This is a genomic window from Luxibacter massiliensis, assembly GCF_900604355.1.
Classification (GTDB): domain Bacteria; phylum Bacillota; class Clostridia; order Lachnospirales; family Lachnospiraceae; genus Luxibacter; species Luxibacter massiliensis.
The window spans coordinates 3571686-3629356 of the sequence record NZ_UWOE01000001.1 but is presented as its reverse complement, the minus strand read 5'-3'; the positions used below and the strand labels follow the sequence as shown (position 1 = coordinate 3629356).

Below are 57671 nucleotides of genomic sequence, written 5' to 3'. Positions count from 1 at the left end.
CGCACCGGAAAGCCTGTTTTCTGCATTGTGGACGATACGATTGCTTCAAAGACAAAGCCTTCGTCACGGGCTTTACATCCGATTGAAGATGCGTATTTTCACCAATCCCATTTAAAGGGAAAACAGGACTACGGGCATCAGGCAGTTGCTGTTATGCTTTCCTGCAATGGCATTGTTCTGAACTATGCTTTTGTAATGTACAATAAGTCAATTTCCAAGATTGACATTGTACAAAGCATTGCAAAGGAGCTGCCTGTTCCACCGGTAATGTCCTATTTTCTTTGCGACTGCTGGTATGTTTCTGAAAAGATAATCAATACCTTTGCACAGAGAGGGTTCCATACCATCGGTGCTTTGAAAACAAACCGTTTGCTGTATCCATCGGGAATGAAAAAGAAACTTCGTGAACTGGCCGCCGAATTGTCTGTTACACATCGTGAATTTGACCTTGTGACAGTCAAAAAACGAAACTATTATGTGTAGGTGCCTATTTGGCTATGAATGCCTTATCAGATAAGCAAATAGAAAAAGCTTATTTTGTTTCCCCTGTTGTAAATATGGAAAAACTAATTACAAATATGATGTTTTGGGCAAATGTTACAGAAGATAAACTTCGAGATAAAAAAGAAATTAAAACAAGTTTTGGAGAGACACTTTCATGGGATTATCTCTGTTATGTGAGAGAAAACCCAATTACATGGAAAATTCCAACACATATTTTATTTGGCGAAAAAGATAATTTAACTTCTTATTCGACTATATCTGAATTTGCAAAACAAGCCAACGCGACACTTACTGTTATGAAAAATGGAGAACATTGGTTTCATACAGATGAGCAAATGAAATTTCTTGATGATTGGATAAACAATCTTCTCGATAAATCCTAAGTTGTAGTGCAGAAAATTGGAATTGCCAGGTTCACCAGGGGCGTGGATAAATATAAAACTGGGGGACTTGATTTCTCGCATCCCCCAGTGTATAATGAACTCAGAAAGGTAATCAGATGCAAGATCTGATGCCCTCAGTTAATTCAGTATTTCATAGAAATAGCATCCTTGACTTTGGACGGTACAGGATGCTATTTCTTATTATGTCGATTATCTATGTAAGTCAAAGCCGCAAAAATAACTAACAGTAAAGTCAGGACTTCTGTGATAGTCATGGGCATCACCCTCCTTTTTTACTAGAGGGCAAGATCGAAAAGCATCCGTCTTTCTGGTTCAATTATACCGGAATAGTATAGCATGACGCATCGCTATGAGCAATAAAAATATATGGAAAGAAACGGCAATATTGCAAAATTCACTTTGTTGCGCTGCCGCTTTTTTTATAGGTTCTGCCGGATAATCCGGGTGATCAGGCCCACCGCCACATTGCGCTCCTCATCAATATGCGTAACGACAAAGGATACCTCATCCTTTTTTCCTACGGTACGGGGATCATAGCAGGAATGGGCGATGGCGTTGACGCCAATCGAGAGCCGGACGAATACGGTGCCTTTGTGGATATCTTCCACAACACCGGCATATTTGCCCTGGACTTTGCATTTCTTCATGTTTTCCTTGCTGGTATTGCCTTCTACGCTTTTGACATCCGCATGGACGGTAATCTGCTCCGGAGACTCTGCCTTTACATCCAGGATCCGCACCAGGATGTGATCCCCCACACGGAACCGCTCCCTGGCGTCTCCCAGCCAGTCAAAGGACAGATCCCTTGCCAGGATGGAAGTCTCCACGCCAAAAATTTCAGCACGGACAACCTTTTCTGCCACAGCGATCACTCTGGCCTGCACGATGCGGTCTTCGCAGACCTTGGGCTTTCCGGATGCATCTGTATCCAGATAGAAAATCTGGCGTTTCTTCAGCATGGCTTCCTTCCGGCTTGCCACAATGCTGCGTGTCTTGGTATCTAATCCTTTCACAAGAAAATCAATCTCACATCCCAGCATATTATTGAGGATTTTGTTTTGCCGCAGGGAAAGTTCCCCGTAATCGTGGGCGTTATCCTGGACAAGATTCAGCATCATTTCCGAGATGGGGATGACGGTACGGAAGTCCTTATAGTAGACAATGGCAATCAGACTGCCGGCCTCCGTTTTTTCAATGCCGCCCAGTTTCCCGGTAAGGATTTTCCGGGTGCGGTAGGCGTTCTGGATCTCGTGCCAGATGAGATCCGCTTTGGACTGCGGCGTTTCCAGCTGAGCATCGGCGTCCAGGGTAAGGATAGATGTTGCATGGTTCAGTTCGTTTGGCATAAGCTGCCTCCTTTCATAAATCAAGACATTATGGAATCTTTATCCAGCGGAACAATCTCCTCTGGAAACTCCGGAAATTCTTCCGGCAGGTCACTAAGCTCTTCCGGCTGCCCGGAAGGGTAAGCGTGTTTGTCCGGTTCCCGTCGAAGCGGTTTCTCCTGAGAGGGAAAGGCAGGGCGTCTGCCGCTGCGGCCAGGCCGGGGCTTTTTCTTTAAATTCTCCGCAAGAGTCGGTGTATAGTCGTATTCTTCCTGCTCGGCCATCGCCCGCCACTGGGGAACATGGTCTGCCGCCTTTCTTGGAATCAGTTTTTTGGAATCCGGGTGGAGCGTATAATCGTATTTCTCCACTTCCAGGATTTTCTGTCCCCGCAGGATGATAAGTGCCTTATTTAAGGGCAGCCGCTGAATCTCATCCGGTGTTAAGAGCTTGCGCTTCCCGATGGATCTGGTCTGCCGGTACTCCGGCGTGTAGTCCGACACCCGCCAGGAATTGAGCTGCTTCGCTTCGCTGCTGACTCCAACCGTCACATCTCCGGACCGGTTGGATATAAAGGTGGCGGTCACTTCATCGGTACAGCCTAAGAATAACTGGCTGTCACAATTCCCGATAATTTCCTGCCATTGGTTCAGCGGATACCGGTTCTGCATCTGGGGCAGATTCTGGAAAATACAGGAAATGCTTAAGTTTCGGCTCCGGATAACAGAAATCTTTTTATTCAGCTCCAAAATGGCGCCGGTATTGGCCAGCTCGTCCGCTAGAATATGTACCGGAACCGGCAGCTTTCCGTCCTTCCCCTCTTTGTCCGCAAAACGGACCAGCTTGATAAAGATAAAAGTCATGAACAGGGAGGAGAGGAAATCAAAGGTGCTGTCCTGGTCTGAGGTGATGCAGAAATACGCACATTTCTGCTTGCCTGGCAGTGTCAGGTCGATCTCGTCATAGGAGGTGATCTGCCGGATTAGCTTATTTTGGAACACCTGCAGCCTGGCGCCCAACCCGATGATGACGCCGGAGCGCACTGTGTCGCTGGCCTGCTTATAGATGCAGTAAGGCACTTTTGCCGGATGGGATACCGGGAGCAAGTCAAACAGGCTGTTCAGTTCTTTCTCGGAACTCATAGTCAGCAGCTTGTACACTTGTCCGATATTTTTGACTTCCGGCGGGAAACCCTGGTCTACATACAGAACCAGGGCTTTCAGCAGGTTCATCTCCGCATTATCCCAGAAATGATCCCCTTTAGCAGAGCCGGTATTCTGGATGATGACATCCGCCAAGACCTGAGCCATTGTCTCAGACCCGTTAATCTCCATAAGACAGTTCCAGCTGTCGGAGTTTTCCGGGTTGACCAGGTTGAAACATTTGACGGTATAGCCTTCATTCTCCAGATACACGGACATACTTTCATAGAGTTCGGATTTCGGATCGGTAATGATGAGACTTTCTCCTGGTCCGTCAATTCCGCGGGCAACACTTTGGAAGATAGCATTTCGGACATAGGCACGGCTCTTCATGGAGCCGCTGGAGCCGTAGACTGCCACATTCCGATTCATATAGGTGTGGTAGGGCAGGCAGACGGCTTTGCCGTTCAGCTTGCCTAAGATGGTGCCTTTGCTCTTCTTTACATCAGAAGTCAGCTCCAGGACTTTATGCATTTCCTCCGGCGTCATGAAACCGGAGGTTCCATAGGTTCCTTTGGTCGAGTAGTTCAGGTTCCGTTCCCGGTCTGCGACTTCGCCGTTGCGGTCATAGCCCATTCGCATGAGCAAAAAAATCAGCAGCCCAAATACCACAAGGCAGATCCCAATCCCATGCAGGTTATACGGAAAATCGGTGACTGCCTGGAAACAGGCTGCCGGATGCGGGGATGGCATCTGTGGGGAACTGCCATTGCCCGGCGTGTTACCAGCGGCAGTCCAGATGCGATAGTTTCGGATAAACTGAGCGATATAGCCGCCTGCATATAAGGTGCAGAGGCTGATGGGAAGCAGATAAATGAGCTTCCACCATTTACGGTTCATGCAAAAACCCCTTTCTAAACTTAGTGAGGTCAATACTGGAGAACCGAATGTCGGCGGTCAGATACCGTTTTAGACAGGGGATTTGGAAATCAAAGCAGATCATCATCCCCTTTCTGCCATATACATTCAGCCCGGTATTGAATCGGTTAATTCGGTGCAAGTCAAAATCATATGCAAGAACCGCAGGGTTCCCGGAAGCGTCCACCCCATCATGGTCGATGGGAAGGTCTGGCTGCCGGGAACCTAAATCGGATAACAGTAACTGGTCCAGCTGTTTCATGAGCCGTGGCCGGACCAGCAGTTTCAAAAGCGTTTCACCTTCCGGTGTGTTTGGCAGATAGTGAAAGTGTTCATAGGATGTATCCGCTACAAACAGACTCTTTTTGTATCCGCCGGTACTGGTCAGGAGCTGGTAAGCGGTGTCCATGTCCTTCCCGGTCAGGATCGCCCGGACTTTCGGATGTCCCGTATAGGGGAAATCCTGCAGGTAATGCTGCAGGAAGGCGTTCAGCCGTACCTCTGTCCGGTATTCCCACTTGAGTACATGGTCACCGGTGTTATACAGTGCATAGGCACAGTGGGGAGCAAGCAGCACCCCCATGCTCCGGGAATTTCTGATCTTGGTTGCCTCTGAACCGATGTGCTTAAACTCCCGTGATGAGTAAAAAAGGGGCAGGTTCCCCATAGTGAGGATACCGGCTTCGCGGCCTTCCCTGAAAATATCCGGTTTCTGGTCAGCAAAGAACGGGATGCCGGCGCTTAGGAGAGTCAGATAGGTTTCTGCTTTCTGGTACAGACGCAGCCGACGGGTTACTTCGCTTCGGACCTGATTGGTTTCGGTATTCCCGGTGAGGAAGTCACGGAAACGCTCCGGATTTTGAGCAAGGAGCATCTGTTTAGCCCGTCCGGTCAGACGATAGCCCCTTAAATGATCCCGATAGTGAGTCCGCAGCAGTTTTTGTGCCTTTAACTCTGTAATGAGCTTTTCTCCATAAGAGGGGCTTGGGATCAGACGGGTAAGCTGGTCAGCAGGAAATTCCCCACTAAGAGCGACCATTTCCAAGAGCCTGTATTTCTGGGAGGTAGAAGGATACAAAATCAGTCACCCCTCCTTCCGGTAGTTACCCATGTAAGTCTGTACTTGGGTAAAAAGTTGTGCTTCCCGGCAAACAAAAAAAGCAGGGATTTCCTGCTTTCAAAGGATGTTTTACCAATGTCGGATAAAATGATGGAAAAATCATGAAATTTCCGATATGGTTTCAATCTCGTTTTTTCGTCCTTTCAGCCACTGGGGAAACCGGGATTTTCCCATCACATAGATGACAGTATGATCCGTATCTCCCAGCTCCGTGGTGTGGTAGGAGTCGCAGTAAAGCCCGCTGTCATCCACCATGATATAGGTGGCAATCGTGTCCAGAAGCTGTTTGAACTCCAGGTTATCGTAATCACGTACCCGGTCAAATGGGCCGTTCCGGTCATAGATCTGGCTGAAGCAGACCACACATTCCCGGTACAGGGGAAGGGAATGGACCGTCAGGTAGTTCTGCAGCGCATAGTTCAGCGGCTCATGGAGAAAGGCAGCGTTGACGTGCTGCTTTCTTTTGGGAAGCAGGCCCGGAAGCGTAATGGAGATCAGATCTTCGTCCTGGCAGATCTCAATCCCTTGGGCATCAGCCGCATCCTTTAAATATCCGCCCCGTTTTTCCGGGGCGGCCAGACAGACCAGGTTCCGCATCTGGCAGGCGATCCGCTCAGCACGCAGCGCAGCGTTCATACTCAGCTCCCCGTAGTTTTCCGGATATGTACGAATATCAGTGGTTTTCAGGGCAAAAACGGTGTTGTTGAGTTTCTGGATCTCTCCTTCCAGCTTCGCAAGCCGTTCATAGAGTATTTTCTGGTTTGAAATGGTGTATTACCTCCTTCCGTAGTAGCTGACAGAGCCGGAGTCATCCACGACACAGAAAGCAAGCACTCCTTCAATCGAGAGTTTCGCCGCCTGCTGGATATTTTCCAGCATCACAAGACGCAACACATCGTGGCGGGGAATGGATTTCATCACATGATCCACTAAAATTTCCTGTTCCAGCGGCACATAGAGGATTTCATATTCCTCATTCTCTGAAAAGAAGTGAAGTTTAACAGGAAAATCCCCGCTGGTATGGAATACGATGGGCTTTTCAAAATCCAGTAAAACCCAGAAGGCGGCAATCGTGCCTCGATCCGGGTTTTTGGCAGCCTCCGGGCTGTCACATAACAGGCCGGCTTCCTTATCATGATAAATCCTCCCCTGCTTGACCAGGCTGGTGATCAGCGACTTGATGGAGTCCTGGTTACCAAACATCTTCATTACCTGCTCATACTTCAGGGCATGGTAGGTGGTCAGGAAGCGCAGGAGCTTTTCTCCTTCCCTGTGGTATATCTGATCTCTTGTTTTCATGCCGGATTTCCTCCGTTCAATAGAATGTGCGTGTGCTGTACGTAGAGCATACGTAGAAATTTCTACTTATTATATATGTAGGCTGTACGTACAGCAGTCAGCGTTGGTTTATGGGTACAAAAAAAGCACCGCCGAGGGTGCTGTAAAAAGAAAACTATAAGCAATACCTATTGTAGCATGGGTAAATTTACCCTGCAATCGCAGAACCGGGACAATCCTATGCCGGAGCTGTGCCACTTCCTACTCCGGGAAGAATTTATTCAGGGTGTCTATGGTTTCCTTTGCCGTATAGCCCCAGAGGATGCTGCTCAGAGCTTCTATCGCCAGGTGGCGTTTCCGGTAGTAAGTACGGTAGGAGATATTGGGAATGTGCTGCTCCAGCTTTTCCAGGATTTCTTCCGTGTTCTTCAGCTGCTGTGGAGAAAGAAAGGCATAGTAGAGGATCCAGTAATACTGCTCCCCGTATTTGTGGTTATTCCGCAGAAGATCTACGGAAGACTCCAGCAGCTTCAGCATCCGGTTGCTCCGCTCAATGCTTTTGGCACGTTCCGCAATATCACTTCCTGCCAGGTCTGCCCCGGCTGCATAAATGGAGTCCAGGAACTCATCAATGCTGGAACCGTACTGCACCTTGAACTGGTTCTCCATCTGGTGAACGACCACTTTCAGGCTGTATGTGGCATCCCGGTAACGGCGCAGGAACTGGTACGTATCATGAAACCGGGGATTTTCTTCCGGTGCTGGAAAGTCCTGTCCTTTACGCTTCGGCATACAGATCACCTCCTTCCTGACTTCCGGTTCCCGGATTTTCCGGTACTTGCGGGGGAAGATCCGGCAGTAAGATTTCCGGTGGTTCCATCTTGTGCATCCTTTTAGCCCGCTGTCCTGTCCTGCTCTCTTTCGGAAGGGCAGTGTTCGCCAGTACGGTTCGGTGCTGCTGTCCGGTCTTCTTTTCAGGCTCCAGCTTTGCAGACTCCGACCTGGGTTCTATGGTCAGCTCAAACCGGTAGTTTGCGGCTCCAAAGGGGCAGATAATATTTAGACCAATTACAGGTATACTATCCTTGCAGTCTGATAAAGGAGATAATATATACCTGGTCCGTGGACAGTGACAGCAGGAAATCCCTTGTGTATCCAGGAGTTTGGCGACTTTTTTGACCATGTAGCGGATGTGCGAAATTGGAACGCAGGGAATGGGATTTGAAACAGTAATCTGTTCATCCGTCACCGTTTCTGGTACGCACACAGACTCTGGTTCTGCGGGTTCCTCTGCAGGTGTTTCTTTTGGAATGTAAATCGGCAGTTTCATTTTCATGGCGATCTCCTCCTTGTCAATCAGTACGTCGCTGATGTTAAACATAATGGAAAGGTAATTGTTTAGGTATATCATGCTCCCGTGATTTCCACGGAAGGATACCAGGGTGATCAGGTTCATCTTCTCCAGCTTTTTTAATAGCCTTGAGACAGTAGGTTTAGAATGTCCCCAACGATCTCCCAGTGTCTGGAAGCTGGTCAGAGGGGAACCGGTATTATTCCGATAATAAACGACAGGGCCGGTGTCAGAGCAGAGGACAGACGGATCATTGTATACAGCGTGGATCCACAGGTCGAGCAGAATGTCCATCTCCGAGCATTTGCCTGCCTGGATCAGCTTGTGAGCTTTTCCAATAGGGAAAAAGAAGAAACCAGTATCCTTTTTGCAGGGATAATTGTATTTCAGGGCAGTATTATCATTCTGCCAGTCGGTAATCTGGAATTTGACCAGACGGTTTTTCTCCAGCAGGGAATAGGTAATGCAGCCTTCCTCCTGGAGATGCTTCAGGATGGATATGGCCTGATGTTGGAACCGGCAGCGAAACCAATCCTGCAGTTCTGAGATGCTGCAGATCCATTCTCCAGGTGAGAGCGTATAAGTGAGCTGCTCCATGCGCCGGTTTGAATTGCTGTAATTGGCGTAGGAGCAAAGAATCAGATACCAGAAAAGAAAAGAGCCTCCGGTGGTTCGGATGCTCCTGTCATTTAATAAGGTCTGTATGAAGTTGCGGTAGATCCGGCAGCGTGGAAAATCTACGATTTGTTTGAGTTCTAATTGATATTCCATAAGGGCTCTCCTTTGCTTAAAATATTTGTGTTTTCAGGTACGGTGTGGTAAGATTTTATATGAGAAATTATATAATATCATATATTTTTCAGATGACACGTTATTTTATTACGGGTAAAATTCAGAATGTCTAGTTTTGCGTGTCGGCGTTCCTGAGAGGTGGTACAATCTGCTAATCAAATGGCGGATGTACCGGATTCCAGTCCGTTTGCTGCTAACAACCTGCTAATTTCACACCAGGATACAAGAAGAAACGAGATGGAACTTGAGGTTATTCCATCCCGTTTCAAAAGGCTAAAATGTCCAGGAAAATAGGGCGTTCCAGGACATTAGAGGAGTCTTTGTTATACGCTGGTTGATTTGGTTGTGGTTTCTCCTAAGCGGTAGGTCGGAGGTTCAAATCCTCTTAGCGACGCCAGAAACTCCGTCGAAAACGTTGATTTTTCAAGGTTTTCGGCGTTTTTTTATTTGTGCGGGGAACGAGCCAAGCGGACATGTTTACATGTTCATTCGGCGACTGCCGCGAGGGTCTGATCCCCCGATGCCTGCATCGAGGCCTTTGACTTTTTTTTTAAGATTTGGACTTATCATAATGTATGATTCATAGAAATAGAAGTGGTATTTTTTATTAAAAGTTTAAAAAGAAACGGAACTATGGTTTTTAAGGCATTGGTTAGCTTATAAAAGTTTGCTGGCCAAACTTGTGTAGAGGATACGCAGCCTATATAAAAATGAAAATTGAAAGAGCAATAAAAAGGTTTAACTTGTAATAATAGACAAGAAAGACAGAAAAAAGTTGTGAAAACTATATAAAAAGCGAATAAATAGTAGAAATCCGTTGACGGCTTATTGGGACGATGTTATCATGGCACTAATAGGAAAGCGTTTTCCCGCAGAGGAAAGATTATGGTGAACAGTTTTTAGGCGGGAAACTCCTGTTTAATATTGGGAGGGAAATATGGCTGTAACGATTGCAGATATCGCCAAAGAGGCTGGTGTGTCAATATCTACAGTTTCGCGGGTAATGAATAATACGAAACCGGTTAGTCCGGATCTTCGTGAGAAGGTATATCAAGTAATAAAGAAAAATCATTATTCGCCAAACATTTTAGCTCAGGGATTGATTACAAAAAAAACAAATATTGTCGGTGTAATTGTACCGGACATATCCAATGCTGTATTTGGTGCTTTGACAAAAGGAATTAACAGTGTCTGTTCTAAAAAGGGATATACGATTATGGTATGTGAATCCCAGGGAGAGTTAGAAAACGAACTAAGATTATTGCATATTTTGGAGGATCGGCAGATTGACGGTGTACTGTTTGCAGGCGTCAATGTCAATCAAGAATTGGTTGAAGCAATGGGGAAAAAGGATTATCCAGTTGTTCTTGTTACACAGGAATCATCTTTACAAGAATGCCGGATAGAGACAGTTACCCATGATAATGTACAGGCACTGTATGATGCTGTGAAATTTCTTCAGGAGAATGGACATGAAAGAATCGCCTATCTAGGTGGCCCAGAGTATGACTATTCTTCAGGGCAGAAGCGTTTGAATGGATATAAAAAAGCAATGGGAGAGATGGGCGCGGGAATTCCAGACTCCTATATAGAGCAGGTTCCATTTTCCTTTGCAGGCGGCTATGAAGGAATGAAAAGAATATATGAAGAAAGCAGTATTTTACCAACAGCAGTTGTCTCAGGGAGCGACTTGATTGCAATAGGTGCAATTCAGTTTTTGAGCAGCTGCGGTGTAAATGTGCCGGAAGAAATTTCGATAGTGGGGTTTGATGATTTAGAGTATGCTACTTATTTCAGGCCGGAGCTTACAACAATACGGATTCCTTATTATGAAGAGGGGGGGAAAGCAGCCCGGGAATTGTTAAAGTATATGAGCGGAAAAAAGAAAGAGCCGTCTGTACACTATGTGAATCACAAGATTATCCGGCGGGGAACAGTAAAAGCTTTTCGGAAATAAGGCATTGATAGAGTAACAAAAAAGAGAGCTGTTTAGATACAGCTCTTTCAAAATCATAAGTAGGAAATCCTTTTCCTGAAAAAATATTGATATATATCATATTATCAAGGAAAAATAAACAATATAAGTACAAAAATAAATATTATATAAGTACTTTTTTATAGGTAATAGGAAATCCTTTTCCTATTACATAAAATTTATTTTGGAGCATTCACCCGAAAGGGGAAGCAAATAAATCTTTTATTTTAAGGAGGAAATAGCAATGAAAAAAAGAATGAAGCAACTTGGTGCATGTGTGATGGCAGCAATGATGACATTATCATTGGCGGCATGTGGTTCAGGCGGAAATGGTGATTCTGGTAAGGAAGCAGCGGATGGAAAAATTACTCTGAGATTTTCATTTGATCAGGGTGTAGGGGAGCCTACTCAGAAAATTGTAGATGCGTTCAATGAAAGTCAGGACAAAATTACTGTTGAAACTGTTTTACTCCCCCAGGATGCAAATCAGGTACATGATGATTTTGTAAACAAGCTTGCTTCCAGTGACACAAGTATAGATATCATGGGTCTGGATGTAGTTTATGTAGCAGAGTTTGCATCAGCGGGTTGGCTTATGGATATGACAGATAAACTTGATACAGAGGGAATGTTGGAAGGACCTGTTGCAGGAGCAACTTATGAAGGAAAACTGGTTGCAGCTCCCTGGTTTACAAACTCCAGTGTATTATTCTATCGTCAGGATGTATTGGAAGCTCTTGGAGCTGAAGTTCCTACAACATGGGAAGGCTGGATGGAGCTTGCAGATAGGGCAGTTGGAACCAATGGTATTGAATATGGTGCAGATTTCCAGGCAGCACAGTCTGAAGCTCTTGTTACAAACTGGGTAGAGTATGTATGGGGCAATGGCGGAGACATTTTGGATAAAGACGGAACTCCTATTGCAAATTCAGAAAACAATATTGAAGCAACAGAGATTATGAAAAAACTGGCAGATAATTATGCACCGGAAGGTGTTACAACATACGCAGAAACAGAGAGTGAGCAGGTATTTAAAGAGGGAAAGTGTCTCTTTATCCGTGACTGGTCTGGCTTCTGGTCAAGCGGCCAGGATGAAGGCTCAAAGGTAACAGGAAAAATCGCTGCAACAAAACTGCCGGTTGGTCCAAAAGGAACAGAGTCCAATACATGTCTTGGCGGATTAGATCTTGTTGTAAATAATGCAATCAGTGATGAACAGAAAGAAGCGGCAGTTGAATTTATTAAATATATGACTAGTGCAGAAACTCAGAAAGAGATGACATTGATTTCCTCACAGCCTCCAGTTGTCGGATCTGTATATACAGATGAAGAAATCTTAGCAGAAATTCCGTTTTATGCTGATTTCTATGACATTATTATGACAGGTAAATCAAGACCTGCATCACCGGAATATGCAAAACTTTCAGATGCAATTCAGAGAAATGTACATCAGGCGCTTACCGGAGAGGCCGAAGTGAAAGCGGCGCTGGATACTTTGCAGAAGGAATTAGAAGAACTTGGAAGTGAAGAGTAAAGGATTTTAGGATGAGAGCCATGTTATAAATTGAAACAGACAGAGGCCACAGAATATGTGGTCTCTGAAAAAATATAAGTTGTGCAATAAACCAGAGGAGGCGTAATCATGATAAATAAAAAGAAGAAATATAGCTCCCTTGAAAAAACGGAGAGCAGAGATGCGTGGATTATGATGGCACCTGCGATTATTGTTCTTGCAATAGTAGCAGTATACCCCATCCTCAGAACATTTTGGCTGAGCCTCCACGAGATGGTGCTGACAGATCCGAGAAGCGGGTATCCATTTATTGGTCTGGAAAACTATATGAAAATATTTACAGATGAGAGAGCAATTGCTTCAGTTATTTTTACATTGAAATTTACAGTAACTACGGTTTTTTTTGAACTTCTGATAGGATTTACCGCAGCACTGATTATGAATAAAGCGTTTAAAGGAAAAGGTTTGGTACGGGCAGCGATATTGATTCCTTGGGCGATCCCTACATCGGTATCAGCAATGATGTGGAAGTTTATCTATAATGACCAATATGGTCTGTTCAATGATATTTTATATAAATTAGGCATAATTGACGGATATAAAGCATGGCTAAGTACAGCGGACGGTTCATTTATGGCGCTTGTTATTACAGACATTTGGAAAACAGCTCCGTATATGGCTTTATTGATATTAGCAGGTCTTCAGATGATTTCAGAAGACTTATATGAAGCAGCAAAAATTGACGGGGCAAATATTATTCAACGTTTCTTGTATGTAACACTTCCAAATGTAAAGGGGACCGTTATGGTTGCACTTCTATTTAGAACCTTAGATGCTTTCCGTGTATTTGACCTTGTTTCGGTTATGACAGGCGGAGCGAATAATACGGAAAGTGTTTCGCTATATGCATATAATAATTTAATGAAATTCTTGGATTTTGGATATGGTTCGGCAATGTCAGTTATGATTTTTGTGATTGTATTTATTATCAGTCTCCTATATATGAGAGCCATGGGAGACCAGTTGACAGACCGATAGAGGAGGGAGTATTTATGAACAAGAGGACACTATATATAGTTAGGCAGATGTTATTTTATCTTTTTGTAATCGCCTTTGTTGGAATCATAGTTCTTCCTTTTATATGGCAGTTCCTTACATCTATTAAACCGATGACGGAGATTTCAGCAATTCCGGCAAAATGGATTCCAAGTGAAGTCAATATTCAGTACTACTTTAATGTATTTGAGAAACATCCTTTTGCAAAATATTTACTAAACAGTTTTATTGTCGCATTGCTTACTACGGTATTGAGTATTTTAATTGGGGCTTCTGCAGCATATGCGCTTTCTAGACTGCGATTTAGGGGAAAGAAATTTATGCTGATGGCAATTCTGAGCATTTCCATGTTTCCTACAATAGCCACATTGAGTCCAATTTATCTCCTCTTAAAGCAATTTAGACTATTGAATACATATGCAGGTTTGATAATTCCATATATTACATTTGCATTGCCGCTGAGTATCTGGCTATTGACGAACTTTTTTTCTCAGCTTCCGCGTGGATTTGAGGAGGCGGCAGCAATTGATGGATGTTCCCGTGCAGGAATTTTTTTCCGGATTATGCTGCCGTTAATTAAACCGGCAATTTTCTCAGTAGCATTGATTGTATTTATCAATGCGTGGAATGAATATATTTATGCATTGACATTTATGACAAATGATGAGATGCGTACAGTGCCCGTTGGCATTGCGATGTTCCCAAGTAATTACGAAATGCCGTGGGGAGACATGGCGGCGGCATCTGTTATTGTAACAGTTCCGCTGATTATTCTTGTGCTAATTTTCCAAAAGAAAATTATTGCTGGTTTAACTACAGGTGGAGTAAAAGAATAAGTCAAAAATAGAACTATGAAGGAGAAATGAAAAGATGAAGAAGATAAATATAACAGAAAAACTTGAAATATCACAGGTTGTAGCAGGATGTATGCGTGCGGCTGACGCGGGAGTGCAAGGAGATGTCTTTCTGAAATTTGCAGAAGAGTGTATTGATATGGGCGTGACAACATTTGATCACGCACCGGTTTACGGAGGATATACTTGTGAAAAACTGTTTGGAGATACGGTTTTAAGAAAAAGGCCGGAACTTCGTGGGAAAATGCAAATTGTTACAAAAACAGGAATTGTTTTGCCAGGAAAAAATGGAAATGAGACTATTTATTATGAATCTACAAGAAAAGAAATAAAAAAAGAGCTGGAGGCATCTCTGCTGAATTTTGGAACAGATTATATAGATCTTCTTTTAGTACATCGTCCGGATCCATTGGCTGATCCTGCTGAGACAGCAGAGATTTTGGATGAACTAGTTCGGGAAGGAAAGATTTTAAGCGTAGGAGTTTCAAACTTCATGCCATCTCAGATTAGTATGCTTCAGAGTTATATGAAAACACCCATTGCAGTGAATCAGGTGGAATTATCTGTAAAGACAACAGAAAACTTTTTCAATGGTGTGACAGATGATGCATTTACAAGAAAAACGCCGCTTATGGCATGGTCGCCACTGGGTGGAGGAAGTGTATTTGCCGGAGAGGATGAGCAGTCTGTTCGTTTACGGAAAACAATTGGAGAGATTGCGGAGATTCATAATACAACAATGGATGTAATTATGTATGCATGGCTGTTTATTCATCCGGTTAAAATTGCGGCTATTACAGGCACTATGAATATTGCACGTGTAAAAAATGCGGTTGGCGCATTAGAGGTACAGCTATCATATGATGAGTGGTACCGGATTCTCGAAGCATCCCGTGGATATAAAGTGCCGTAAGGTATAGAGTTTTGTAGGAGATTATAAAAATGAAGAGAATTAAATTTGCAGTAATTGGTTCCGGGTGGAGAGCACAGTTTTATATTCGTATTGCGAAAGCTGTTCCGGATATGTTTGAATTAACAGATGTATTGATTAGAGATAAAATAAAAGGAGAAAAGTTCAGCCAAACTTATGGTGTGTCTGTGGTACAGACAATAGAGGGGATTCAGAAGAAGAGTCCAGATTATGTCGTACTTGCGATAAAACGAGGAATTATTTCTGGGTATCTCCCAAAGCTATTCGAAGCGGGTATTCCAGTATTGTGCGAGACGCCGCCGGGGGAGGACGTAGAGGCGTTAGATAGTGTATGGGAAGCATATCAAACATATAAGGGAAAAATTCAGGTTGCGGAGCAGTATTTTGTACAGCCATTATATGCGGCATGGGGGAAAGTGATTGCATCTGGCAAAATAGGAGAAGTGGAAAATATAAATATCTCCGCACTTCATGGATATCATGGTGCGAGTATGATTCGTCGGTATTTAAACGTAGGGTTTCAAAATGCAGTGATTTATGGAAAGAAATTCTGGTTTGATGTAACGGAAACATGCGGGCGGGATGGAATGGAATTTGATGGTGAAGTATTTAAATGCTCGCGTGACCGTCTGACCATGGAGTTTGAAAATGGAAAAGTTGCATTTTTTGATTTTGCAGATCCGGTACAGTATCATTCTTTTATCCGTACAAGACAGCTTTCTGTTCAGGGAGTACGAGGAGAAATAGATGATCTTACCGTACGTTATCTTACAAAAGAAAATGTTCCTGTGACAGCAGAGCTCAATCGAATTGACTTGGGTGTATACAATAATCAGGAATGGTCTCATTATGGAATTATGCTTGGAGAGGAATTCCTATATAAAACGCCATTTATCAATGCGCGCCTAAACGATGATGAAATAGCAGTGGCTACTTGTATGTTGAAAATGGGAGAGTACTTGGAGACCGGAATAGATTTTTACAGCTTGAAGGAAGCTTTGCAGGATATGTATATTTGTTTGAAAATGGATGAGGCACTGGCGAATCCGAATAAGGAAATAAAGATGGAAGTACAAAGCTGGGCATAATATTCAGACAAGTCAAACAGAACGAGTAAAAGAATATGATAGGAGCTGGAGATATATGAAGAATCAGGTTATGCTCATTACTTATGGAGATAGTCTGGGGAAAAATTTCAAAGAGTTAGAAATGATCTTAGATAAATATTATGAGGGTGCAATCGGAAGTGTTCACATATTACCCTTTTTTCCCTCCTCAGCAGACCGGGGATTTGCACCGATGTGCTACGACAAAGTAGACCAAAAATTTGGCGATTTTTCAGATTTGACAAGAATGGGAGAGAAATATGATTTGATGTATGATTTTATGGTCAATCATATCTCCGCACATTCTCCATATTATTTAGATTTCAAAGAAAAAAAAGAAGAATCGGAGTACAAAAGTCTATTTATCCGCTATAAAGACTTCTGGGAGGGGGGAGAACCGACACAAGAGCAGATTGATAAAATTTATAAAAGAAAACCGAAAGCTCCATATGTCAGCCTGACATTTGGTGATGGAACAACTGAAAAAATCTGGTGCACTTTTGGAGAAGAACAGATTGACCTGAATGTTGCCAATCCACAGACAAAAGAGTTTATTAAAAAAACCATTCGTTTTATGTGCGAGCATGGTGCAAAGGTGATTCGCCTAGATGCATTTGCTTATGCGGTAAAAAAGGCAGATACAAGCTGCTTTTTTGTAGAACCGGAGATGTGGAATCTACTGTACAGTATTGAAAAGACAGCAAAAGAATATAATGTGGATATTCTTCCGGAAATTCATGAACATTATTCAATTCAATCCAGAATTGCTGATAAAGGTTTCTGGGTATATGATTTTGCGCTCCCCATGCTTGTTTTACATGCGTTGTATATGCATCGAGGAGAACGGCTGAAACATTGGCTGGAGATTTGCCCAAGAAAACAAATGACTACATTGGATACTCATGATGGAATCGGAGTAGTAGATGTTGTAGATCTTCTCACACCAGAAGAGATTGAGGAAACAAAAGAGAAATTATATAAAAAAGGCGCAAATGTAAAGAAAAAATACAGCAGCGCTGAATATAACAATCTAGATATTTACCAGATCAACTGCAGTTTTTATTCTGCACTGGGAAATAATGACGATGCGTATCTTCTTGCAAGAGCAATTCAATTTTTTGCACCGGGAATCCCACAAATTTACTATGTAGGAATGCTGGCCGGTGAAAATGATTTGGAGTTATTGGAGAATACAAAGGAAGGAAGAAACATCAATCGACATTATTACAGCGTAGAAGAGGTGGATGAAAATTTTGCAAATAGAGCTGTTGTGCAAAAGATTAGAGATTTGATGTTATTTAGAAATCGCTGTAAAGCATTCCATGGAGAGGAATGTATTTGTAAGAGCGAGGGCGACAGCCTTATAATTGAAAGAATAAATGGGGACATAAAAGCCGTGCTAAAGGCAAGTCTGACAACATACCAGTTTGAAATCACAGAAGAAACACTGAAATAAATTTAAAATGAATATGGCTGTATAAAATAAAAAGTACGGGAGAACTGCATAGACTTCAGTCCCCTGTGCTTTTTTCTTATTTAGATTATCTTAATTTTAATCCCGTAATCCTTTTTCCCATTTTAATTTCTCCTATGCTATTTTTACAGACGTAAGGAGGATCTGATTACCTTTCCCATAGCGTGGATTTGCGGATGGCTGTAATTATCTTTATAAAATCTTAATTTCACGCTGCTTCTGCTAATCCCATTTTAATCTGAGCAGTGTTAGAATTGCAAAAGCAAAGGAGGAAAACTTATGAGTGTAATTGTGGGACTTATTGGCCTATGTGCTGCAGCACTGCTAATCTACTATGTCTATATTCTGATGAAAGGAGATTCGCGATAATGAGTACAGTGATTCAATACATACTTTATCTTGCCATTCTCGTGATACTTGCAATTCCTTTTGGGGGTTATATTAAGAAAGTAATGAATGGCGAAAAAACTTTTTTATCCAGAATATTTATACCTTGTGAAAATGCCGTTTATAAAGTCATGCATGTAGATAAGGAAGAGCAGATGAGCTGGAAAAAGTACACTGTTTCAGTACTTATCTTTTCTGGCATTGGTTTTATTTTTTTGTTTCTTTTGCAGCTTCTCCAGGGTGTCCTTCCGGGTAATCCCCAAGGACTGCCGGGCGTAAAATGGGATTTGTCGTTTAATACGGCCTCCAGCTTTATTACTAATACAAACTGGCAGGCATATAGCGGTGAATCTACATTAAGTTATCTGACCCAGGCAGTTGGGCTGACAGTACAAAACTTTGTATCTGCAGCTACTGGCATTGCTGTTTTATTTGCGCTGATCCGTGGCTTTATTAAAGTGAAAAGCGATGGGTTGGGCAGCTTTTGGGCTGATATTACAAGAATAGTTATCTACATCTTGATTCCACTTAACCTTGTAGTCTCATTGCTGCTGGTGGGGGGCGGTGTTATTCAAAATTTGAAGGGCGCGGAAACTGTGTCCCTTGTCGAGCCTATTGCGGTCAGTGCAGATGGGGAAGTCTTAGAAAATGCAGAAATCGATCTTGGGACTGGGACGGTAGAGGTTGATGGAAAGGCCGTCCGAGATGCTGATATTGTAACCCAGCAGTTTGTCCCTATGGGGCCTGCTGCAAGTCAGGTGGCAATTAAGCAGACCGGAACAAACGGAGGCGGGTATATGGGGGTCAACTCTGCACATCCGCTGGAAAACCCAAATGCCTTTACAAATATTATTGAGATGATTTCACTGCTTTTAATTCCTGCCTCCCTATGCTTTACATTTGGAAAAGCGGTCAATAATAAAAAGCAGGGCATTTCAATTTTTATGGCAATGTTTATCTGCCTTGTTATAGCAGTTAGCTCTATTGCTGTCAGTGAACAGCTTGCAACGCCACAGCTTGCACAGGATGGAAATGTAGATATTTCCATGGTAAATCAAGCAGGGGGTAATATGGAGGGGAAAGAAACTCGGTTTGGTATTGCCTCCTCCTCTACCTGGGCAGCATTTACTACAGCTGCTTCCAACGGTTCTGTCAATTCCATGCACGACAGCTACACACCGCTGGGCGGCATGGTAACAATGCTTCTAATACAGCTTGGAGAGGTTATCTTTGGCGGTGTAGGCTGTGGACTTTATAGTATGCTTGCATTTGCCATTTTGACCGTATTTATTGCAGGGCTTATGGTGGGAAGAACGCCGGAATTTCTCGGCAAGAAGATTGAGCCATATGAAATGAAATGGTCTGTACTGGTCTGCCTTGCGACACCAGTTGCTATATTAATCGGCAGTGGAATTGCCGCAGTTGTTCCCGGTATTGGGGACAGCTTAAATAATACGGGGGCACATGGTTTTTCCGAACTTCTGTATGCATACTCTTCCTGCGGCGGAAATAATGGTTCGGCATTTGCGGGATTTAACGCGGATACTGTATTCCTAAATGTTTCTTTGGGCCTTGTTATGTTGTTCGCCCGGTTCCTGCCGATTATAGGGACACTGGCGATTGCGGGAAGCCTTGGGGGAAAGAAGAAAATTGCAGCAACCTCAGGAACACTGTCCACAACAAACGGTATGTTTGTGTTTTTGCTAATTTTCGTCGTTCTGCTTGTCGGTGCGCTGAGTTTCTTCCCAGCGCTGGCACTTGGGCCGCTGGCGGAATTTTTTAGTAATATGATTTAAGGAGGCGCTTCCATGGAATCAAAAAAAAATAGTACTTTTGCCGACAAAAAGATGTTTGGCAGAGCTGTAAAAGATTCATTTATAAAGCTAAATCCAAAGATACAGGTACAGAATCCTGTTATGTTTTTAGTTTATATTTCAGCAGTACTGACCACAGGACTTTGGATTGTATCTCTGTTTGGGTGGCAGGATGCATCCAGTGGATATACATTGACTATTGGGGTTATTTTATGGTTCACTTGTATTTTCGCAAACTTTGCTGAGGCCATTGCAGAGGGGCGGGGAAAAGCACAGGCTGATTCTCTCCGCGCTGCAAAAAAGGATGTAGAGGCCCATAAAATTACTTCTCCTGAAAAGAAAGAGCAAATCACTACTGTTTCTTCTGTCACGTTGAAAAAAGGTAATTTTGTTATTGTCAAAGCTGGTGAACAGATTCCTGGAGATGGGGAGGTTGTAGAGGGGGCCGCATCTGTGGATGAAAGCGCCATTACTGGTGAGTCTGCGCCAGTTATCCGCGAGGCAGGCGGGGACAGGAGTGCTGTCACCGGCGGCACTACGGTACTTTCTGATTGGATTGTAGTACAGATTACAAGTGAGGCCGGTGAGAGCTTCCTGGATAAAATGATTGCCATGGTGGAGGGAGCTGCGCGTAAAAAGACACCAAATGAAATTGCGTTACAGATTTTTCTTGTAGCGCTGTCCATCATCTTTATACTGGTTACGATGTCCCTTTATACATATTCTGCTTTCTCGGCAAAGCAGGCAGGTATTGAGAACCCTACTTCCATCACCACGTTGGTCGCATTGCTTGTTTGTCTTGCGCCTACTACCATTGGCGCATTACTTTCGGCTATTGGCATTGCCGGCATGAGCCGGCTGAATCAGGCAAATGTGCTGGCTATGAGCGGCAGAGCAATTGAAGCCGCAGGGGACGTGGATATTCTGATGTTGGATAAAACAGGTACGATTACTCTGGGAAACCGGCAGGCGCACACGTTTATCCCCATTGACGGCACAAGTGAATCAGAGCTTGCCGATGCTGCACAGCTCTCCTCACTTGCCGATGAAACACCGGAGGGACGCAGCATTGTAATCCTTGCAAAAGAAAAATTTGGGATCCGGGGCAGAAGTCTTTCTGATAAAAATATGACTTTTATTCCTTTTACTGCGAAAACCCGTATGAGTGGTGTGGATTATGACGGAGACGAGATACGTAAGGGCGCGGCTGAGGCTATTCACGAATATGTGTCCCATGCAGGCGGGACCTACTCTGATGAGTGCGGCAAAATTGTGCAGGATATTGCCAGACAGGGCGGTACACCGTTGGTGGTCGCTAAAAACCACAAAATTCTTGGTGTCATTCATTTAAAAGATATTATTAAGCAGGGTGTACAGGAGAAGTTTGCTGACCTCCGGAAAATGGGAATTAAGACGATTATGATAACTGGCGATAACCCAATGACTGCGGCAGCCATTGCTGCAGAAGCAGGTGTTGATGATTTTCTTGCAGAAGCAACGCCGGAGGGCAAGCTTCAAATGATCCGGGATTTCCAGTCTAAGGGACATTTGGTAGCCATGACAGGTGACGGCACGAATGACGCACCGGCTCTGGCGCAGGCAGATGTGGCTGTGGCCATGAATACGGGCACACAGGCGGCGAAGGAAGCCGGAAATATGGTGGATTTGGATTCTTCGCCTACAAAGCTGATTGATATTGTCCGCATCGGCAAGCAGCTTTTAATGACAAGAGGCAGTCTGACTACCTTTTCCATTGCAAATGATGTGGCAAAGTATTTCGCCATTATCCCTGCTCTGTTTATGGGACTTTATCCGGGTCTGTCTGCATTGAATATTATGAAGCTGCATTCCCCGCAGAGTGCGGTGCTTTCTGCCATTATTTATAACGCATTGATCATCATTGCTCTGATCCCATTGGCACTAAAGGGTGTAAAATACCGTGAGGTTCCGGCAGGAAAGCTACTGTCCCGCAACCTGCTGATTTATGGCTTGGGCGGCCTTGCAGCGCCATTTATTTTTGTAAAGCTGATTGATATGGTACTGGTTCTGTTTGGACTGGCGTAAGGAGGTATGACAATGAAAACAATTAAATGTGTGCTGCCCAAAGCAGCCATTATATTTCTGATTTTTACTGTACTTTGCGGCGTAGTTTATACAGGAGCTGTGACTGGCATTGCACAGCTTATATTTCCGGGTAAGTCAAACGGCAGTATTATCGAAGTAAATGGTAAGAAATATGGCAGTGAGCTGCTGGGCCAGCAATATACAGATGAGTCCCATATGTGGGGGCGTATAATGAATATCGATGTGTCTACTTACAAGGATGAAAACGGCAAAACACTGATGTATGCCACACCGTCAAATGTAAGTCCGGCAAGTGAGGAGTACAGGGAACTGGTAGCTGAACGTGTAGAAATGCTCCGTGCTGCCAACCAGGATATGGATGAAACAGCAATTCCTGTTGATTTGGTGACTTGTTCCGGCAGCGGACTTGACCCCCATATCTCCCCAGCGGCGGCAGAATATCAGATAGCACGGATTGCAAAAGCAAATGATATGACAGAAGACGGTGTCAAGGAAATTATTGAAAAATGCACGGACGGCAGATTTTTAGGGCTGTTCGGTGAGGAAACTGTTAATGTCCTGGAGGTAAACCTGATGTTGGACGGGATTCTGTCTATGTAGCTTAGAAACAGTCTGATATTCGTCAGAAAGGCAGGAGGATTCTTTCTTCTGCCTTTCTTTATGCAATCTTAATATGAGATTAAAATTACTTATGCGCATTTTACACCAATAAAGATAGAATAAAGAAGTCACAAAGACAATATTAAGATTGCACAGGTATTCATAATGCAGATAAAACAAAACAGCAGGCATAGGCATATTACTTCATGGCAAGTGATTATATTGGGTTTTTTCTCCGTGATTATGTTAGGCAGTTTTCTTTTGATGTTACCTATTTCTACTTACAATGGACATGGAGCCTCCTTTTTGGACGCTTTATTTACATCCACTTCTGCCGTATGTGTAACAGGATTGGTAATACATGATACAGCAACTTACTGGTCATTATTTGGACAGGCAGTTATATTATTGCTGATTCAGATAGGGGGTATGGGAGTTGTAACTGTGACAATTTCCATTGCAATGATTTCAGGGCGGAAAATTGGCCTTATGCAGCGGAGCATTATGCAGGAGGCAATTGCAGCGCCTCATGTGGGCGGCATATTGCTATGAAGCTGGATGCATTGCACCATCAGGTGCTGGCTATAGATAAAGAAGAACAGCGGGTTGATTCTGTCCTTCCCTTTGTAACCAATGGGCAGATTGGAGATGCCACGAATGAGGAATTTTTGGAATCTCTAGGAGTCAGGAATTTTGATGTGTGTATTGTTGCTATTGGAGATAATTTTCAGAGTTCACTGGAAACAACCTCGCTGCTCAAAGAGCTGGGGGCAAAAATGGTGGTATCCCGCGCGGCCAGAGATGTCCATGCAAAGTTTCTTTACCGTAATGGCGCAGATGAGGTTGTCTATCCCGAAAAGCAGCTTGCCCACTGGACTGCGATCAGATATAGCGCCGACCATATTATGGATTACATAGAGCTGGACAATGAACATGCTATTTTTGAAATAACCGTACCGGTGGGATGGGTAGGAAAAACGATTGGGCAGCTGGATATACGGAAAAAATATAATATAAACATAATGGCGTTGAAACATAATGGCGCAATGAATATGAACATTACTTCAGGTATACACTTCCTAGAAGAAAATACAATACTTGTACTTGGAAATATGAAGGATATTCAAAAGTGTTTTCACATTTAGCATACCCAAAGGGCCCCCTTTTCAAAACTATTGATTTTGAATTATAATGTTCTATTGTAGTAGGAGGTGAATATATGGATATGGGCAGGCAAAATCCAGACCAACTATTAGAGGTAATCCGCCAGGAAGAGGAAAACCAAAAAAGAGGGCATCTGAAAATCTTTTTTGGATATGCCGCAGGTGTTGGAAAAACCTATGCTATGCTGAAGGCGGCCCATGCTGCCAAGAGGCATGGCGTTGATGTAGTGGCAGGTTATATTGAACCCCACGCACGTCCCAAGACAGCAGCTCTTTTAAGTGGGCTGGAAGTGCTTCCTGCACGGAGTATGTACCATAATGGGATCCGACTCCGGGAATTTGATATTGACGCAGCTATAGGGAGAAAGCCGCAGCTTCTTCTTGTAGATGAGCTTGCACATACAAATGCTGAAGGATGCAGGCATACGAAGCGTTATCAAGATATTGAGGAACTTTTGAATTTAGGAATTGACGTATATACCACAGTCAATGTACAGCATATTGAAAGCCTGAATGATATGGTGGCTTCCATTACAGAGGTTTTTGTGCGGGAACGTATCCCAGATTCTGTATTTGACCGGGCGGATCAGGTGGAACTGGTGGACATTGAACCACAGGATTTAATCAATCGGCTCCAGGCTGGCAATGTCTATCAGGAGGCACAGGCCAAACAGGCAGTTGAAAATTTCTTTACTGTGGAAAATCTGACAGCACTTAGAGAAATAGCGCTGCGCCGGTGTGCTGACAGAGTGAACCTGCTGACAGAAAATGCAAGGATTAAAAGCCATGGCGACTACTATACAGATGAGCATATTCTGGTTTGTCTTTCCTCTTCCCCCTCCAATGGGAAAATTATCCGCACCGCTGCAAGAATGGCAAAGGCTTTCCGCGGTGCGTTTACCGCACTGTTTGTTGAAACACCGGACTTTTCATCTATGGATGAAGAAAACAGGAAAAGGTTACGCATCAATATGCGCCTTGCTGAACAGCTTGGGGCAAAAATAGAAACAGTTTACGGGGAGGATGTTCCATTTCAGATTGCAGAGTTTGCCCGTTTATCTGGTGTGTCTAAAATTGTTATTGGAAGAAGTTCTGGCGCAAGGAGGCATCTGTTTAGCAAGCTGACTTTAACGGAAAAGTTGATTGCCGACGCCTCAAACCTGGATGTCCATATCATACCTGACGCTGTTTCTGGTACGTCTGCTTACCGGGCAAAAAAATTAAGACGGAAAAACAGTATTATATTTTCAGGCCTTGATATTATAAAGTGTATTGGTATTTTGATTGTATCTAGTTTAATCGGTACTATATTTCAAAATCTAGGCTTTGCAGAAGCTAATATTATTACGGTCTATGTGCTCGGGGTACTTGTGACTGCTGTGATTACAAAACATCAGATTTATAGCCTGATTTCTTCTATTGTAAGCGTTTTGGTTTTTAACTTTCTCTTCACTGAGCCAAAATTTACACTGCACGCTTACGACCAGGGTTATCCATTTACATTTATCATTATGTTCCTGGCGGCTTTTTTAACCGGATCCCTTGCCACGCGCCTCAAAAACCACGCCAGGCAGTCTGTACAGGCTGCATACCGTACAAAGGTGCTTTTTGATACAAATCAACTTTTACAGCAGTCAGGCAGCCAGGGTGATATAATATCATCCACTGCAAATCAGCTTATTAAGCTGTTAGGCAAGGACGTTGTATTTTATCTGGCAGAAAATGAAAGTCTCGGACAACCCCATATTTTTCCGGCGGCAGAGGAAGCTTTAGATAAATGCTATACTTCTGAGAATGAAAGGGCCGTCGCCCAGTGGGTGTTAAAAAACAACAAACATGCGGGGGCAACCACAGAAACCCTTTCCAACGCAAAATGCCTGTACCTTGCAGTTCGGGTCAACAGTAATGTGTATGGCGTTGTAGGAATTGTGATTAACAGCCAGCCGCTGGACTCCTTTGAAAAAAGTATTTTGCTGTCTATTCTAGGCGAATGTGCATTAGCTTTGGAAAATAAAAAAAATGCCCGAGAAAAAGAAGAGGCGGCGGTTTTGGCGAAGAATGAGCAGCTCCGTGCAAATTTACTTCGTGCAATATCCCATGATCTGCGGACACCGCTAACTTCTATATCAGGCAATGCAAGTAATCTTATTTCCAATGGAGATTCTTTTGATCCGGATACGAAAAAGCAGCTTTACATGGATATTTATGACGATTCTATGTGGCTGATTAATTTGGTTGAAAACATCCTTGCCGTAACGCGGATTGAGGAGGGCAGGCTGAATTTTACAATGTCAGAGGATTTAATAGATGATGCAGTTGCAGAGGCTTTGCACCATGTGAGCCGTAAAAGTGTGGAGCACCATATTACCGTTGAAAGTAAGAAGGAGTTTCTTCTTGCAAAAATGGATGTCAAGCTTATTGTCCAGGTGATTATCAATATAGTGGACAATGCCATTAAATATACTCCCAAAGGCTCCCATATTGTAATTCGGACAGAGCAGCAGGGGGAGAATGCTGTTGTGTCTATAGCCGATGACGGCGAAGGGATCCCAGATGAAGCCAAGGAAAAAGTATTCGATATGTTTTACAGCGGCGCCAATCAAATAGCGGACAGCCGCCGCAGTTTAGGGCTTGGGCTGTCATTGTGCAAATCCATTATTAACGCCCATGGCGGGAAAATCACCGTTTCTGATAATATACCTAAGGGTACAGTGTTTACCTTTACATTACCAATAAGGGAGGTACAAATTCATGAATAAGCCATTAATATTAGTTGTAGAAGATGATACGTCTGTAAGAAATCTAATGACAACAACCTTAAAAGCACATGATTACCGTTATCTCACGGCATTTAATGGTGAATCAGCGATTTTGGAGGCTTCGTCCCATAATCCCGATATCGTCCTGCTTGATCTAGGGTTGCCGGATATCGACGGAGTTGAAATTATACGGAAAATCCGCACATGGTCCAATGTACCTATTATTGTCATCAGCGCGAGAAGCGAGGATACAGATAAAATTGATGCTTTAGATGCGGGAGCAGACGACTATCTTACAAAACCGTTTTCCGTCGAGGAACTGCTTGCGCGGCTCCGTGTAACCCAGAGACGGCTTATTATGATGCAGAAAGAATCTCCTGCAGAGGCTTCAGTTTTTACAAATGGAATGCTCCGTATTGACTATGCGGCGGGATGTGCGTATCTAAATAAAGAAGAATTGCATTTAACACCCATCGAATACAAGCTGCTTTGTTTATTGTCAAAAAATGTGGGCAAGGTTCTGACACATACTTTTATAACCCAGAACATTTGGGGCAGCAGTTGGGATAACGATATTGCTTCTCTGCGTGTTTTCATGGCAACACTCCGAAAGAAAATTGAAAGAGAACCTAATTCGGCCCAATATATCCAAACCCATATTGGGGTCGGATATCGGATGATGAAGGTCGAATAATTTTTTCTGCTTTGAGATAGATATTATATATGGAGGAGATTTCCAGTATGGGGAGCTTAGAAATACTTTTTCACGCCTTAAAGAGAGGGTCAAAAAACTCCGCAGCGTCAGGAGAAAAAGGCGCTGTGGAGTTACGGGAGTCCTGCCCTTTGGATAAACATTATTTTTTTCTTCTAAATATGGAAAACCGGATGAGTTCTGATAGGAGGCATGAAACACCCAGGATGAAACACCACAAGGATGCATTTTTGTGTCCACTTTCTGCCAATTGTCTTGCACCGATTATCAGTCCAATTCCAGCTAGTATAGAAGTACCTCCTGTGGCTAGGCGGAATATACGGCTGTTATTCCATGCATGAGTAAGATTTTTATCTAGTTTGTCTGCTGATGTATCAACATACTGCTCAAACCGTGCGGCCAAATCTTCTACTTTCTGATCAAATTCTTGTTCTGTCATAATATTACCTCCATACTTTTAGTTTTATACATTCATTTGGTATGTAAGTATTATAGCAGCATTTCTGGCAATTGTAAATATACATTTCATTAGTATGTATAAATTTTATTTTCAGGATGGTAGGAGAATATATCTACCAGAAAATAGGGGAGTATGCTATACTGATATAATTAAAAGAAACAATATATGGGTATACCTTATTGAACATTAGCAGTTCAATAAGTATACCTTGTTGGACGAAGTCCACCCGTCCGAAGGACATGTATTAGGGGGTGCCCTGTGGGTATACCTTGTTGGACGAAGTCCATCCGTCCGAAGGACATGTATTAGGGGATGCCCTGTGGGTATACCTTGTTGGACGAAGTCCACCCGTCCAAAGGACATGTGTTAAGGGATGCCCTGTGGGTATGGAAATATAAACAAATGCTTTCATGAAAGAGGAAAGAGGGAAAGCTTGTGAGTAATATATTAGAAATGGATCAGGAAATAGAAAGTTGTCTGGATACGATTCGATTTTTAAATGAAAGTACAGACGATTATCTTTTTGTGTGGGATATTAAAAGAGGAAAATTACATTTTACATCTGATATTCATGAGAGATTTGCAATCGAAGAGCAGCCGGAGGAAGGATATGATCTGGCGGATTGGAATAAGATTGTTTATGATAAGGATTTGCCTGCCCTCAAAGAAGATCTGGGGCAGGTTGAAAAGGGAAATATAAAGAGCCACAATCTGGAGTACCGGATTATTGACAGAGAAGGGAATAGAATATGGATTAACTGCAGGGGAAAAAGCCAGCTTGGGCAGGATGGCAGGCCTCAGTTCATGATTGGAAGAATATCAGATACTGTAATGGCAAGGAAGGTAGATTTTTTGACAGGCTTGCTCAATGGAGTTAAATTTGGGGAGGATATGGCAGAATGTCTTTTAAAAAAGCAGCAGGGATTCCTGCTGATTTTAGATATAGACAATCTGAAAGATCTTAATAATAAATATGGCAGAAGTTATGGTGATGAGGTCATAAAAGGGGTTTCTGAAATATTGGAGGAAACAGTTGACAGCTTCTATAGGATCTATCGTATGGATGGAGATAAGTTTATTATTAACTTACTCTATTGTGACAGGAATGGGGCTAAGTCAGCCTATAATATCATACAGGATAAAGTGGCCTTATACTGTACAATTTCTGCAGGCGCGGTGCCATATTCGGAATATACAGATGAGGACAGCAGTATGCTGTACCAATATGCAGAGAATGCGTTAGATCAGGCCAAACAGACCGGGAAAAATAATCTGATATTCTTTTCACTGGAGAATTATGAGGAGTATTTACATAGAATTGATCTGCAGGAGGAATTGAAGAAGAGTATTGACAATGGATTCCAGGGTTTCTATCTGTGTTACCAGCCTCAGATAAGTATTGAGGATTTTCGATTATTTGGAGCAGAGGCTCTTTTAAGGTTTCATTCACCAACCAGGGGAGTGGTAGAGCCATCAGAATTTATCCCTATTTTGGAGCAGACAGAGTGGATCTGCCCGGTGGGTGAGTGGGTTTTAAGGACGGCCCTTGGCCAATGTAAGGAATGGAGAAATGTGATACCCAAGCTGCATATCAGTGTCAATATATCTTATGTACAGCTCAGAAAAAAGGGGATTGCGAAGAAGGTCTTGGATATACTTAAAGAGAGTGGGAATCCGGGGAGTGTACTGACTATGGAGGTTACAGAGAGTATGCAGCTCCAGGATTATCCATATTTCAATAAGATATTTTACCAGTGGAAGAAAGCAGGCATAGATATATCCGTAGATGATTTTGGCACTGGTTATTCCAGCCTTGGCTATCTGAAAAGCCTGGAGATTAATGAAATTAAGATTGACCGTTGCTTTATCAGCGGAATTAAGAATAGTACTTATAATTATAAGCTGTTGAACAATATGCTGGAATTGGCTTACAGCGCACAAATCAGAGTATGCTGTGAGGGCGTTGAGACAGAAGAGGAATTATATGTATTACGGAAGCTTCACCCAGACACTATACAAGGGTTTTTGTTTGGCAGGCCCTATAAAAAAGAACAATTTGAAGAGAAGTATATTGCGTGGGGAAACCAGGTATATTGGGAGGCAATGAACCTGGAGACAGGCTCAAAGCCTTCTCTGAAAAGTATAGGCCAAAAAGAAAGTGAATTGATTTTTAGCAAAGATAAATTGGCTACAATTGTAGATGCCATGGAGGAAGCTGTCTACGTCAGCGATATAGATACCTATGAGCTATATTACTTGAATCCGGCCGCCCATAAAATGATAGAGGGATGCGATTATAAGGGCGAGGGGACTAAATGTTACCAGGTACTCCAGGGAAAGGATGCACCTTGTGAATTCTGCACGAACCCTATAATAGATAAAGAAAATTTTTACATATGGGAAATGGAGAATACGCACCTTGGCAGGCATTTCATGTTAAAGGATAAGCTCATACCATGGGGAGATAAGATGGCGAGAATGGAGATTGCCATTGACGTGACAGAGAGGGAGCTTATAAGCCAGGATGTCAGAGAAAAACTAGACTTTGAGAAAAATGTTACCGTCTGTACAAAGATGCTGATCGAGGATCCTGATATGAACCGCGCGGTAACGAAGACTATACAATCTATAGGAGAGTTTTATAAGTGTGACAGAGTTGTTATTTTTGAGCCGGATGTGGATGAAGGGCATTGGAGCAATACCTATGAATGGTGTAATCAAAATATTAGCCCCAGACAGGATGATATGCAGAACGTCCCCGCCTATTTTTTCAGGAGATTTTTAGGGGATTTGGAAAGGGGTTCTTCTGTCATGATAGACGACCTTGGCCAAATAAAAGAAGACTGTCCTGTGGAGTGGAGGGTACTTACGGATTTAGGCGTCTGTAATTTCCTGGCTGTACCTATCATGAAAGGAAATAAGCTTATAGGATTTATTGTCATAGAAAATCCAAAGCACAGGGATGACAATGACAGGCAGATTCGTATAATGTCCCATTTTCTGGCGGACAGGGTAATCAGGAATGAGGCGGATGAGAGACTGAGTGAGCTGCTGAACTTCCGGTATGAAGATATTCTGAAAGCAACAAGGCTAGGACTTTGGATCATTAAGTTAGACAAGAAGTCTGGAATTGGAAAAATGTATGCAGACCATACAATGCTGCAGATCATGGGGATTAAGAAGAAAATTTCTGCAGCGGAATGTTATGATTACTGGTATGGCAGGATCAACGATGGATATTATAACTATGTGAATCTTGCAGTAGATGAAATGATTCATAAAGGGAATCCGGTTCAGCTGGAGTATACATGGAACCATCCTGACCACGGGGAGGTTGTCGTAAGATGTATGGGAGTCCGTGTACAGGACGATGAAGGGATGATCAGCCTGGAAGGGTACCACTGCATTATAAGCGATATGGAGATGCCCAGATTCTTTTCCAGTACCTTGGCCAATGAGATGTTTGAATATAATGAAATAAAGAAGTCCATATATTTTCATACTGAACGCAGCATTTTGTTTGGTGAAGAGAAACGGGAGCAGAATTTTCCTGATTGTTGGATTGACACAAAGATCGTACATCAGAATTGTGTCAAAGAATTTAAGTCTATCTTTTATGGCCTAAATAAAAATAAGGAGATCGAAGGCGCGGAGCTGCTTCTCAAAACAAAAAAGGGGGATTATGAGTGGTTTAGGCTGGAAACCCACCGTCTGGGAATGGATGATAAAGATATACATACAATCGTAGTTTCCCTGACCCCTGCAGCTAAAGAGCGCACTATGGAGTTAAATTATATACGGAAGAATGATTTTTATGAGGCGTTGCTTTCAGAGGCAGCGGCCTATGCAGAGATAGATATAAGCAATGGACAGATTAAAAATACCGGGGGCCTTTGGAAAAAATACGAAGAAGAAAGCCGGTGGTGGGGAGAGTCTTTTTCACAGACTATGCGGAGAAATATTCTACTATCCGTATATTCAGGGGATGTGGAAATAGTAAACTATTATATGGATGCAGATGTCATGAGGGATCTGTATGAAAATAAAAATTCTACAATAAAGCTATGTTTCCGCCACTTTATAGATGGGGAACTGCGATGGGTAGAGATGACTATACATTTGTTTAAAGAAAAATACACAAATAATATGTATGCCCTTTTATATCTGAAAAATATTGATTTACAGAAGAAAAGGGAGATAGCACAGGTCACTGCTGCTTCCATAGATCCCCTTACACAAGTTTATAATAGGAGGAGCTTTGAGGAAAAAGTAAAAGAGCATATTGAGTCGGAAGAATTTATGCGGGGGGCGTTTCTTCTGATCGATCTGGATGATTTTAAAGTTATCAATGATAAATTTGGCCATCTTGCTGGAGATGAAGCGTTGAAATATCTGGCAAGGTTATTGGTGTCTACCTTTAGAAAGGATGACGTTGTAGGGCGTTTGGGAGGAGATGAATTTTTCGTTTTTGTAAAAAATGTCAGTGACAGGGAGATTATGAACCGCAGGTTAGATGCTTTGTATCAGTCTTTAAAAGACGATCCAGATATGCCGATTTCCTGCAGTACGGGAGTTGTTTTTGTAGAAAGGGATGGGTTTTCCTTTGAGAAAAGCTTAAAATGTGCTGATATCGCCCTCTATAGAAGCAAGAATGCAGGAAAGGCGGTTTATTCTTATTATGAAGATTTCGCTGATACCATTGGCAGCTGAAAACATGCGCCGTAAATGCCGCAAAATGGATGAACGGCTTAAGCTGTGGGAGGCATTTTCCAGTAATATTTTGAATAAATTTTATAATTAAGATGTATCAGAAATATAAAAAGTATTTATATTAAACAGGACAGAGGGCGTGCAGGAAAGAATGCCCTCGGGTATAGCTTTTATACGTATGTGCCTGGAGGAAGTTATGAAAATGAAGAGATTACTATTTTGTATGGCAGCAGTATTCATTTTTATGCTGCATCCTATGGAGGCTTTTGCAGACGAAGTACCAGGGGAAGCAAAGACAGCAGAAGAGCTTGCGGCGGAGGAAGAAAAGGAAAAGGCTGATTCTTATGCCCGTGAGATTGATACAAATAAACTAGAAGGATGGCCTCAGGGGCCGGCTGTCTATGCGGATTCGGCCATTGTCATGGATATGGACAGTAAGGCCATCCTTTTTTCGAAAAACGCTGACGCAAAGCATTATCCGGCAAGTATTACAAAACTGCTTACAACCTTGGTTGCCCTTGAACATGCAGAGCTGACAGATAAAGTGACATTTACGGAGGACAGTGTATCCTTCCTGCAGTATGATGATGCACAGATAGGGATGAAGCCAGGAGAAGAATTAAGCATGGAGGATGCCCTTCATGGCGTGCTGCTGGCTTCGGCCAATGAAGTGTCCTATGCAGTGGCGGAAAGCGTGGGGCAGCAGAAACTAGGCGGTAATTATGAATCCTTTATTCAGACAATGAACGACAGGGCGGAGGAGCTTGGCTGTACTGGTTCACACTGGGCAAACCCCAATGGGCTGCATAATGACGACCATTATACCACAGCACACGACATGGCCCTTATTGCATCTGCTGTGTATCAGGAAGAAGAGTTCCAAAAGATTATGGACACATTGGAGTACAAGATAGGCCCTACCAATCTGACAAAGGAGGAGAGAGTATTTCAGCAGAACCACAAGATGCTGTGGCCAGAAAACTACTATTATTATGAATACTGCACTGGCGGAAAAACAGGGTATACAGACCAGGCAAAGACTACCCTTGTGACGATGGCGGACAATGGCGATATGAGGCTTGCAGCAGTTGTACTCTATGATTACGGCGTAGACGCCTATACAGATACAAGAGAGATGCTGGACTATGTATTCCAGAATTTCCAGAAGGTCTCTGTCAGCGGGCAGGAAACATCAGAGGATGTCCAGTCTTTCAGCGATCCAGACTCATATGTGGTACTGCCTGAGGGAATTAGCTTTAGCCAGCTCGATAAGGAAATTTCTTTGACAGAGGAAGGTATACGAGATGGAAGGATTCTGTATTCGTATAAAGGGCAGAGTGTGGGCAGTGTAGATGTAACTGTCACAGAAGAATGTTACTGTAAATTAATGGGAATAGAGCCAGGCGGCAAAGGGGACAAGGAAGCTCTGCATACGGCAGAGAAAAGTAAGACAATTGCAAAACAGTCTGTCTCGGGGGAAAACAGACAGCTTAAATTGATAATTGCAGTAGGATCAGTTGTTATTTTTGTATTGATTATTTTTATGTATGCTTTAAAAAGAAGAAAAAAGAAAGCGCTCAGGCACAGAAAAAGGCCAATAAGGGGCAGGGACTAAATATATGTATATTGTTCCAGGTACCTAAATTTTCTGTAAAAACTCAGGTTTTAGCATCTTGACTAATTTTCTGTTTCTTCTTATAATAAGCCTGTATACGTTAAAAAGACATTGACGGAGACAGTAGGATATATACTGAAAGTTTCAGCGAGCCGGGGAAGGTGTAAGCCCGGTACCAGTAAGATATTTCTGAATATCACTTCCGAGTTGCAGCGCCCGAACCACATGCAGTAGGGGCTGACGGTGTTCTGCCGTTATCAGAACGCATATGCAGGGCCTTTATAGGCTTTTAAGTATGGCGTAACAGGTGGTAACGATAGCTCATGCCTTCGTCCTATTACAGGGCGGGGGTTTTTTATTATATAGGAAAGTTCTCCGAACTTCCTATATAATAAAAACACATTTCGTGTGATGGTGCGCAGCTCGCGGAGTGGAATTTAGCGTTTCACCCACCGCGCGCGCGGAGAATGTGCCGGAGGCACATTCTTTGTCCTTTCATGGAAAAATCCGTTGGATTTTCTCTGTGGGCGGCGACGGGGCGGATAGGAACAGGCCTGCCGAAGGGGCAGCACATCGGGGTCTTTGACTAGAATCTAAGAAAGGAAGGATTAAGCCATGTATAAGAAAGTTTCCACGGATATGAATTTTGTGGACCGTGAGAAAGAGATTGAAAAATTTTGGATTGACAATAAGGTTTTCCAGAAGAGTATGGAGCAGAGGGAGGGATGCCCGGAGTATACTTTTTATGACGGGCCTCCTACAGCAAATGGAAAACCTCACATAGGGCATGTCCTGACACGTGTCATCAAGGATATGATTCCCAGGTACAGGACAATGAAGGGGTATATGGTTCCCAGAAAGGCAGGATGGGATACCCATGGGCTCCCGGTGGAGCTGGAGGTGGAAAAGCTGCTGGGCCTGGACGGCAAGGATCAGATTGAAGAATATGGCCTGGAACCATTTATTGATAAATGTAAAGAAAGTGTATGGAAATATAAGGGGATGTGGGAGGACTTCTCAAGCACCGTAGGATTTTGGGCAGACATGGAGCACCCCTATGTAACCTATGACAATGATTTTATTGAGTCCGAGTGGTGGGCCCTGAAGCAGATTTGGGACAAGGGACTGTTATACAAAGGCTTTAAAATAGTGCCTTATTGCCCCAGATGTGGGACGCCCCTGTCCGCCCAGGAGGTTGCCCAGGGTTATAAGGATGTGAAAGAGCGGTCTGCGATTGTCAGATTTAAGGTGAAGGATGAGGATGCTTATTTTCTGGCATGGACAACTACACCCTGGACCCTTCCTTCTAATCTGGCCCTCTGTGTGAACCCTGACGAAGATTATGTGAAAGTAAAGGCTGCCGACGGCTATGTATATTATCTGGCCCAAGCGCTGCTGGATACAGTGCTGGGCAAACTGGCGCAGGAAGAAAACCCTGCATACGAGATATTAGAAACTTATAAAGGCAGGAACCTGGAATATAAAGAATACGAACCCCTTTTCCAGTGCTCTGCAGACGGGGCGGCCAGACAGGGAAAGAAAGCTTTCTTTGTGACTTGCGATTCCTATGTAACCCTTACAGACGGTACAGGGGTCGTCCACATTGCTCCTGCCTTCGGCGAGGATGATGCAAATGTGGGAAGAAAATATGGACTTCCTTTTGTGCAGCTTGTAGATGAAAAAGGAAATATGTCTGAGTCTACTCCTTTTGGGGGTGTATTTGTCAAGAAGGCTGATCCATTAGTGTTAAAAGACCTGGAGGAAAGAAACCTTCTTTTCGATGCGCCTAAATTCGAACACAGCTATCCTCATTGCTGGAGATGTGATACACCTTTGATCTACTATGCACGGGAATCCTGGTTTATTAAGATGACAGAGGTGAAGGAGAATCTGATAGCCAACAATAATACAATCAATTGGATCCCCGAGAGCATTGGGAAAGGACGTTTTGGCGACTGGCTGGAAAATGTACAGGACTGGGGCATCAGCCGCAACAGGTACTGGGGCACTCCTCTGAATATTTGGGAATGTGAGTGCGGGCATCAGCATTCTGTAGGCAGCATTGAAGAGCTAAAGGAAATGTCCGATAACTGCCCCGGGGACATTGAGCTCCACAGGCCGTATATTGATGATGTAACGATTAAGTGCCCTAAGTGCGGGAAAGAGATGCACCGTGTACCGGAGGTTATTGACTGCTGGTTTGACAGTGGTTCCATGCCGTTTGCCCAGCATCATTATCCATTTGAGAACAAAGAGCTTTTTGAACAGCAGTTCCCGGCCGATTTTATTTCTGAAGCAGTGGACCAGACAAGAGGCTGGTTCTATTCACTGCTGGCCATATCTACGCTTCTGTTTGATAAAGCGCCATATAAGAACGTAATCGTTCTCGGGCATGTGCAGGATGAAAATGGACAGAAGATGAGCAAATCAAAGGGGAATGCAGTGGATCCCTTTGATGCGCTGGATCAGTATGGGGCAGACGCCATCCGCTGGTATTTCTACGTAAACAGTGCGCCCTGGCTTCCTAACCGTTTCCACGGAAAGGCAGTGACTGAGGGACAGCGTAAATTTATGGGGACATTGTGGAATACCTATGCGTTTTTTGTATTGTACGCCAATATTGACCAGTTTGACCCTTCCAGATACAGCCTGGATTATGAGAAACTTTCCGTCATGGATAAGTGGCTTTTATCAAAGCTAAACACACTTGTGAAGACAGTAGATGAGAACCTGGAACAGTACCGTATACCCGAAAGCGCAAGGGCGCTGCAGGACTTTGTGGATGACATGAGCAACTGGTATGTCAGAAGAAGCCGCGAGCGTTTCTGGGCAAAGGGAATGGAGCAGGATAAAATAAATGCTTATATGACCTTGTACACAGCTCTTGTGACAGTTTCTAAGGCAGCGGCCCCCATGATTCCATTTATGGCGGAGGAGATTTACCAGAATCTTGTATGCGGCATAGACAGCGGGGCGCCTATAAGTATCCACTTATGTGATTTTCCGGCTGTGAATGAAGCCTATATAGATGGCGCGCTGGAAGAGAATATGTCCCATGTATTGAAGCTCGTGGTGATGGGAAGGGCGTGCCGAAATACGGCCAACATCAAAAACCGCCAGCCAATTGGGCAGATGTTTGTAAAGGCAGATTTTGAACTTCCGAAATTTTATCAGGAAATCGTCAGGGATGAACTGAATGTGAAAAATGTAAAGTTTACAGAGGACGTGAGGGACTTTACTTCCTATAATTTTAAGCCACAGCTAAAGACAGTTGGGCCAAAGTATGGTAAAATGTTAGGTGGAATCAAATCTGTACTGGACAGCCTGGATGGAAATGCAGCCATGGATGAGCTTCAGGCATCCGGGTCACTGAAGCTGTCTGTAGAGGGACAGGAGATTGTATTGTTCAGGGAAGATTTACTGATTGACACTGCACAGATCCAGGGATATGTTTCTGAGAATGATAATGGGGTAACTGTTGTCCTTGACACAAACCTGACTGAAGAACTCCTTGAGGAAGGTTTTGTGCGTGAGATCATCAGCAAGATTCAGACTATGCGCAAAGAGGCCGGGTTTGAGGTAATGGATAAGATAAAAGTAACTTACGGCGGCAGTAAAAAAGCAGAGGATATTTTCGAGGCCCATGGCATAGAAATTGGAGATGAGGTATTGGCCAACGCGGTTGTAAAAGCAGAGCCTTCCGGTTATATGAAAGAGTGGAAGATAAACGGTGAGGCTGTTACAATGGGCGTTGAGAAAGAAGGTGAATAAGTATGTACAGTAAGCGTTTTGAAAAAGAAGCCTTTAAGGCTATGGTCAAGGATAACGTAAAGACATTGTACAGGAAAACCATTGATGAGGCATCAAAGCAGCAGATTTTTCAGGCTGTTTCTTATTCGGTAAAGGATATTATTATTGACGACTGGCTGGCAACACAGGAGGAGTATAAGAAGAAGGACGCCAAAACAGTATATTATATGTCCATGGAATTTCTGATGGGCCGCGCGCTGGGGAACAACCTGATTAATATGATGGCTTACACAGAGGTCAAAGAGGCTCTTGAGGAGATGAATATTGACTTGAATGTGGTGGAGGACCAGGAGCCTGACGCAGCCCTTGGGAACGGAGGGCTTGGCCGCCTGGCGGCCTGTTTCCTGGATTCCCTGGCAACTTTGAACTATCCGGCTTATGGGTGCGGCATCAGGTACCGGTATGGCATGTTCAAACAGAAGATTGAAGATGGGTACCAGGTAGAGACTCCCGACAGTTGGTTAAAAGAAGGGAACCCCTTCGAAATCTGCAGGGAAGAATATTCTAAAGAAATACGTTTCGGCGGGAGTATCAGGTTTGAGAAGGATCCGGAGACTGGAAAGGATATTTTTATTCAGGAGAATTATGAGTCTGTACTGGCGGTTCCATACGACATGCCCATTGTGGGGTATGGAAACCATGTTGTAAATACACTCCGTATATGGGATGCAAGGGCAATTACTGATTTTTCCCTGGAGTCTTTTGACAGGGGAGATTACCATAAGGCAGTGGAACAGCAGAATTTGGCGAAGCTGATTGTGGATGTGCTTTATCCTAACGACAACCACTACGCAGGTAAGGAGCTGCGGCTGAAGCAGCAATATTTCTTTATTTCTGCCAGCCTGCAGGTAATGGTGGAGAAATATAAAAAAGACCATGATGATATAAAGAAGCTGCATGAGAAGGTTGCCATCCAGATGAATGATACACATCCCACGGTGGCAGTGCCTGAACTGATGCGTATCCTCATTGATGAGGAGGGACTCAGTTGGGAGGATGCATGGGAAGTGACCACAAAGACCTGTGCGTATACGAACCATACGATTATGGCCGAGGCCCTTGAGAAGTGGCCTATTGACCTCTTTTCCAAGCTCCTTCCCCGTATTTATCAGATTGTGCAGGAGATTGACCGCCGTTTTGTGGAGGAGGTAAGAAAGAAATATCCAGGCAATGAAGATAAAGTTGCCAAGATGTCCATTCTCCGCGATGGCCAGGTGCGCATGGCACATATGGCAATCATAGCAGGTTATTCTGTAAATGGCGTGGCAAAGCTGCACACAGAGATTTTGAAGAACCAGGAATTAAAAGATTTCTATGAGATGATGCCGGAGAAGTTTAACAATAAAACAAATGGCATTACCCAGAGGCGTTTTCTGCTCCATGGAAACCCGCTGCTTGCAGATTGGGTTACAGGCCGTATTGGCGACGGATGGATTACAGATTTGTCCCAGATAGGGAACCTGAAGCCATTGGTAAATGATGAACAGGCAAGGCGGGAATTTATGCAGATTAAATACCAGAATAAAGTGAGGCTTGCCAAATATATTAAAGAGCATAATGGAATAGATGTAGACCCTGCCTCTATTTTTGATGTACAGGTAAAACGTCTCCATGAATATAAAAGGCAGCTTCTGAATATTCTGCATGTTATGTATCTGTATAACCAGATTAAAGAACACCCTGAGATGTCGTTTTATCCAAGGACGTTTATTTTTGGGGCAAAGGCGGCCGCAGGATATTTAAGGGCAAAGGAGACAATTAAGCTGATTAATTCTGTAGGAGATGTGGTAAACAACGACAGGAGTATTAACGGAAAGCTGAAAGTTGTATTTATAGAGGACTACCGTGTATCCAATGCTGAAATTATATTTGCCGCTGCAGATGTCAGTGAACAGATATCCACTGCCTCAAAAGAGGCATCTGGGACAGGAAATATGAAATTTATGCTCAATGGGGCGCCAACCCTGGGAACAATGGATGGGGCCAATGTGGAGATCGTAGAAGAGGTCGGGGTGGATAATGCGTTTATTTTCGGCCTTTCCTCGGAGGAGGTAATCAACTATGAGAAAAACGGAGGTTATAATCCCATTGATATTTATTTCAATGACTGGGAGCTAAAGAGAGTCGTGGATCAGCTCATGGATGGGACTTATGCCAACGGAAACCATGACATGTACAGGAATTTGTATAATTCACTTTTAAATACACAGTGTACAGACAAGGCTGACACATATTTTATTCTAAAAGATTTCAGGTCCTATGCAGATGCCCAAAAAAGGGTAGAAGCAGCCTACCGTGACGAGCAGAAATGGTCTAAGATGGCCATGATGAATACTGCCTGCAGCGGAAAATTTGCATCTGACAGAACCATTGAAGAGTATGTAAGAGATTTGTGGAAGCTGGAAAAGGTGAATGTGCCGTCTGGCCAGCCGGAATAGGAGGAATTTATGGATTACTACGATTACAGTTATACTTATAACATGTCGGATGAGTCGATCGTGGCAGGGATTCTTGCCATCTATCTGATTATACTTGCCGTCCTGTTTATATTCTATGTAGTGAATTATGTGTTTAAAGGTATTGGGATGTATACGATCGCAAAGCGCCAGGGCAAGGATTATCCATGGCTTGCTTTCATCCCCTTTGCAAGGACATATCTGCATGGTGAGCTTGCAGGGAACATCCGGCTAAAGAATAAGATGATTAAGAACCCGGGCATTTGGTACCTGGCTCTTCCATTTATTTTTGGCGCAGTGAACTTTGTCTTTTATATTTTAATGTGGGTGATCGGGTTTGGCGCATTTGCAGACATTTACTCAGACCTTATGTATGGGTATTATTATAGCTCACCAAGTATCAGCGGCGGTATGATTACAGGATTGATCATCCTGCTGATTATCTGGGTTGTGCTGGCTATCATATATGAGGCGATATACGGCGTATTGGAAGTACTCATAAATCATCAGATTTATGAGAGATTTACTTCAAATAATATGTCCATCGTACATGCAATTCTTGGGACAGTGATACCGCTTTATGAATCATTCTGCCTTTTTGCAATGAGAAATAAAGAGTTTAATCCTGGAATGGGGCCAGATCTGGGAACTCCCTTTATGCAGTCCCCGCCTCCAGCCATTCCTCCCCAGGGAGGGCCTGTGCCGGTAGCACAGCAGCCTGGGCCAGACGGGCCGGGAATGTATACAGCTGCCCCAGGGCAGGGAGTGGATACAAAAATGTATGGGACAGAGGGGCAGCCTGGTGGGCCTGGGACATACTCGGCAGCGCCTAACGCTGTACAGCCTGGAGTCTATGTGACGCCGCCTGCACCTGGAAATAGCGGGGTATCACCGGAAGCTGGGCCATATGCGGCAGGGCAGCCTGATGAACCTGGAGTGGATACAGCGGGGCCTAACGCTGTACAGCCTGGGGTCTATGTGACGCCGCCTGCACCTGAGACAAGTGGGGTATCCAAAGAGACAGAGAACAGTGCGGCGAATTCTGAGGCGCCGGCTGAGGCACAGAGTACTGAGGAGAAATAATTTCTGTAATAATACGCAGAGAGTGCCCTGGGGCATACTTTACAAATTTCATAAATAATGCTAAAAGGGGCATTCCCCTTTTTAACCCTTCATATATTATAAAATATGGAGGGTTTTTTTATGGGACAACATTATATGCGCCAGAAATTGAAAGCAGTCTTTTCTTTTTTAATTATTTTGATTTTACTCCCTTACATAGCAGCCGTATTTATCAATGGCGGCGATATGAAAGCTGAGGGAAAGAATAACAGTGCATTTGTAAAGGTGAAAAAGAAGAAATCAGATGGGGAAGAGCAGATTGTAAAGGTTTCCTGGGAAGAATATTTTATAGGGATGCTTGCCAACGAGATCCCTGAGTCTTACGAGGAAGAGGCATTGAAAGCACAGGCAGTCCTGATCAGGACTACTTTGTACCAGACTTTGGACAACAGCGAGGATAAGATACTGGAGGATTCCTATTTGGAGGCAAAGGATTTAGAGAAGAAATGGGGTTCTAAAAATTATGATAAAAACTATAAAAAGTTAAAGAAAGCCATGGATGATACCAAAAACCAGGTATTATATTACAACGATGCATATGCGATGACGCCTTTTCATCAGTCCAGCAACGGAAAAACGAGAAGCGGGCAGGAGGTGTTTGGAACAGGGGATTACCCGTATTTGGTAGTCAGGGAGTGCCCCCAGGATAAAGAGGCGGATGATGAAATGCATGTATATACCATGGATTATAAAGAAGTACAGTCAAAATGCCAGGCATTTCTGGTGGCTGTAGATAAAGAAAAAGCAAAAGATACGTATGATTTTTCAGACTTTGAAATACAGGAATATGACTCTGCCGGATATGTTTCTAAAATGCGTATAGGTGATACAATATGTACAGGCGAGCAGTTCAGAGAGGCCTTATCCCTGGCGTCCAGCGCATTTTCCCTGCAGGATGCAGATGGAAGGCTGCGCATCACGACCATGGGTACAGGGCATGGCGTTGGAATGAGCCAGTGGACTGCAAACCAGATGGCTAAAGAAGGAAAAAGCTGGGAAGAAATCGTACAGAAATTTTTTGAAGGAACAAATATTACAGATGGCGGAGAAATATTTTCAAAAATAGAATAAGGCGTCATTTTTCTGGCAAAAATATAGCCAGAGGTGATGAATATGAATAAAAATGAAAGGCCGTTTTCACTAAAAGGAAAAGGCGCAGCAGTCGGGATCGTAATCTGCTTTGTAGCTGTGATTGTAATGGTGGGAGCTTTTACATTCAACAATTATAAGAAAAAAACAAGTGAGCAGCTGGCGAAAACCGAAGAACAAATTCAAGACATGACAAAAGAGAAGAGCGAGGCCACAACGACGAATGATATCGTTTTGCCGGAAGCAGAAGGTAATACATCAACAGAAAGTGAAACAGAAGAAGAGCAAGAAGCAAGCACACAAGAAAATGTGGTGGGAGAAGCAGCGCCATCAGGGTCAGAAGCAGCGGCTGAAGTATACTTTAATGAAGAAAGCATCCTTGCGTGGCCGGCCAGCGGTGCAGTACTGATTAATTACAGTATGGACAAAACAGTCTTTTTCTCAACACTGGAACAGTACAAATACAATCCTGCCCTTATAATCGGAGGAGAAGTAGGAGAAATGATTGGCGCATCTGCACCAGGAATTGTAACAAATATAGAACAGTCCGCTGAGACAGGCACAACTGTAACACTGGACATGGGCAACGGCTACAGCGCGGTATATGGCCAGCTCAAAGAAGTGCCCGTACAAATTGGAAGCTACGTGGCAGCAGGAGAAATTGTAGGATACCTGAGCGAACCAACTAAATATTATAGTGTAGAAGGGCCAAACCTGTACTTCGAAGTGTTAAAAGACGGAGAACCGGTTAATCCTATGGATTTTATGGAATCATGAAATTTAGGACGTAACAAAATTAATTTTGTTACGTCCTAAATTCACATTAGACCTGTACCTTTTTCATTTACCTTGCCATTTCATAGATTTTGACAATATCTTCTTTATTGAGTGTACGGAAAAAACCTACAGTTCCTCCGCCTCCGGCAACGCATTTCTCAGCCATTTCTTCAATTTGTGCATCTGTGGGGCAGATACCCAGCTCGTGCATGTTTGTTGGCATACCGATTTTTCGGCACCATTCTTCCCAGGCCAGGATGCCTTTTATGGCCGTGGCTTCCAGGTTGTAGAAATTTTCAGGGACATCAAAAACACGTACCGCGAATTGTGCGAACCTTGCAGGGTTTGTCTTGTATACGTACCTTGCCCAGCTTCCCCAGACAGCGCAGAGTCCGGCGCCGTGGGCCACATCAAACATCCCGCCCAGTTCGTGTTCAATCTTGTGTGAGGCAAAGTCGCCCACACGGCCTGTTCCGGTGAGGCCGTTGTGGGACAGACTGCCGGCCCACATGAGGGTTGCCCGGGCTTCATAATTTTCAGGTTCTGCCACTGCTGTCAAAGCCGCCTCCCTGACAGCTACTAAAAGTCCTTCTGCCATGCGGTCAATTAAGTCTACATCTGTGGTGTTTGTAAAATACCGTTCCATTGTATGCATCATAATGTCGGAGGCGCCGCTGGCTGTCTGGTAAACAGGGAGTGTATAGGTAAGCTCAGGGTTCATGATAGCGAACCGTGGACGTGCGCAGTCATGGTTATAGTTACGTTTCAGGAGTCCGTCCTCAATGGTAATTACCATTGAATTACTTGTCTCGGATCCAGTGGCTGCTATTGTAGAAATGCATCCTATAGGGGCAATTTTATTAGTTGTGACCTTGCCAAGCAGCAGATCCTCCAGCTCAAAATCATTTGCCAGCCCATATCCGATCCCTTTGGCGGAATCTATGGCGCTTCCGCCTCCGACAGGCAAAATAAAATCTATCTTTTCTTCTTTACATATCCGAATCCCCTCCTTTACAAGTCCCAGCCTAGGATTTGGCACAACTTTGCCTAGATCCACATATTCCAGTCCCGCATCAGACAATCCCTGGTGTACACGGTCTAAAATACCATTTTCTTGTAGAAAGGTACCTCCAAAATGGACGAGTACTTTATGTCCCCCCATGGCCTTAATTTCTTTCCCGGCTTCTGTTTCTGTTCCCTTTCCAAAAATTACCTTTGTCGGGTTGGAAAATTCAAAGTTAATCATTAGCAATCCTCCTCAATAGATATTTTCTTAAATTATAGGGCGGCTTTTACAAAAAGAATAATGGGAAAAAAACACTATGTATGGGCAAGTAAGTGTAAATGTTTCGGGGTTTCTGATAAGGTGCACAAGTAAGAATATAGAAAATTGTGAGATTTACACATAAAAATGGAAACCTAAGTAAGGTTGGTTTCGCAAGATTTTACCCTATAAACTGGAAGGGCATATAATTTCGGATTTAAAACACTGCGGGAAATTTGAGTAAATTGCATTAAGTTTATGTTCACAAGTGAAAATATATCATTTGTGGAAACTCAGGGCCAGTAGATATAATAGGCTCAAACAGCAAGGAAAGGTGGCCAAATGTTTTTACCAAGAGAGAAGAAAATATTAGGTGTGCTCTTTAAAAAAGAGAAAAAATTCACTACGGCACAGATTGCCGTGGAGCTGAAGGTAAATCCCAGGACAATAAAGGCGGACATTAAAAAGATAAACGATGAGCTGGAAAAGCATTCCTGCTCTATCAGGACAAAACGGGGCGTTGGACTCTGGCTCGACTACAATCCAGAAGGGGAAGCTTTTCTAAAGACTGTATTGTACGAGGATCAGGACTCCTATATATCAGCGGATATCAGAAAGTATTATATAGCCGCAAAACTTTTAAACAGTACGGATTTTATATCCGCTGAGGCACTGGCCAATGAGTTTTTTGTAAGTAAGGCAACTGTCCTGAATGATCTGAATGATTTAAAAGATTTCTGGGAAGAATTAGGAATTACTTTTGTAAAAAAAGTAAAATACGGCATCCGGGCCGAAGGCACCGAAAGGCGCATACGTCATGCTTTGTTTGTTGTTTTAGGAGAGGTGTTGGCCTATTTGGGCGGGGCAGGGGCAGATAACCTGCAGCCACTTTTTGAGGATGTGGATCTGGGGCAGTTAAAGGAAATGATCCTGTCCGCCGAAAAAAGATTTCAGTTTGTCCTGACAAGTATTTCCTTTGACGAGCTGTTAATACAGATCGCGGTTATCCTGCAGAGGACAGTGGTCAATAGATCTGTAACCTCAGGCTGCCAAGCCCACTTAGCGGACGGTGGGCAGAGTGACACGCAGTTTACCCCATATGCAGAGGAAAGTAATCTTACTGATGAGGGCAGGAGGCCATATAGAAGTCCTGACAGAGATAGGAAAGAATGGTTTATCTGCCAGTATTTCAAAGAGCAGATTGGGACATACATGAATATGAGGTTTCCGGAAACAGAAATCCCAGGCCTTATTACATGCCTGAAAGGACTGCGGTTCCAGGTTCCCATGGCAAGGGCAGGCGACAGGGAGACAGCGAGAAGCAGGAATCCCCGGTTGTTTGACTACATGATGCAAGTCCTGATGGAAATTGATAGTAAATATTCTTTGTCCCTGGCGAAAGACGAAGAGTTTATATGCGCAATGTTCACACATTTGGTCTGTATGTTTTATAGAATACAGAGCCGTATGTGCCTGGCAAACCCGATCCTGGAATCCGTAAAAAAAGAAATGTTTTATGAGTATGAGATGGCTTCTTATATGATTGACAAATTTAAATCGAAATACGGTATAGAGGCCACAGACGATGAGATCGGATATATTACATTCCACATCGGCGCGTCGATTGAAAGGATGGCGCAGCTCAAGAAGAAGCGGCTTACAGTGACTATTGTCTGCACCACGGGTTTGGGAACCTCACAATTTATATCTATAAAACTAAAAAGATTGTTTCCTGACCTTGTAATCCAGAAAATTATCTCTGACAAAGAAACGAGGGATTTGAAAAAGGAGGAACAGGATTTTGTCATTTCCACTGTGCCGTTAAGCCTGGAGGGGATTCATGTAGTCCAGGTATCTCTTGTACTAAACGAGGAAGATACAAAATGTATCCGGAAATATGTGGAGGAGAGGGGAGCCGATGTACAAGATAAAGAAAATGAGACCTATGACTGCCTGAAAAATTATCTTCATGATGAAATTACAATTTTGACGTGTGATTTAAAATCCAGGGAGGAGGCTATACAGCTTTTGGGGAACAGGATGGCGGGAGAGGGGTTTGTGGATGCAGGTTATGTGGAGTCAGTATTTAAGAGAGAAAAGCTGTCAGATACATCTATGGGAAGTCTGATTGCCATTCCCCATGCATTTGAGGGGCATATATTAAAACAGGGAATAGGGTTTATGACACTAAAAAAGCCAATTGTATGGGGAAAACATAAAGTCCAGATGGTATTTATGCTGGCCTTGAATACAGATACTGGGATTGAAGAGTTCCAGAAAATATTTAAGGCCATATTCAGGCTGACCAGAAATTTTAAAGATATTGACAAAATATTAAAAATGACAAGCTTGGAAAAGCTAAAAGACCAGTGTTTATAAAACAGAGTTAGGAGACAGAAATGGAAGGTGGTTACATGGATCTGGAAAGTATGATTGACGAGCGGCTGGTACATTTTGGCCTTGACGTCAAAAATAAGGATGATGCAATAACAAAAATTGCACATATGATGCTGGCCGCAGGTAAAGTTGCAGACGAAAATGCATATCTGGAAGGTTTATATGAACGGGAGAGAGAATTTGAGACTGGCATAGGGAATGGAATTGCCATACCCCACTGTAAGAATAAATGTGTGAAAGACGCGGCTTTTACACTGGTCAGGCTAAATCAGGCGGTTGAGTGGGGAGCCATGGATAACCTTCCCGTCAAATATGTAATTATGCTGGCAGCGCCTGACAGTAAAGACAATGTTCATTTGGATATGCTGGCCGGCCTGGCAAGAAAATTAATGGATACAGGTTTCCTAAATGGCCTGCTGGAAGCCGATACCATTGATGATATAAGAAAAGCTTTTCACTAAAGGAGGAAAAAAGAATGTTTATTGTTTGTGTGACAAGCTGCCCTGTAGGAATTGCCCATACATTTATGGCAGCAGAAGGATTGCAGAAAGCCATCGAGGCCCAGGGGCATGAAGCAAAAGTGGAGACCCAGGGGGCCCAGGGACAGCAGAACCAGATTACTGAGGAGGATATCAGACGGGCGGATGCCTGTATTATCGCCTGCGACGTAAAAATCAAGGATCCGGGAAGGTTTGAAGAATTACCTACACTGGAATGCAGTGTGTACGAGGCTGTCAATGAAGCTGAGAGTGTAGTAAAGGAGTTACTGGAGGCGATAGGATAATGGCAAAAATTGAACGTAAACAGACAAAGAAAATAAGCAAATGGGCCAGGGCAAAAGCTATATTCCTGACAGGCACTTCCCATATGATCCCAGTTATCGTAGTTGCAGGATTTTTGCAGGCCATTGCAAAAGCAATCGGCGGGTATGACATTGCTACAAATACAGAAATGGCAGGTACGTTTGCCTATAATCTGGCACAGCTCGGGTCTGGGGCCATGGTGCTGACAATCCCAGTGCTGGCTGCTGCTATTGCATGGGCCATAGGTGACAAACCAGCGATTGCCCCGGGCATTGCCATTGGTTATCTCTCCAGCCAGGTGATTAAAGCCGGCTTTGTAGGAGGGCTCTTTGGAGGGATTGCATGTGGACTTATGGTTCTGTATATGAAGAAATTAAAGGTTCCAAGCTGGATCAGCGGCCTGATGAATATTATGATCATTCCCCTGTGTACGACTTTTGTTGTGGGCATGGTGCTGTATTACATAGTAGGCGGACCTATTGCATTTGTCATGAGCCTGTTCACCGATTGGCTTGTATCATTGGAAGGGGGATCCAGGTTTATACTGGGTGCAGTGATGGGGAGCTGCTGGGGCATTGATTTTGGCGGCCCCATTACGCAGACAGCGGCAGCTTTTGCAAATGGACTAAATGCGGACGGCGTATACGGGCCTACGGCAGTAAAAATGGCTGCAGGTATGGCGCCCCCCATAGCCATGGCCATTGCCACCTTTATATCGCGGAGAAAATTTAAAAAAATAGATGTAGAAAATGCAAAGGTTGCAATTCCCCTTGGGTGCTGCTTTATTACGGAAGGGGCGCTGCCGTTTTTCCTAAATGACCCGGTCCGTGTCTGGATATCCACCATCCCTGGATGTGCCATAGGAGGAGGCCTGAGTATGCTATTTGGCATAGAGTCCCCTGCCCTGCACGGAGGCATCTTTGCAATACCGCTGATGAATAAGCCAGCCATGTTCCTGCTGGCTCTGGGAGCAAATATACTAGTGACAACTCTGGTGTATTCAGTTATAAGGAAACCCCTGCCGCCCAATGAGCAGGACTATAAACCAAAACAGGCCATAGAGGAGGTAAAATAAAATTATGTATCAGTCCATGAAGAGTATGCTGCAGGATGCAAATGAACGTGGATTTGCAGTAATGGCAGTTAATTGTGTAAATATGGAACAGGCAAGGGCCATTATAACCGCTGCTGCCGAGGAAGGCGCCCCTGTTATTATCAATGTCTCCCCCAGGCAGATGAAGGCCCATGCCACGCCGGAGATTCTGGCTTTAATGGTAAAGGCAATGGCCGGGGAGGTCAAGGTTCCCGTTGCCCTGAATCTAGACCACGGGCAGGAGTATGATGATATTGTAAGAGTAATCAAGGCTGGGTTTTCAAGTGTCATGATTGATGCCTCTGCCTATGAGTATGAGGAGAATGTAAAAAGAACTAAATTAATCGCCTCTATTGCACATGAAAATAATATTTCTGTGGAGGCTGAACTGGGGCATGTGGGATCTGCAGTGGAAGGGGATAACGGAAAATTGGATTTATATACAAATCCTGAACAGGCAAAGGATTTTGCCGATAGGACAAAAGCAGACTGCCTTGCAGTAGCCATAGGAACCGCCCACGGAAGTTACCCTAAAAATATGATTCCAAAGCTGGATTTCCAGCGCCTGAAAGAGCTGAAGGATATTTTAAAAATGCCTCTTGTGTTGCACGGAGGCTCTGGCGCGGGGGAGGAAAACATTAAAAAGGCAGTAGAGCTAGGAATCAATAAAATAAATGTATGCACAGACTTATTTAAATACGGACGGAGGGCAATGGTTGAGGCAGCGGCAAAAAACCCGGATATCGATTATATGGATTTCCAGATTGCAGGCCAGGAAGCTATGAAGGAATTTATAAAGCAATATATGAGAATGATTGGATCTAGCGGGCGGTACTATATGGCCGAAGGGCAAGGGAAACAGTTTGATTGATGAAAAACAGGCAGAAATTGATATATTACAGAAAGATGATATAATATATGTATACTTCTTGGAGGGAGCCGGCCTGTCCCAAGGACATGTATTAGGGCATACCCTTTGGGTTACTGATGTTCAATAAGTATCATAAATGAAGAGTAAAACGTGGAGTAAGGCATGAATTATACATATATTTTAAAATGTAGGGATGGGAGCCTGTATACTGGCTGGACCAATAATCTTGAGAAAAGAGTAAATGACCATAATGCAGGAAGAGGAGCTAAATATACGAAAGCGCGCCTGCCTGTTGAGCTCGCATATTACGAGTCATTCAATACAAAAGAAGAGGCCATGCAGAGAGAGTACAGAATTAAGCAAATGTCCCGCACAGAAAAGCTTGGCTTATTGGAAAACGGGTACACCACACAGGAAAGCTAAATTCGCTGGAAAATGAAAATAAATAAAGGCAGGGCACATCCTTAGTATACGGGGGATGTGCCCTGCCTTTTAAATAAACATAACCGTTTTGCCCTGCCGGATTATTCATACTGGCCGTGGACTCTGCAGGGTTAAATATGATTTCCTTATAGGAAGCAAGTCCTCAGGGGCGTATTGTATATCTGTGCCTCCGCGGCTGGACTGCTTTAGGTAAATAACACAGAATATTTTAATAATTCTCTGCTTTTCTTTCAAAATAAGCGCGGGGATGGGCGCATACAGGGCAGATCTCAGGAGCTTCGTCACCCTGGTAGATATATCCGCAGTTGCCGCATTTCCATCCGAGAGGAGCCTCATCTTTAAATGTCTGGCCTGCACGGAAATGTTCAAGAAGCCTCTGGTAACGCTTCTCGTGGGACGCCTCTACCTCAGCAACACCTCTGAATTTAGCTGCAAGTTCAGTAAATCCTTCCTCCTCAGCTTCCTTTGCCATGCGGGCATACATATCTGTCCACTCGAAGTTTTCACCTGCAGCAGCATCCTCAAGGTTCTCTGCCACATCACCGATACCATGGAATTCTTTAAACCACATCTTTGCATGTTCTTTTTCCTGGTCAGCCGTCTCCAGGAAGATATTGGACATCTGCACATACCCGGCCTTTCTTGCAGCTGACGCATAATAGGTATATTTATTACGCGCCTGGGATTCGCCTGCAAATGCTTCCATAAGGTTCTTTTCTGTTTTTGTTCCTGTATACTTAGACATAATTTTCTCCTTCATATTATATAGAATCAGAGTAAATTACCTGCAGAGGAGAATTCCAATGCAGGCAATTACTATGTTATGGTGCAGCCTTATTAAACATTAGTAGTTCAATAAGTGTATATTTTAAAATTTAAATGTACAAACTACACTGCAAATTAGCCGAAGTATCTCTTAAGAAGTCCCTCGAATGCTTTTCCGTGTCTTGCTTCGTCTCTTGCCATTTCATGTACTGTATCGTGGATTGCATCCAGGTTAGCAGCCTTAGCGCGCTTTGCAAGGTCGAATTTACCAGCAGTAGCGCCATTCTCTGCGTCTACTCTCATCTCCAGGTTCTTCTTTGTACTGTCTGTCACTACCTCGCCTAATAATTCAGCAAATTTAGAAGCGTGCTCTGCCTCTTCATAAGCAGCCTTCTCCCAGTACAGGCCAATCTCTGGATAACCTTCTCTGTGGGCAACTCTAGCCATAGCCAGGTACATACCAACTTCTGAGCATTCTCCCTCAAAGTTCGCCCTTAAATCAGCCAGGATGTCTTCGCTTACGCCCTTAGCCACGCCTACAACATGCTCTGCAGCCCACTCTCTGTCTCCTGTCTGCTCTTTAAATTTATCAGCAGGCGCCTTACAGACTGGACATACTTCTGGTGCAGCCTCTCCCTCGTAAACATAACCACAAACTGTACATACAAATTTTTTCATAGTTAAAATCTCCTTTTCTTAGAATAAATGATTATAAAATTAGTTAGTAACCTGGGAACTTTATAGTCCCTCAGTATTTATCTTAATACAGAAAGGAAAATCTTTCCATATTAAATACGTATTTTAAGACTTTTGGATACAGTCGCCGCATTTGCCATAGAAGATTGTGGTACTGGATTCTATAATACCATCAAAATTCTGAACAGAAGATTGGTTAAGCCGCTCAACCTGTTCCATATCCATATCTAAATCCAGTACTTTTCCGCAGCAAGTACACAAAAAATGATTGTGAGGCTGTGTGCGCCCGTCGAAGCGATCCCCTCCGTCAGGAGTAGAAATTTTAATTGCCTCGCCCATATCAGTAAGAAGGTTTAGATTTCTGTATACAGTGCCAAGACTGATGTTAGGAAAATCTTTTCTCATATGCAGGTAAACCATGTCAGCAGTCGGATGATCATGGGTGTTCATTAAATAGCCTTTAATCGCTTCACGCTGTCGGCTGTATTTCAAAGCTGCCAATGTAAGCCTCCCCTCTGTAAGGTGATAATTAATAATAGTAATTGTTACTGCAAATAAAATATAATACATATATTGGCCTTTGTCAACAGGATTCTGTAAATATTTAAAAAAAGTTGCAACAGAAATTTAAAAATTATTTTTCTCCAGATTCTGTTTGACTAAGATTACGTCTATAAAATAATTCTTAAATAACAAAATAGAAGGAATAGAGTTGATAAAATGTTACAAAATAATTAACAAATAAGTGTAATTAATTATTCTATAAGTTGAATTATTAATTTTAATGTCGAAGTGTGTAGACTGAAAATCCAGTAAAACAGTTGACATGGTGGTACATGATTGATATAATGGCAACGTAACAAATTTAACAATTGTGTAACATTTAGAACTTCCTACAAAAGATAAAGACACTTATTAAGGAGGTTTTATATGAAAACAATACGAATGAAGCAGAAATTGATTCTTTCTGCTTTAGCTGGAGCGATTATGATTCCGGGGAGTGCATTTACGGTAAGAGCAGCAGACACCAGTACAGGAAGGCTGCCGTCTTTACCGGTTGCAGGAATCGAATCGGCAGTACAAGAGTGTTACCAGGCAGATGTGAGGGACAATATGAATCTGTATCTGGTACAGAACAGCGAGGGTGAGTATTTAAATATGGCATTTTCTAATGTAAGCGACTATACTTACATTAGAAGTGCCCCGGATGAAACAAGCGACTGGAACGGAAAGCTTTACCAGAATTCAGCGGCAGAAGTGCTTGAATATAATGGTAATTGGACCCGCATAAGGTCAGGCACAGTGGAAGGATATGTACCTGCAGAAACCCTGCTTACAGGGAGTTCAGCCGAGGAACATGCTGCAGAGTACGAACAGAACCAGGCCGTTGTGACTGCGGATGTGCTGAATGTCAGAGACGGGCAGGGAACCTGGGCTAACATTTTGACACAGATTATGGCAGGGCAGCAATATGAAGTGACAGGTGAAGCTGTGGATGGATGGTACCCGGTGAATGTAAATGGAGTATCAGGCTGGGTATGCGGCGATTACGTAAGTGTACAGAAACAATTTGCATATGCTGAGTCAAAGGACGAGGAGGCGGCCAGGCTGGCACAGGAAGAAGCGGCAAGGCAGGCCGAGGAGGCCAGAAAAGCACAGGAGGCACAAGCCCAGGCTGAAGCAGAGGCGGCAAGCCAGGTTCAGGAAACTTCTGCACTTACGGCTCAGTCCTCAGGGGGACAGGCAGTTATCGATTTTGCCTGCCAGTTTATTGGAAATCCCTATGTATGGGGAGGAACAAGCCTGACAGAAGGGGCCGATTGTTCTGGATTCGTACAGTCCGTGTATGCGCAGTTTGGCATCAGCCTTCCAAGGACTACCTGGGATATGGAAGGAGTGGGAGTACCCGTCAGCTATGAACAGGCGCTGCCTGGTGATATAGTCCTGTATGATGGCCATGTAGGACTCTATATGGGGGACGGCAATATTGTCAATGCAATGAACGAATCAGATGGAATCGGTATTTGCAGTGCAACCTATGCACCTATCATAACAATCAGAAGAGTATTATAATTCATAATATATATAAATAAGGAAGCTGCACTAACCTATACTTATTGAACTGCTGATGTTGAATAAGGCATACTTATAGGAAGGTGCAGTTTTTATATGTAGGTTATAACATCTGAATAAAGTGGCGGTTCAGTGTATGGATACCCCACAATACATATTTTATACCTGCCACCGGGCCAAGGGGATATGCTTACATATCCATTTGGCGGCTGCCGCCAGGGTCTAACAACCGGATGCTTACATCGCTGCTGGTTTAATGCCCTGTATGCCTGCATCGGTGGTTTTGATTTGGCATTTAGTAGTATGGAAGTAGGATGTCGGAAAAGTGCGGACATCTCTATCTGAAAAAGATGAATTTTATCATAAATGTGAAAAGGATGGCATATACAAAATGCACAAAAATGTAATTATGTGTCGAAAGGAGGAAAAAAGAAGTTTTCAACTTATCCACACTCAAAACACGAAAAACCGTGGAAAAATATAGTTTTATTCAAAGTTATCCACATTATCCACATAAAAACATGTGTTTTTGGTGGATTACTTTTCAAGAAAAAAAGAACGGACGTTTTGTTAAGTTATGATGAATTTATTTTTTTGTCGAAAAAAAGCAGTGAAAATATTGACTTTTAAGAAGTCAAAAAGTGAAAATAATTGTGCAAACAATTCAGAGAATTTAGTTGGAAGATAGTGGAAATCTTCTGCCCTTTGTCCGTTATGATAAAATACGGCCAAGCTGCTGTATCCACGTGGGGGCGTGCCCTAAATAGGCAGATTTTATACCAATGATAGGATAGAATTTGATTGAAAAATTGTATTTTATATGGTTGATTATTTAAAAAATAGGGATTATAATAAAGAACACTGAATAAGAAAAATAGGAGGAAATTGAAATGACACAAGTTTCTAAAGATACAACAATCGGCGAAATCTTACAAATTTATCCAGATGCTGCGCCAATTTTGATGGAAGTTGGCATGCACTGCCTGGGATGCCCTTCTGCTCAGATGGAGACTCTCGCAGAGGCAGCTATGGTACATGGGATGGATGCTGATTTATTGGCTGAGAAAATAAATGCTTCTATGAAAGCAGCCGCTGAATAATTTCAGGAAACCCGTTAGCCAGGTTCTTTTGCGTCTGGCTGGCAGGAAGATAAGCATACCCGCAGTATGGGGCGGAAGGTATTTACCTTGCCGGCCTATGCTGCGGGTTTTTGTTTTACAGTTGGGAAATTTTTCAACATATATTTCTGGCAGAAAAAATAGCATGTAAACTTGTGGTTTGAGGAGTAAAGAATCTTTCATAATATGCCGATATATAAATTATACGGCTGAAGCTTCCCTTATGGTAAAGAAGCCATGTAAAGGGCGGGAGGGATGAAATGGATATCACTTTAAATGAAATTCAGCGAGTCGAAATCCATGGCCGAAATCGTTTTATTTTGTGTAATTTTATGATATACTTAGCATAAAAAGAAAATTCCACAGGTAAAATTCTAAAGAGCGAAAATAAAAATACGAGATGGGGAAGGATTAAAATGAAACAGAAAAAAATACGCAAATTAATAGCAGTGGCGTCGGCGGCCCTTGCAGCTACGGTTCTTATGCCGTTGGGAGTATCGGCAGAGGATTTGGGGTACCGGACAATAGACCAGGGTTCACTGATTCTGACAGATAAAGATTGTAAAGATGGGTGTAATGGACACACTGTATCCGGGACAACATCAACAAATAGGATATCAGTGGAGAGCGGTACCCACAAGATTACCTTAGACGGTGTGGATATTGACACGAGCAAGACCACAGGTGTGGAAGGATGTGCGTTTTCTATTAGTCCCGGCGCTACGGTAAATTTAACTATAAAAGGGGAAAATACGCTGACAAGTTCCAAAAACAATGCCGGTATATATGTCCCTGATGGCGCCAAGCTGACCATTGATAGCGCAAAAGATGGCAAACTGGAGGTTCAGGGGGGCGAGAATGCCGCAGGTATTGGCGGCCAGGGAACTTCTGTATCCGCCACAGCAGGGAATATTATAATTAACGGGGGAGAGATCACTGCTAAAGGCGGAAAGAACGGTACAGGTATAGGCGGAAGCAATAACGGCGGCGGTGGTAATATAACCATAGAGGGCGGAACCATCAAAGCTACGGGGGATAGTAATGCAGGCATAGGCGGTACTGGCAAGGATGGCTCTGGTGTTGGGACTGTCAATATTAATGGCGGAAGCATTACGGCGGAAGGGACAGTGACCAATAATGAGGGCAGCAGCCAAAATATAGGTATAAATTGTAACACCCTTTCCTCAGAAACAGGGAAAGGCGGAATGATTATTGGAACCTTAAATGCTGTTAAAAAGGATAGTTTTAATAGCATACAGACTAATAGTACGAAACCCACAGATGGATATACAGTATATGGAAATTTAGTTCTGAATGACGGTATCAAATTAGATAGCCAGAAGCAAAATATTTTAATTCAATCGGGAAATTCGCTTTCAGTTCCAAAGGATTGGAACTATAACGGGACAATTCAGGGCAATGGGACCTTGATTGACCCGGACAGGATTACAGGAAACCCTACGATTGGTGAGGATCTAAAATTAAAGGTAAACTTATCCAAGCAAGATATTGAGTTAGGGCAGCAGATATATTACACAGGCAGTAATTTAACCGACACTGTAATTACTATAAAACCCACCAGAGAGGTGGGAGGCAAGACATATGATGTAGAGGCGTCTGGGTGGAAATCAGAAATCAAGAAAGATAATACGAAAGTAGATGAAATTAAAGATGCCGGAAGCTATACGGTTACATACTCCAAAACGGGTTATGATTCATTTACCACAGATACGATTACCGTAGTCCCAAGGCCATTGAACGAAGTAACGAATATTGTTTTTCCAGCAGTGACTTATAATGGTGAGTCACATAATGACAATAAGCCCACATCGATTACATATAACGGTAAGGAGTTAGTAGAGGGCACAGATTATACAATCCAGAATTACAGTGACCCGGTTAATGCAGGAACATGCCAAGTGACCTTAGCAGGGATTGGAAATTTCTCAGGTACCACAACCGCATCTTTTATGATAAACAAAGCCTCTCTTACGGGGGCGGAAGTAGAAATAAGCCTGGATAGTGATGTATACGATGGACAAAAGAAAACACCTACAGTGACAGTTACGCTGGATGGAAGGACTTTACAGGAGAATACGGATTATACAATTGCTTATTCAGATAATGAGTTTATCAAAGCGGGCACTATAACGGCGACCATTCAAGGAGCCAATAACTATGTAGACACTGTCAAAAAGGAATTTGAGATTAAGAAGATTGCCCTGGAGATTACAAGTATAGTTGCTGCTAACAGAGCGTATGATGGAACAGATCAGGTGGCCATAGAGGAGATAACCTTTGATGAAAGTCCTGTGATAAGTTCTGATGTTGTTCAGGTAAATTTAGAAGGACTAAAAGGAACCATCGCGGATAAAGATGTAGGTGACTATGATGAAGTCACGCTTACAGAGGTGCCGTTGACTGGGCAGGGGTCAGAAAATTATAGAATGAAAGTATCTGAGGACCCTATAAAGCTGGACACTCCTGTTAAAATCAGTAAAGGCGCCCCGCCGGAGGCTCCGGTAGTAACTGGAAGCTATACAGAAAGCGCTAAAGATGACAGTAAATTTGTCTATACAATCACACTGAGCAATGCATCAGACGCCAAGTATGAGTACCGTATGGACGGGGATGAGTGGCAGGACAGCAGCAAATTTGACAAGATTAAGCCGGACAGTACCCATACTTTTGAGGCCCGTACAAAGGAAACCGGGAATTTTGAGGCAGGGAAGATCGGCAAGCTTGAAAATGTAGTATTTAGTAAGCTGCCCCAGGATGCGCCAGAGGCTTTTACACTGGAATTTACTGAGGAGGATGACGGGACATTTACAGCAGTCATTCCTAA

Annotated in this window: 43 protein-coding genes and 1 pseudogene (2 of these 44 cut by a window edge); 32 read left to right on the top strand and 12 right to left on the bottom strand. The window is 43.4% G+C overall.

From position 1 onward, the window contains the following. Window positions 1–483, top strand: the 3' portion of a protein-coding gene (locus EFA47_RS16900) for a transposase (RefSeq protein ID WP_087163218.1). The gene continues 183 nt to the left of window position 1, outside the view; only the last 483 of its 666 coding nucleotides appear in the window; the start codon falls outside the window, past its left edge; its stop codon occupies window positions 481–483. A 14-nt stretch (window positions 484–497) separates the two neighbouring features. Beyond that, window positions 498–887, top strand: a complete 390-nt coding sequence (locus EFA47_RS16895; protein WP_330512221.1) for an alpha/beta hydrolase — start codon at window positions 498–500, stop codon at window positions 885–887. 440 nt (window positions 888–1327) lie between these two features. Here the strand turns inward: EFA47_RS16895 and EFA47_RS16890 are convergent, their stop codons facing one another. From EFA47_RS16890 to EFA47_RS16860, 7 genes are all read right to left on the bottom strand, one after another. Further along, window positions 1328–2254 (bottom strand): hypothetical protein, encoded by a 927-nt coding sequence (locus EFA47_RS16890; protein WP_054352625.1) that lies wholly within the window; start codon window positions 2252–2254, stop codon window positions 1328–1330. 20 nt (window positions 2255–2274) lie between these two features. Beyond that, entirely contained in the window at window positions 2275–4275 is a 2001-nt protein-coding gene (locus EFA47_RS16885) for a VirD4-like conjugal transfer protein, CD1115 family (protein WP_087163219.1), read from the bottom strand. Then, window positions 4265–5371 (bottom strand): hypothetical protein, encoded by a 1107-nt coding sequence (locus EFA47_RS16880; protein ID WP_306438876.1) that lies wholly within the window; start codon window positions 5369–5371, stop codon window positions 4265–4267. Before EFA47_RS16880 ends, EFA47_RS16885 begins: the two co-directional genes overlap by 11 nt. A 141-nt stretch (window positions 5372–5512) precedes the next feature. Further along, entirely contained in the window at window positions 5513–6166 is a 654-nt protein-coding gene (locus EFA47_RS16875) for a DUF6100 family protein (RefSeq protein WP_268888497.1), read from the bottom strand. Between the two features lie 21 nt (window positions 6167–6187). Then, the gene (locus tag EFA47_RS16870; RefSeq protein ID WP_054352626.1) at window positions 6188–6712 is read right to left on the bottom strand and encodes a DUF5697 family protein; all 525 of its coding nucleotides are present in this window, start codon (window positions 6710–6712) and stop codon (window positions 6188–6190) included. Window positions 6713–6952: 240 nt separating this feature from the next. Further along, window positions 6953–7483, bottom strand: coding sequence for a hypothetical protein (locus tag EFA47_RS16865; RefSeq protein ID WP_054352627.1), 531 nt, complete (start codon window positions 7481–7483; stop codon window positions 6953–6955). Beyond that, a complete protein-coding gene (locus tag EFA47_RS16860) occupies window positions 7470–8813 on the bottom strand; it encodes a MarR family transcriptional regulator (protein ID WP_235853290.1) in 1344 nt (447 codons plus the stop codon). The genes EFA47_RS16865 and EFA47_RS16860 overlap by 14 nt, the downstream gene beginning before the upstream one ends. 958 nt (window positions 8814–9771) lie before the next feature. On the opposite strand from EFA47_RS16860, the gene EFA47_RS16855 reads away from it, so the two are divergent. The 14 genes and pseudogenes from EFA47_RS16855 (at window position 9772) to EFA47_RS16790 (ending at window position 27245) form a co-directional block, all read left to right on the top strand. Beyond that, window positions 9772–10791: a LacI family DNA-binding transcriptional regulator gene (locus EFA47_RS16855; RefSeq protein WP_122644304.1), complete on the top strand. Its 1020-nt coding sequence runs from the start codon at window positions 9772–9774 to the stop codon at window positions 10789–10791. A 262-nt stretch (window positions 10792–11053) separates the two neighbouring features. Next, the gene (locus EFA47_RS16850) at window positions 11054–12343 is read left to right on the top strand and encodes an ABC transporter substrate-binding protein (protein ID WP_122644303.1); all 1290 of its coding nucleotides are present in this window, start codon (window positions 11054–11056) and stop codon (window positions 12341–12343) included. Between the two features lie 108 nt (window positions 12344–12451). Next, window positions 12452–13360 (top strand): carbohydrate ABC transporter permease, encoded by a 909-nt coding sequence (locus EFA47_RS16845; RefSeq protein ID WP_122644302.1) that lies wholly within the window; start codon window positions 12452–12454, stop codon window positions 13358–13360. A gap of 14 nt (window positions 13361–13374) precedes the next feature. Next, window positions 13375–14214, top strand: coding sequence for a carbohydrate ABC transporter permease (locus EFA47_RS16840; protein ID WP_122644301.1), 840 nt, complete (start codon window positions 13375–13377; stop codon window positions 14212–14214). Between the two features lie 34 nt (window positions 14215–14248). Then, window positions 14249–15145, top strand: a complete 897-nt coding sequence (locus tag EFA47_RS16835) for an aldo/keto reductase (RefSeq protein WP_122644300.1) — start codon at window positions 14249–14251, stop codon at window positions 15143–15145. Window positions 15146–15174: 29 nt separating this feature from the next. Continuing rightward, a complete protein-coding gene (locus EFA47_RS16830) occupies window positions 15175–16251 on the top strand; it encodes a Gfo/Idh/MocA family protein (RefSeq protein ID WP_122644299.1) in 1077 nt (358 codons plus the stop codon). Between the two features lie 55 nt (window positions 16252–16306). After that, window positions 16307–17725, top strand: a complete 1419-nt coding sequence (gene gtfA / locus EFA47_RS16825; RefSeq protein ID WP_122644298.1) for a sucrose phosphorylase — start codon at window positions 16307–16309, stop codon at window positions 17723–17725. 383 nt (window positions 17726–18108) lie between these two features. Next, window positions 18109–19926 (top strand): potassium-transporting ATPase subunit KdpA, encoded by a 1818-nt coding sequence (gene kdpA, locus EFA47_RS16820; protein WP_408631209.1) that lies wholly within the window; start codon window positions 18109–18111, stop codon window positions 19924–19926. Window positions 19927–19938: 12 nt separating this feature from the next. Further along, entirely contained in the window at window positions 19939–22008 is a 2070-nt protein-coding gene (kdpB, locus tag EFA47_RS16815) for a potassium-transporting ATPase subunit KdpB (RefSeq protein WP_122644296.1), read from the top strand. A gap of 12 nt (window positions 22009–22020) precedes the next feature. Next, complete coding sequence (kdpC, locus tag EFA47_RS16810; RefSeq protein WP_122644295.1) at window positions 22021–22629, top strand: potassium-transporting ATPase subunit KdpC; 609 nt, start codon at window positions 22021–22023, stop codon at window positions 22627–22629. A gap of 165 nt (window positions 22630–22794) precedes the next feature. After that, window positions 22795–23175, top strand: a pseudogene (locus EFA47_RS16805) (potassium transporter TrkG); the annotation flags it as partial. Between the two features lie 2 nt (window positions 23176–23177). Beyond that, on the top strand, window positions 23178–23774 hold the full coding sequence (locus EFA47_RS16800) for a potassium channel family protein (protein ID WP_122644293.1): 597 nt from the start codon (window positions 23178–23180) through the stop codon (window positions 23772–23774). A gap of 74 nt (window positions 23775–23848) precedes the next feature. Then, window positions 23849–26551, top strand: a complete 2703-nt coding sequence (locus EFA47_RS16795) for a sensor histidine kinase (RefSeq protein WP_122644292.1) — start codon at window positions 23849–23851, stop codon at window positions 26549–26551. Continuing rightward, window positions 26544–27245, top strand: coding sequence for a response regulator (locus tag EFA47_RS16790; protein ID WP_122644291.1), 702 nt, complete (start codon window positions 26544–26546; stop codon window positions 27243–27245). The genes EFA47_RS16795 and EFA47_RS16790 overlap by 8 nt, the downstream gene beginning before the upstream one ends. A 160-nt stretch (window positions 27246–27405) precedes the next feature. Here EFA47_RS16790 and EFA47_RS16785 read toward each other — a convergent pair whose 3' ends face one another. Then, entirely contained in the window at window positions 27406–27702 is a 297-nt protein-coding gene (locus EFA47_RS16785) for a hypothetical protein (RefSeq protein WP_122644290.1), read from the bottom strand. Between the two features lie 456 nt (window positions 27703–28158). On the opposite strand from EFA47_RS16785, the gene EFA47_RS16780 reads away from it, so the two are divergent. The 7 genes from EFA47_RS16780 to EFA47_RS16750 all read left to right on the top strand — a co-directional run bounded on the left by EFA47_RS16780 (window position 28159) and on the right by EFA47_RS16750 (window position 43302). Next, the gene (locus EFA47_RS16780; protein ID WP_122644289.1) at window positions 28159–32433 is read left to right on the top strand and encodes a diguanylate cyclase domain-containing protein; all 4275 of its coding nucleotides are present in this window, start codon (window positions 28159–28161) and stop codon (window positions 32431–32433) included. Between the two features lie 196 nt (window positions 32434–32629). Beyond that, window positions 32630–34048, top strand: a complete 1419-nt coding sequence (locus EFA47_RS16775; protein WP_122644288.1) for a D-alanyl-D-alanine carboxypeptidase family protein — start codon at window positions 32630–32632, stop codon at window positions 34046–34048. 615 nt (window positions 34049–34663) lie between these two features. Beyond that, window positions 34664–37819, top strand: coding sequence for an isoleucine--tRNA ligase (ileS, locus tag EFA47_RS16770; RefSeq protein ID WP_122644287.1), 3156 nt, complete (start codon window positions 34664–34666; stop codon window positions 37817–37819). A 2-nt stretch (window positions 37820–37821) separates the two neighbouring features. Then, complete coding sequence (locus tag EFA47_RS16765; RefSeq protein ID WP_122644286.1) at window positions 37822–40296, top strand: glycogen/starch/alpha-glucan phosphorylase; 2475 nt, start codon at window positions 37822–37824, stop codon at window positions 40294–40296. Between the two features lie 9 nt (window positions 40297–40305). Then, window positions 40306–41397: an RNA-binding protein gene (locus tag EFA47_RS16760; protein WP_122644285.1), complete on the top strand. Its 1092-nt coding sequence runs from the start codon at window positions 40306–40308 to the stop codon at window positions 41395–41397. Between the two features lie 120 nt (window positions 41398–41517). After that, on the top strand, window positions 41518–42507 hold the full coding sequence (locus tag EFA47_RS16755) for a SpoIID/LytB domain-containing protein (protein ID WP_122644284.1): 990 nt from the start codon (window positions 41518–41520) through the stop codon (window positions 42505–42507). Between the two features lie 42 nt (window positions 42508–42549). Further along, window positions 42550–43302, top strand: coding sequence for a M23 family metallopeptidase (locus tag EFA47_RS16750; protein WP_122644283.1), 753 nt, complete (start codon window positions 42550–42552; stop codon window positions 43300–43302). Between the two features lie 67 nt (window positions 43303–43369). On the opposite strand, the gene EFA47_RS16745 is transcribed toward EFA47_RS16750, so the two are convergent. Further along, window positions 43370–44548, bottom strand: a complete 1179-nt coding sequence (locus EFA47_RS16745) for an iron-containing alcohol dehydrogenase (protein ID WP_122644282.1) — start codon at window positions 44546–44548, stop codon at window positions 43370–43372. Window positions 44549–44908: 360 nt separating this feature from the next. Here EFA47_RS16745 and EFA47_RS16740 point away from each other — a divergent pair, with 360 nt between their 5' ends. The 6 genes from EFA47_RS16740 to EFA47_RS16715 all read left to right on the top strand — a co-directional run bounded on the left by EFA47_RS16740 (window position 44909) and on the right by EFA47_RS16715 (window position 50153). Then, a complete protein-coding gene (locus EFA47_RS16740; RefSeq protein ID WP_122644281.1) occupies window positions 44909–46945 on the top strand; it encodes a BglG family transcription antiterminator in 2037 nt (678 codons plus the stop codon). A gap of 20 nt (window positions 46946–46965) precedes the next feature. Further along, the gene (locus tag EFA47_RS16735) at window positions 46966–47424 is read left to right on the top strand and encodes a PTS sugar transporter subunit IIA (RefSeq protein WP_235853288.1); all 459 of its coding nucleotides are present in this window, start codon (window positions 46966–46968) and stop codon (window positions 47422–47424) included. A gap of 14 nt (window positions 47425–47438) precedes the next feature. After that, window positions 47439–47747, top strand: a complete 309-nt coding sequence (locus EFA47_RS16730; protein ID WP_122644280.1) for a PTS fructose transporter subunit IIB — start codon at window positions 47439–47441, stop codon at window positions 47745–47747. Continuing rightward, complete coding sequence (locus EFA47_RS16725) at window positions 47747–48841, top strand: PTS fructose transporter subunit IIC (protein ID WP_122644279.1); 1095 nt, start codon at window positions 47747–47749, stop codon at window positions 48839–48841. The genes EFA47_RS16730 and EFA47_RS16725 overlap by 1 nt, the downstream gene beginning before the upstream one ends. Before the next feature lie 4 nt (window positions 48842–48845). Continuing rightward, complete coding sequence (locus tag EFA47_RS16720; RefSeq protein ID WP_122644278.1) at window positions 48846–49730, top strand: class II fructose-bisphosphate aldolase; 885 nt, start codon at window positions 48846–48848, stop codon at window positions 49728–49730. A gap of 162 nt (window positions 49731–49892) precedes the next feature. After that, window positions 49893–50153 (top strand): GIY-YIG nuclease family protein, encoded by a 261-nt coding sequence (locus EFA47_RS16715; protein WP_122644277.1) that lies wholly within the window; start codon window positions 49893–49895, stop codon window positions 50151–50153. Window positions 50154–50382: 229 nt separating this feature from the next. On the opposite strand, the gene EFA47_RS16710 is transcribed toward EFA47_RS16715, so the two are convergent. From EFA47_RS16710 to EFA47_RS16700, 3 genes are all read right to left on the bottom strand, one after another. Next, window positions 50383–50919 carry a rubrerythrin family protein gene (locus EFA47_RS16710; protein WP_122644276.1) on the bottom strand — a complete coding sequence of 179 codons (537 nt, stop codon included), beginning with the start codon at window positions 50917–50919 and terminating at the stop codon, window positions 50383–50385. Between the two features lie 155 nt (window positions 50920–51074). Beyond that, window positions 51075–51617 carry an NADH peroxidase gene (locus EFA47_RS16705; protein WP_122644275.1) on the bottom strand — a complete coding sequence of 181 codons (543 nt, stop codon included), beginning with the start codon at window positions 51615–51617 and terminating at the stop codon, window positions 51075–51077. A gap of 123 nt (window positions 51618–51740) precedes the next feature. Further along, window positions 51741–52136 (bottom strand): Fur family transcriptional regulator, encoded by a 396-nt coding sequence (locus tag EFA47_RS16700; RefSeq protein ID WP_122644597.1) that lies wholly within the window; start codon window positions 52134–52136, stop codon window positions 51741–51743. A gap of 429 nt (window positions 52137–52565) precedes the next feature. On the opposite strand from EFA47_RS16700, the gene EFA47_RS16695 reads away from it, so the two are divergent. From EFA47_RS16695 to EFA47_RS16685, 3 genes are all read left to right on the top strand, one after another. Beyond that, a complete protein-coding gene (locus tag EFA47_RS16695; RefSeq protein ID WP_122644274.1) occupies window positions 52566–53708 on the top strand; it encodes a C40 family peptidase in 1143 nt (380 codons plus the stop codon). 890 nt (window positions 53709–54598) lie between these two features. Next, window positions 54599–54808 (top strand): DUF1858 domain-containing protein, encoded by a 210-nt coding sequence (locus EFA47_RS16690; protein WP_122644273.1) that lies wholly within the window; start codon window positions 54599–54601, stop codon window positions 54806–54808. A 434-nt stretch (window positions 54809–55242) separates the two neighbouring features. Next, window positions 55243–57671: the 5' portion of a chitobiase/beta-hexosaminidase C-terminal domain-containing protein gene (locus EFA47_RS16685; protein WP_122644272.1), read on the top strand. Its footprint extends 1276 nt past the window's final position; only the first 2429 of its 3705 coding nucleotides appear in the window; the start codon lies at window positions 55243–55245; its stop codon lies beyond the right edge, outside the window.

What these genes read in the sequence shown, in the direction of transcription:
- EFA47_RS16765 (WP_122644286.1), top strand. Translation starts at nt 37,822, where the DNA reads ATGTACAGTAAGCGTTTTGAAAAAGAAGCCTTTAAGGCTATGGTCAAG.
- EFA47_RS16800 (WP_122644293.1), top strand. Translation starts at nt 23,178, where the DNA reads ATGAAGCTGGATGCATTGCACCATCAGGTGCTGGCTATAGATAAAGAA.
- EFA47_RS16750 (WP_122644283.1), top strand. Translation starts at nt 42,550, where the DNA reads ATGAATAAAAATGAAAGGCCGTTTTCACTAAAAGGAAAAGGCGCAGCA.
- kdpC (WP_122644295.1), top strand. Translation starts at nt 22,021, where the DNA reads ATGAAAACAATTAAATGTGTGCTGCCCAAAGCAGCCATTATATTTCTG.
- EFA47_RS16870 (WP_054352626.1), bottom strand. Translation starts at nt 6,712, where the DNA reads ATGAAAACAAGAGATCAGATATACCACAGGGAAGGAGAAAAGCTCCTG.
- gtfA (WP_122644298.1), top strand. Translation starts at nt 16,307, where the DNA reads ATGAAGAATCAGGTTATGCTCATTACTTATGGAGATAGTCTGGGGAAA.
- EFA47_RS16695 (WP_122644274.1), top strand. Translation starts at nt 52,566, where the DNA reads ATGAAAACAATACGAATGAAGCAGAAATTGATTCTTTCTGCTTTAGCT.
- EFA47_RS16890 (WP_054352625.1), bottom strand. Translation starts at nt 2,254, where the DNA reads ATGCCAAACGAACTGAACCATGCAACATCTATCCTTACCCTGGACGCC.
- EFA47_RS16705 (WP_122644275.1), bottom strand. Translation starts at nt 51,617, where the DNA reads ATGAAAAAATTTGTATGTACAGTTTGTGGTTATGTTTACGAGGGAGAG.
- EFA47_RS16715 (WP_122644277.1), top strand. Translation starts at nt 49,893, where the DNA reads ATGAATTATACATATATTTTAAAATGTAGGGATGGGAGCCTGTATACT.
- EFA47_RS16850 (WP_122644303.1), top strand. Translation starts at nt 11,054, where the DNA reads ATGAAAAAAAGAATGAAGCAACTTGGTGCATGTGTGATGGCAGCAATG.
- EFA47_RS16775 (WP_122644288.1), top strand. Translation starts at nt 32,630, where the DNA reads ATGAAAATGAAGAGATTACTATTTTGTATGGCAGCAGTATTCATTTTT.
- EFA47_RS16840 (WP_122644301.1), top strand. Translation starts at nt 13,375, where the DNA reads ATGAACAAGAGGACACTATATATAGTTAGGCAGATGTTATTTTATCTT.
- EFA47_RS16755 (WP_122644284.1), top strand. Translation starts at nt 41,518, where the DNA reads ATGGGACAACATTATATGCGCCAGAAATTGAAAGCAGTCTTTTCTTTT.
- EFA47_RS16865 (WP_054352627.1), bottom strand. Translation starts at nt 7,483, where the DNA reads ATGCCGAAGCGTAAAGGACAGGACTTTCCAGCACCGGAAGAAAATCCC.
- EFA47_RS16720 (WP_122644278.1), top strand. Translation starts at nt 48,846, where the DNA reads ATGTATCAGTCCATGAAGAGTATGCTGCAGGATGCAAATGAACGTGGA.
- EFA47_RS16855 (WP_122644304.1), top strand. Translation starts at nt 9,772, where the DNA reads ATGGCTGTAACGATTGCAGATATCGCCAAAGAGGCTGGTGTGTCAATA.
- EFA47_RS16740 (WP_122644281.1), top strand. Translation starts at nt 44,909, where the DNA reads ATGTTTTTACCAAGAGAGAAGAAAATATTAGGTGTGCTCTTTAAAAAA.
- EFA47_RS16835 (WP_122644300.1), top strand. Translation starts at nt 14,249, where the DNA reads ATGAAGAAGATAAATATAACAGAAAAACTTGAAATATCACAGGTTGTA.
- EFA47_RS16745 (WP_122644282.1), bottom strand. Translation starts at nt 44,548, where the DNA reads ATGATTAACTTTGAATTTTCCAACCCGACAAAGGTAATTTTTGGAAAG.
- EFA47_RS16795 (WP_122644292.1), top strand. Translation starts at nt 23,849, where the DNA reads ATGGATATGGGCAGGCAAAATCCAGACCAACTATTAGAGGTAATCCGC.
- EFA47_RS16760 (WP_122644285.1), top strand. Translation starts at nt 40,306, where the DNA reads ATGGATTACTACGATTACAGTTATACTTATAACATGTCGGATGAGTCG.
- EFA47_RS16860 (WP_235853290.1), bottom strand. Translation starts at nt 8,813, where the DNA reads ATGGAATATCAATTAGAACTCAAACAAATCGTAGATTTTCCACGCTGC.
- EFA47_RS16730 (WP_122644280.1), top strand. Translation starts at nt 47,439, where the DNA reads ATGTTTATTGTTTGTGTGACAAGCTGCCCTGTAGGAATTGCCCATACA.
- EFA47_RS16735 (WP_235853288.1), top strand. Translation starts at nt 46,966, where the DNA reads ATGGAAGGTGGTTACATGGATCTGGAAAGTATGATTGACGAGCGGCTG.
- EFA47_RS16790 (WP_122644291.1), top strand. Translation starts at nt 26,544, where the DNA reads ATGAATAAGCCATTAATATTAGTTGTAGAAGATGATACGTCTGTAAGA.
- kdpB (WP_122644296.1), top strand. Translation starts at nt 19,939, where the DNA reads ATGGAATCAAAAAAAAATAGTACTTTTGCCGACAAAAAGATGTTTGGC.
- ileS (WP_122644287.1), top strand. Translation starts at nt 34,664, where the DNA reads ATGTATAAGAAAGTTTCCACGGATATGAATTTTGTGGACCGTGAGAAA.
- EFA47_RS16725 (WP_122644279.1), top strand. Translation starts at nt 47,747, where the DNA reads ATGGCAAAAATTGAACGTAAACAGACAAAGAAAATAAGCAAATGGGCC.
- EFA47_RS16690 (WP_122644273.1), top strand. Translation starts at nt 54,599, where the DNA reads ATGACACAAGTTTCTAAAGATACAACAATCGGCGAAATCTTACAAATT.
- EFA47_RS16830 (WP_122644299.1), top strand. Translation starts at nt 15,175, where the DNA reads ATGAAGAGAATTAAATTTGCAGTAATTGGTTCCGGGTGGAGAGCACAG.
- EFA47_RS16895 (WP_330512221.1), top strand. Translation starts at nt 498, where the DNA reads ATGAATGCCTTATCAGATAAGCAAATAGAAAAAGCTTATTTTGTTTCC.
- EFA47_RS16710 (WP_122644276.1), bottom strand. Translation starts at nt 50,919, where the DNA reads ATGTCTAAGTATACAGGAACAAAAACAGAAAAGAACCTTATGGAAGCA.
- EFA47_RS16785 (WP_122644290.1), bottom strand. Translation starts at nt 27,702, where the DNA reads ATGACAGAACAAGAATTTGATCAGAAAGTAGAAGATTTGGCCGCACGG.
- EFA47_RS16845 (WP_122644302.1), top strand. Translation starts at nt 12,452, where the DNA reads ATGATAAATAAAAAGAAGAAATATAGCTCCCTTGAAAAAACGGAGAGC.
- EFA47_RS16885 (WP_087163219.1), bottom strand. Translation starts at nt 4,275, where the DNA reads ATGAACCGTAAATGGTGGAAGCTCATTTATCTGCTTCCCATCAGCCTC.